48 protein-coding genes and 3 pseudogenes (2 of these 51 running past the window's edge) are annotated in these 56665 nt (G+C 72.0%); 25 read left to right on the top strand and 26 right to left on the bottom strand.

Going from position 1 to position 56665, the window contains the following annotated elements; all coding sequences use genetic code 11:
- Positions 1–664: the end of a rhamnogalacturonan lyase B N-terminal domain-containing protein gene (locus V2W30_RS31175; RefSeq protein WP_338701762.1), read on the top strand. The gene continues 1001 nt to the left of window position 1, outside the view; 664 of the gene's 1665 nt are visible here — the last part of the coding sequence; the start codon falls outside the window, past its left edge; the stop codon is at positions 662–664.
- Positions 665–866: 202 nt separating this feature from the next.
- On the opposite strand, the gene V2W30_RS31170 is transcribed toward V2W30_RS31175, so the two are convergent.
- From V2W30_RS31170 to V2W30_RS31160, 3 genes are read right to left on the bottom strand one after another with little or no spacing between them, the layout of a single operon-like run.
- A complete protein-coding gene (locus V2W30_RS31170) occupies positions 867–2288 on the bottom strand; it encodes an RICIN domain-containing protein (protein ID WP_338701760.1) in 1422 nt (473 codons plus the stop codon).
- A gap of 46 nt (positions 2289–2334) precedes the next feature.
- On the bottom strand, positions 2335–3411 hold the full coding sequence (locus V2W30_RS31165) for a glycoside hydrolase family 43 protein (protein ID WP_338701758.1): 1077 nt from the start codon (positions 3409–3411) through the stop codon (positions 2335–2337).
- Positions 3408–4709: an MFS transporter gene (locus V2W30_RS31160; protein ID WP_338701756.1), complete on the bottom strand. Its 1302-nt coding sequence runs from the start codon at positions 4707–4709 to the stop codon at positions 3408–3410. The genes V2W30_RS31165 and V2W30_RS31160 overlap by 4 nt, the downstream gene beginning before the upstream one ends.
- A gap of 227 nt (positions 4710–4936) precedes the next feature.
- Here V2W30_RS31160 and mmuM point away from each other — a divergent pair, with 227 nt between their 5' ends.
- The gene (gene mmuM / locus V2W30_RS31155; protein ID WP_338701754.1) at positions 4937–5857 is read left to right on the top strand and encodes a homocysteine S-methyltransferase; all 921 of its coding nucleotides are present in this window, start codon (positions 4937–4939) and stop codon (positions 5855–5857) included.
- Between the two features lie 27 nt (positions 5858–5884).
- Here mmuM and V2W30_RS31150 read toward each other — a convergent pair whose 3' ends face one another.
- Complete coding sequence (locus tag V2W30_RS31150) at positions 5885–6574, bottom strand: ThuA domain-containing protein (RefSeq protein WP_338701753.1); 690 nt, start codon at positions 6572–6574, stop codon at positions 5885–5887.
- Positions 6575–6727: 153 nt separating this feature from the next.
- Here V2W30_RS31150 and V2W30_RS31145 point away from each other — a divergent pair, with 153 nt between their 5' ends.
- Positions 6728–7102, top strand: a complete 375-nt coding sequence (locus V2W30_RS31145) for a VOC family protein (RefSeq protein WP_338701751.1) — start codon at positions 6728–6730, stop codon at positions 7100–7102.
- Positions 7103–7109: 7 nt separating this feature from the next.
- Here V2W30_RS31145 and V2W30_RS31140 read toward each other — a convergent pair whose 3' ends face one another.
- The 4 genes and pseudogenes from V2W30_RS31140 to V2W30_RS31125 all read right to left on the bottom strand — a co-directional run bounded on the left by V2W30_RS31140 (position 7110) and on the right by V2W30_RS31125 (position 12543).
- Positions 7110–7835: a DUF6250 domain-containing protein gene (locus V2W30_RS31140; RefSeq protein WP_338701749.1), complete on the bottom strand. Its 726-nt coding sequence runs from the start codon at positions 7833–7835 to the stop codon at positions 7110–7112.
- Between the two features lie 122 nt (positions 7836–7957).
- Positions 7958–10714 (bottom strand): Tat pathway signal sequence domain protein, encoded by a 2757-nt coding sequence (locus tag V2W30_RS31135; RefSeq protein WP_338701746.1) that lies wholly within the window; start codon positions 10712–10714, stop codon positions 7958–7960.
- 164 nt (positions 10715–10878) lie between these two features.
- Positions 10879–11582: pseudogene (locus V2W30_RS31130) on the bottom strand (helix-turn-helix domain-containing protein).
- A gap of 10 nt (positions 11583–11592) precedes the next feature.
- Positions 11593–12543, bottom strand: coding sequence for an AraC family transcriptional regulator (locus V2W30_RS31125; protein WP_338701744.1), 951 nt, complete (start codon positions 12541–12543; stop codon positions 11593–11595).
- Positions 12544–12624: 81 nt separating this feature from the next.
- On the opposite strand from V2W30_RS31125, the gene V2W30_RS31120 reads away from it, so the two are divergent.
- On the top strand, positions 12625–13503 hold the full coding sequence (locus V2W30_RS31120; RefSeq protein WP_338701742.1) for an NAD(P)H-binding protein: 879 nt from the start codon (positions 12625–12627) through the stop codon (positions 13501–13503).
- A 20-nt stretch (positions 13504–13523) separates the two neighbouring features.
- Here the strand turns inward: V2W30_RS31120 and V2W30_RS31115 are convergent, their stop codons facing one another.
- The gene (locus V2W30_RS31115) at positions 13524–14714 is read right to left on the bottom strand and encodes a YihY/virulence factor BrkB family protein (protein ID WP_338701741.1); all 1191 of its coding nucleotides are present in this window, start codon (positions 14712–14714) and stop codon (positions 13524–13526) included.
- 217 nt (positions 14715–14931) lie between these two features.
- Between V2W30_RS31115 and V2W30_RS31110 the strand changes: the two are divergent.
- The 3 genes and pseudogenes from V2W30_RS31110 to V2W30_RS31100 form a co-directional block, all read left to right on the top strand.
- Positions 14932–15156, top strand: a pseudogene (locus V2W30_RS31110) (2,3-diaminopropionate biosynthesis protein SbnA); the annotation flags it as partial.
- A gap of 52 nt (positions 15157–15208) precedes the next feature.
- Positions 15209–16846, top strand: coding sequence for an acyl-CoA dehydrogenase family protein (locus tag V2W30_RS31105; protein ID WP_338701740.1), 1638 nt, complete (start codon positions 15209–15211; stop codon positions 16844–16846).
- A gap of 252 nt (positions 16847–17098) precedes the next feature.
- Positions 17099–18385, top strand: a complete 1287-nt coding sequence (locus tag V2W30_RS31100; RefSeq protein ID WP_338701739.1) for a GAF domain-containing protein — start codon at positions 17099–17101, stop codon at positions 18383–18385.
- A gap of 87 nt (positions 18386–18472) precedes the next feature.
- Here the strand turns inward: V2W30_RS31100 and V2W30_RS31095 are convergent, their stop codons facing one another.
- Positions 18473–19513: a M4 family metallopeptidase gene (locus V2W30_RS31095; RefSeq protein ID WP_338701738.1), complete on the bottom strand. Its 1041-nt coding sequence runs from the start codon at positions 19511–19513 to the stop codon at positions 18473–18475.
- A gap of 151 nt (positions 19514–19664) precedes the next feature.
- Here V2W30_RS31095 and V2W30_RS31090 point away from each other — a divergent pair, with 151 nt between their 5' ends.
- From V2W30_RS31090 to V2W30_RS31040, 11 genes are all read left to right on the top strand, one after another.
- Positions 19665–20249: a GNAT family N-acetyltransferase gene (locus V2W30_RS31090; protein WP_338701737.1), complete on the top strand. Its 585-nt coding sequence runs from the start codon at positions 19665–19667 to the stop codon at positions 20247–20249.
- Between the two features lie 418 nt (positions 20250–20667).
- Positions 20668–22365, top strand: a complete 1698-nt coding sequence (locus V2W30_RS31085) for a nitrite/sulfite reductase (RefSeq protein ID WP_338701736.1) — start codon at positions 20668–20670, stop codon at positions 22363–22365.
- Positions 22362–22541, top strand: a complete 180-nt coding sequence (locus tag V2W30_RS31080; protein ID WP_338701734.1) for a hypothetical protein — start codon at positions 22362–22364, stop codon at positions 22539–22541. Before V2W30_RS31085 ends, V2W30_RS31080 begins: the two co-directional genes overlap by 4 nt.
- A complete protein-coding gene (locus V2W30_RS31075; protein WP_338701732.1) occupies positions 22538–23248 on the top strand; it encodes a phosphoadenylyl-sulfate reductase in 711 nt (236 codons plus the stop codon). The genes V2W30_RS31080 and V2W30_RS31075 overlap by 4 nt, the downstream gene beginning before the upstream one ends.
- Before the next feature lie 4 nt (positions 23249–23252).
- The gene (gene cysC, locus V2W30_RS31070; RefSeq protein ID WP_338701730.1) at positions 23253–23819 is read left to right on the top strand and encodes an adenylyl-sulfate kinase; all 567 of its coding nucleotides are present in this window, start codon (positions 23253–23255) and stop codon (positions 23817–23819) included.
- Positions 23816–24751, top strand: coding sequence for a sulfate adenylyltransferase subunit CysD (gene cysD / locus V2W30_RS31065; protein ID WP_338701729.1), 936 nt, complete (start codon positions 23816–23818; stop codon positions 24749–24751). Before cysC ends, cysD begins: the two co-directional genes overlap by 4 nt.
- Positions 24752–24753: 2 nt before the next feature.
- Complete coding sequence (locus V2W30_RS31060; RefSeq protein WP_338701727.1) at positions 24754–26100, top strand: sulfate adenylyltransferase subunit 1; 1347 nt, start codon at positions 24754–24756, stop codon at positions 26098–26100.
- A gap of 239 nt (positions 26101–26339) precedes the next feature.
- On the top strand, positions 26340–27470 hold the full coding sequence (locus V2W30_RS31055; RefSeq protein WP_338701725.1) for an aliphatic sulfonate ABC transporter substrate-binding protein: 1131 nt from the start codon (positions 26340–26342) through the stop codon (positions 27468–27470).
- A 35-nt stretch (positions 27471–27505) separates the two neighbouring features.
- Positions 27506–28297 (top strand): ABC transporter ATP-binding protein, encoded by a 792-nt coding sequence (locus V2W30_RS31050; RefSeq protein ID WP_338701723.1) that lies wholly within the window; start codon positions 27506–27508, stop codon positions 28295–28297.
- Positions 28284–29198 (top strand): ABC transporter permease, encoded by a 915-nt coding sequence (locus V2W30_RS31045; RefSeq protein WP_338701721.1) that lies wholly within the window; start codon positions 28284–28286, stop codon positions 29196–29198. Before V2W30_RS31050 ends, V2W30_RS31045 begins: the two co-directional genes overlap by 14 nt.
- A gap of 8 nt (positions 29199–29206) precedes the next feature.
- On the top strand, positions 29207–29947 hold the full coding sequence (locus V2W30_RS31040; protein ID WP_338701719.1) for a sirohydrochlorin chelatase: 741 nt from the start codon (positions 29207–29209) through the stop codon (positions 29945–29947).
- A gap of 4 nt (positions 29948–29951) precedes the next feature.
- On the opposite strand, the gene V2W30_RS31035 is transcribed toward V2W30_RS31040, so the two are convergent.
- The gene (locus V2W30_RS31035; RefSeq protein ID WP_338701717.1) at positions 29952–30938 is read right to left on the bottom strand and encodes an ArsR/SmtB family transcription factor; all 987 of its coding nucleotides are present in this window, start codon (positions 30936–30938) and stop codon (positions 29952–29954) included.
- A gap of 74 nt (positions 30939–31012) precedes the next feature.
- Between V2W30_RS31035 and V2W30_RS31030 the strand changes: the two genes are divergently transcribed.
- A complete protein-coding gene (locus tag V2W30_RS31030) occupies positions 31013–32278 on the top strand; it encodes an MFS transporter (RefSeq protein ID WP_338701715.1) in 1266 nt (421 codons plus the stop codon).
- Between the two features lie 30 nt (positions 32279–32308).
- Here V2W30_RS31030 and V2W30_RS31025 read toward each other — a convergent pair whose 3' ends face one another.
- The 3 genes from V2W30_RS31025 to V2W30_RS31015 all read right to left on the bottom strand — a co-directional run bounded on the left by V2W30_RS31025 (position 32309) and on the right by V2W30_RS31015 (position 34689).
- Positions 32309–32926: a DsbA family protein gene (locus tag V2W30_RS31025; RefSeq protein ID WP_338701713.1), complete on the bottom strand. Its 618-nt coding sequence runs from the start codon at positions 32924–32926 to the stop codon at positions 32309–32311.
- Positions 32927–33022: 96 nt separating this feature from the next.
- The gene (locus tag V2W30_RS31020) at positions 33023–33613 is read right to left on the bottom strand and encodes a TIGR03086 family metal-binding protein (RefSeq protein ID WP_338701712.1); all 591 of its coding nucleotides are present in this window, start codon (positions 33611–33613) and stop codon (positions 33023–33025) included.
- 65 nt (positions 33614–33678) lie between these two features.
- Positions 33679–34689 carry a ketopantoate reductase family protein gene (locus tag V2W30_RS31015; protein WP_338701710.1) on the bottom strand — a complete coding sequence of 337 codons (1011 nt, stop codon included), beginning with the start codon at positions 34687–34689 and terminating at the stop codon, positions 33679–33681.
- Between the two features lie 119 nt (positions 34690–34808).
- Here V2W30_RS31015 and V2W30_RS31010 point away from each other — a divergent pair, with 119 nt between their 5' ends.
- On the top strand, positions 34809–35675 hold the full coding sequence (locus tag V2W30_RS31010) for an aldo/keto reductase (RefSeq protein ID WP_338701708.1): 867 nt from the start codon (positions 34809–34811) through the stop codon (positions 35673–35675).
- On the opposite strand, the gene V2W30_RS31005 is transcribed toward V2W30_RS31010, so the two are convergent.
- Both V2W30_RS31005 and V2W30_RS31000 read right to left on the bottom strand, forming a co-directional pair.
- Complete coding sequence (locus V2W30_RS31005; RefSeq protein ID WP_338701706.1) at positions 35659–36240, bottom strand: DUF1697 domain-containing protein; 582 nt, start codon at positions 36238–36240, stop codon at positions 35659–35661. The two genes, V2W30_RS31010 and V2W30_RS31005, sit on opposite strands and share 17 nt — an antisense overlap.
- Before the next feature lie 91 nt (positions 36241–36331).
- Positions 36332–37546, bottom strand: a complete 1215-nt coding sequence (locus V2W30_RS31000) for a S8 family peptidase (RefSeq protein WP_338701704.1) — start codon at positions 37544–37546, stop codon at positions 36332–36334.
- Between the two features lie 364 nt (positions 37547–37910).
- Here V2W30_RS31000 and V2W30_RS30995 point away from each other — a divergent pair, with 364 nt between their 5' ends.
- A complete protein-coding gene (locus tag V2W30_RS30995) occupies positions 37911–40178 on the top strand; it encodes an MMPL family transporter (protein WP_338701702.1) in 2268 nt (755 codons plus the stop codon).
- A gap of 52 nt (positions 40179–40230) precedes the next feature.
- On the opposite strand, the gene V2W30_RS30990 is transcribed toward V2W30_RS30995, so the two are convergent.
- Together V2W30_RS30990 and mgt are read right to left on the bottom strand one after the other, a co-directional pair.
- Entirely contained in the window at positions 40231–41190 is a 960-nt protein-coding gene (locus V2W30_RS30990) for a CDP-alcohol phosphatidyltransferase family protein (RefSeq protein ID WP_338701700.1), read from the bottom strand.
- Positions 41191–41430: 240 nt separating this feature from the next.
- Positions 41431–42651 (bottom strand): macrolide-inactivating glycosyltransferase, encoded by a 1221-nt coding sequence (gene mgt / locus V2W30_RS30985; RefSeq protein ID WP_338701698.1) that lies wholly within the window; start codon positions 42649–42651, stop codon positions 41431–41433.
- A gap of 216 nt (positions 42652–42867) precedes the next feature.
- Between mgt and V2W30_RS30980 the strand changes: the two genes are divergently transcribed.
- Positions 42868–43749, top strand: a complete 882-nt coding sequence (locus tag V2W30_RS30980; protein WP_338701696.1) for an aminoglycoside phosphotransferase family protein — start codon at positions 42868–42870, stop codon at positions 43747–43749.
- 134 nt (positions 43750–43883) lie between these two features.
- Here the strand turns inward: V2W30_RS30980 and V2W30_RS30975 are convergent, their stop codons facing one another.
- From V2W30_RS30975 to V2W30_RS30960, 4 genes are all read right to left on the bottom strand, one after another.
- Positions 43884–44609: a 3'-5' exonuclease gene (locus tag V2W30_RS30975; RefSeq protein WP_338701694.1), complete on the bottom strand. Its 726-nt coding sequence runs from the start codon at positions 44607–44609 to the stop codon at positions 43884–43886.
- Between the two features lie 99 nt (positions 44610–44708).
- The gene (locus V2W30_RS30970; RefSeq protein ID WP_338701692.1) at positions 44709–45977 is read right to left on the bottom strand and encodes an SAV2148 family HEPN domain-containing protein; all 1269 of its coding nucleotides are present in this window, start codon (positions 45975–45977) and stop codon (positions 44709–44711) included.
- A gap of 117 nt (positions 45978–46094) precedes the next feature.
- Positions 46095–47429: a copper amine oxidase gene (locus V2W30_RS30965; protein ID WP_338701690.1), complete on the bottom strand. Its 1335-nt coding sequence runs from the start codon at positions 47427–47429 to the stop codon at positions 46095–46097.
- A 62-nt stretch (positions 47430–47491) separates the two neighbouring features.
- On the bottom strand, positions 47492–48286 hold the full coding sequence (locus tag V2W30_RS30960) for a Tat pathway signal sequence domain protein (RefSeq protein WP_338701688.1): 795 nt from the start codon (positions 48284–48286) through the stop codon (positions 47492–47494).
- A 160-nt stretch (positions 48287–48446) separates the two neighbouring features.
- On the opposite strand from V2W30_RS30960, the gene glgX reads away from it, so the two are divergent.
- Positions 48447–50564 carry a glycogen debranching protein GlgX gene (glgX, locus tag V2W30_RS30955; protein ID WP_338701686.1) on the top strand — a complete coding sequence of 706 codons (2118 nt, stop codon included), beginning with the start codon at positions 48447–48449 and terminating at the stop codon, positions 50562–50564.
- Here glgX and V2W30_RS30950 read toward each other — a convergent pair.
- Genes V2W30_RS30950 through V2W30_RS30940 form a run of 3 tightly spaced genes read right to left on the bottom strand, consistent with a single transcriptional unit; the run spans position 50539 to position 51781 of the window.
- Entirely contained in the window at positions 50539–51072 is a 534-nt protein-coding gene (locus V2W30_RS30950) for an MFS transporter (protein ID WP_338703834.1), read from the bottom strand. The genes glgX and V2W30_RS30950 overlap by 26 nt on opposite strands.
- Positions 50961–51326, bottom strand: coding sequence for a hypothetical protein (locus V2W30_RS30945; protein ID WP_338701684.1), 366 nt, complete (start codon positions 51324–51326; stop codon positions 50961–50963). The genes V2W30_RS30950 and V2W30_RS30945 overlap by 112 nt, the downstream gene beginning before the upstream one ends.
- Complete coding sequence (locus V2W30_RS30940; protein ID WP_338701682.1) at positions 51323–51781, bottom strand: hypothetical protein; 459 nt, start codon at positions 51779–51781, stop codon at positions 51323–51325. The genes V2W30_RS30945 and V2W30_RS30940 overlap by 4 nt, the downstream gene beginning before the upstream one ends.
- A gap of 81 nt (positions 51782–51862) precedes the next feature.
- On the opposite strand from V2W30_RS30940, the pseudogene treY reads away from it, so the two are divergent.
- Positions 51863–54261, top strand: a pseudogene (gene treY / locus V2W30_RS30935) (malto-oligosyltrehalose synthase).
- Here the strand turns inward: treY and V2W30_RS30930 are convergent.
- Positions 54221–55297 (bottom strand): cytochrome P450, encoded by a 1077-nt coding sequence (locus V2W30_RS30930; RefSeq protein ID WP_338701680.1) that lies wholly within the window; start codon positions 55295–55297, stop codon positions 54221–54223. The pseudogene treY and the gene V2W30_RS30930 overlap by 41 nt on opposite strands.
- A 465-nt stretch (positions 55298–55762) precedes the next feature.
- Between V2W30_RS30930 and V2W30_RS30925 the strand changes: the two genes are divergently transcribed.
- Positions 55763–56665, top strand: the 5' portion of a protein-coding gene (locus tag V2W30_RS30925; RefSeq protein ID WP_338701678.1) for a M14 family zinc carboxypeptidase. It continues 339 nt past the right edge of the window; only the first 903 of its 1242 coding nucleotides appear in the window; the start codon lies at positions 55763–55765; the stop codon falls past the right edge of the window.

Raw genomic sequence — 56665 nt, 5'->3', positions numbered from 1 at the left:
CGCCCTGCCGGGCACGTACACCCTGACCGTCTACAAGGAGGAACTCGCCGTCCTCACCCAGTCGGTGACCGTCACGGCAGGCGGGACGACGACCCTCAACACCCTGGCCGTACCGGCCTCGAACGACCCCTCCAACGCCACCGCGATCTGGCGCATCAACGACTGGACCGGTACCCCCGCCGGCTTCAAGAACGCCGACCTGATGACGTACGCCCACCCCTCCGACGTCCGGGCCGCCTCCTGGACCGGCAACGTCGTCATCGGCAGCGGCACCGAGACGTCCGGCTTCCCCTGCTACCTCTGGAAGGACGTGAACAGCGGGATCACCGTCTACTTCAAGCTGACGGCGGCGCAGCTGGCGACGGCGCACACCCTCCGCATCGGTGTGACGACGGCGTACGCGAACGGCCGCCCGCAGATCGTCGTCAACGACACCTACACGTCGGCGGTCCCCTCACCTCCCACCCAGCCGAGCACCCGCTCGCTGACGAACGGCTCGTACCGGGGCAACAACTACACGTTCACGTACAGCGTCCCGGCGTCCGCCTGGCAGACGGACGCCGGGACGTACAACACGCTGAAGATCTACGTGGCGAGCGGCTCGGGCACGACGTCGTACCTCAGCGCGGGCACGTCGATCGACGCGATCGATCTGCTCGCCTAGGGCCTGTCTCCCAGATCCCTCCGTCCGCCCGAAGGGCGGGCCCTGCGGCGTCTGGTGCGTGCTCTCGGCGTGCCGGGTGCAGGGCCTCGTACTGGATGTACTTGGCCTTGGGCCCGGTGCGGCGAGAGCGCGTGCCAGGCGTCGCGGGGCAGGAGGGATCTGGGAGACAGGCCCTAGCGCCCGGCAGTCCTCGGCACGTACCTCAACTGCCGCGTTTCCACTGCTGGTTGGTCGCTCCGCTACAGGTGTACGTGATGATCGCGGCGGAGTCGGCGGTGGAGCCGCCGTTCACGTCGAGGCACTCGCCGGTGGCGCGGGCCTCGATCGTCGTGTAGCCGCCGGAGGTGGTGGCGGTCCACTGCTGGTTCGTCGCGCCGGTGCAGTTCTCCTGGGTCACGTTCGTGGCGTTCTCCGTCAGACACAGGGAGCTGCCCCGGCCGACGAGCGCCGCGTAGCCGCCGCCGAGGTTCTTGAACCAGAACTTCTGGTTGGTGCCGCCGTTGCAGGTGTACTGGGCGGCGGCGACACCGGCGAGCAGCGACTGGTTCGGGATGTCGAGGCACTTGGAGCTGTGCCGGGCGGTGAGGGTCTCGTACGTGGCGCTCGCGCCGGTGACGGTGCCCGCCGCGGTGTCGACGGTGACCTCCGGGGTCCAACTCATGCTCATGGTCGTGGCGTTGGTGAAGGTCAGCGGCAGCCACACGTACCGGGAGTCGTTGACCGTGGCGCCGAAGGAGTTGCCCCAGCGGTCCCCCATGTACAGGTACGACGTGCCGGAACTCCCCTGGACGGGCAGGACGTACGCGGTCTGGGAGCCGTAGGCCGTCGAGTCGCCGATGTTCTTCATCGCGCTCCACGGTCCGGCGAGGGAGGTGGCGGTGGCGTACTGCTGCTGGTTGGGGCTCCAGCCGGTGGCGCCCGAGGTCAGCATGAAGTAGACGCCGCCGCGCTTGAAGAGGGCCGGGGCCTCGCGGTGACCGCCGGGCCAGGGGTTGGCGACGAGGCTCGCGATGCCGGTGTAGTCGGCGGTGAGCCGGTAGATGTGCAGGTCGTAGTTCTCGTTGGCGGCGGAGGCCATGTAGCCGGTGCCGTCGGTGTCCGTGAACACGGTGATGTCGCGGGACATGTGTGCGCCGAGCGGCCGGAAGCTGCCCTGGTACGTGTAGTTCCCGTCGACGGTGTCGGAGACGGCCACGGCCGCGCGGGCCTCGCCGTAGTCGGTGCCGTTTTCCTTGTGCATCCACATCACGAACTTCCCGGTGGCCGCGTTGTACATGACCTTGGGGCGCTCGATGTTGGCGGAGGCGAGTTCGGTGGCGCTGGACTGGCTGAGGACGTGGTTGCGGAACTCCCAGGTCTTCAGGTCGGTGGAGCGGTACGCGTCGACGTAGCGGAAGGTGTTGTCGGCGTTGCGGTGCTCGCCGAACCAGTAGTAGTAGGCGCCGGACTTGATGACGCCGCCGCCGTGCGCGTGGAGCGGTTCGCCGGAACTCGTCGTGAACTGGGTGCCGTTGGCGATCGTCTGCGGGGCGGCCTGGGCGGTGGCACCGGTGAGGAGGACTCCGGCCAGTGCCAGGGCGAAGGCGAGGAGGAGGGCGGACAGGCGTCTGCGGGTGCGGCTCATGCGGGCTCCTGGTTCTGTCTGCGGGGCGCGGGGCGCGCTCCTGACGTCAGAGGCTGTCGGCGACCGGGACACCGAAGTCCGGGGTGCCGTCCTTGTGCCAGCCGAGTTTCTGGACGCGGGTGTGGCGGTTGGGGTCGTCGAGGGGGTCGCCCTCGATCTCCTTGTACCGGCGGGCGTGGTAGACGAGGACGTCGGTGCGGCCGTCCTCGGCGACGGTGAAGCAGTTGTGGCCGGGGCCGTACTGCTGCGTCGTGTCGTTGCTGGTGAGGACCGGGGTCGGTGACTTGGTCCAGGACGCCGGGTCCATCAGGTCGCTGTCGGCGTCGGCGGTGAGCAGGCCCAGGCAGTAGTGGTGGTCGGTGGCACTGGCGGAGTAGGAGAGGAAGACGCGCCCGTTCCTGATGATGACGGACGGGCCTTCGTTGACCTTGTAGCCGACGCACTCCCAGTCGAACTCCGGTGTGGTCAGGCGTACTTGGGGGCCGGTCAGGGTCCAGGGGTTCGCCATCCTCGACAGCCAGACCGCCGTGTTGTTGTCCTGGTCGGGCTCGTGCTGCGCCCAGGCAAGGTAGCGCTCGCCCGAGGTGGCCCTCCCGGGCAGGGTGAAGGTGGTGGCGTCGAGGGAGAACGTCTCCCAGGCCGTCCTGAGCTGCCCCTTCTCCGTCCAGGTGCCCCGCAACGGGTCGGGGTGGGTGTTCTCCAGGACCCAGATCCGGATGTCCCACACGCTCTCGGCGGGCGCGGCGGCGAAGTAGACGTACCAGGCGCCGTCGATGTGGTGGATCTCGGGCGCCCAGATGTGGGCGCCCATGGGTCCGGTGGCGTGCTTCGTCCAGATGACGGACTCGGCGGCGTCGGTCAGGCCCTGGAGGGTGCGGGAGCGGCGCAGGATGATCCGGTCGTACTCGGGGGCGGTGGCCGTGAAGTAGTAGTGGCCGTCGGTGTGGCGGTGGATGTGCGGGTCGGCGCGCTGTTCGACGAGCGGGTTGCGGTAGCGGGAGGCGGCGGCGTGGGCGGTTCCCGGCAGCGCCGCGGTGGGCAGCGCGGCGACGGCGCCCGCGGCCGCGGCGGTCCGCAACACGCCCCTGCGGGAGGGCTGTTCAGGGGTGCTGTCAGGACTCATACGGCTTGCCTTTCCTTGGCGGGGGCGGACGCGGACGGCTCGGACGTCAGGGCGCGGCGCAGCAGCGGCACGGCGAGCAGACCGAGGACCGCGACCGCGAGGAGGAAGAGCAGGCCCGTCAGGGCGGACCCGGTGGAGTCGACGACGGCGGCGATGCCGAGCGGCCCGAAGCCGCCGCCGAGGTTGCCGACCGCGTTGACCGCGGCGATGCCGGCTGCCGCGGCGGCGCCGGTGAGGAAGCGCGGGATCAGCGCCCAGAAGGCGGGCTGGGCGGCGTAGCCGCCGACGGCGGCGGCGCACAGGCCGAGCATCTGGACGACGGGCGACGCGAAGAGCGCCGCGACGGTGAATCCGGCGACGGTCAGGGCGAGCATCACCGCGGTCCACAGGTACGGGGTGTCGCGGCGCGCGACGAGCCGGGGCACGACGACGAGACCGACGGCCACGCACACGTACGGGATCGCGGAGACGAGGCCGACCTGTGTGGTCGTCAGGTCGCCGAAGCCGTCGATGATGGTCGGCAGCCAGAAGGAGAGCCCGTACGTGGACAGCGGGAAGGCGAGGAAGAAGACGGCGGCCGTCAGGACGCGTCGGTCGCGGAGCACGGCGAGGGTGTGGTGCGGCTGCTCACCGGCTTCGGCGCGGTCGGTGTCGAGGGCGTCCGCCAGCCACTGCTTCTCGTCCGCGGCGAGCCAGTTGGCGCGCTCGGGGGTCACGGGCAGCAGGGCGAGGACGACGGGTGCGACGAGGACGGCGGGAATGCCGGTGGCGAGGAACACCCACTGCCAGCCGGACAGGCCCCAGGTTCCGTCGAGGTCCATGAGGACGCCCATCACGGGGTTGCCGATGATGAACGACACGGGCGCGGCGAGCATGAACGCCCCGATGGCGCGGCCGCGGTGGCGCGCGGGGAACCACCGTGAGAGGTAGTAGAGGACGCCGGGGAAGAACCCGGCCTCGGCGGCGCCGAGCGCGAACCGGGCGAGGTAGAACTGCCAGGTGGACTGCACGAGCGTGGTGGCGATCGTGACCAGGCCCCAGGTCAGCAGGATCCGGGCGATCCAGCGGTGCGCTCCGACCCGGTGCAGCATCAGGTTGCTGGGTACTTCGAGCAGCGCGTACGCGGTGAAGAAGAAGACCTGGCCGAGGGTGAACGCGGTGGCGCCGACGCCCAGTTCGGCCTGTAGTTCCAGTTTGGCGAAGCCGACGTTGGACCGGTCGATGTAGGCGATCACATACAGCAGACCGAGGAACGGCAGCAGACGTACCGCCGCCTTGCTCAGGACCTGGCGCTCCATCGCGCACGCCCCCTTACCTTGCGTCCGACATATCGAACGACAATCGTCATTACGAACACCGCGACGGTAAAGGGGTGTTACGGGGAGGTCAACGGGTCGGACGGAACTCCTGAGTCCGCTCACACCGTCACCACAAGTGATCGATGGGACACCCGGACGGCACCTCGGAGGGGAGGAGAGGTCCGGGGGTGGTGAGGACCGGCCGGCGCGTCGACTAGCGTCGGACCATGCCGAACAGCACCGCCACGCCCGAGTCCTTCCGCGCCGCTCTCGCCGCGGGTCCCGTCGTCCTCGACGGCGGGCTGTCCAACCAGCTGGGGTCCGCCGGACACGACCTGAGCGACGAGCTGTGGTCGGCGCGGCTGCTCGCCGAGGAGCCGGAGGCGATCGTCGCGGCGCATCGGGCGTACTACGAGGCGGGCGCGAGCGTGGCCATCACCGCGAGCTACCAGGCCACCTTCGAAGGCTTCGGGCGGCGCGGCATCGACGCGGCCGGCGCGCGCGAACTCCTCGTCCAGAGCGTGGAGTTGGCCCGCGAGGCGGGGCGCGCGGCGCAGGCCGGGCGGCCGTTGTGGGTGGCGGCGTCGGTCGGCCCGTACGGGGCGATGCTCGCCGACGGCTCGGAGTACCGCGGGCGCTACGGGTTGAGCGTGGAGGAGCTGGCGGCCTTCCACCGGCCGCGCCTGGAGGTCCTGGCCGGCGCCGGGGCCGACGTCCTCGCCCTGGAGACGGTGCCGGACGCCGACGAGGCGCGGGCGCTCCTGACGGTCGTACGGGAGCTGGGCGCGCCCGCGTATCTGTCGTACTCGGTGGCGGACGGGCGCACCCGTGCGGGCCAGCCGCTGGAGGAGGCGTTCGCGCTCGCCGCCGACGTCGACGAGATCGTGGCCGTGGGTGTCAACTGCTGTGCGCCCGGGGACGCGGGCGAGGCGGTGCGGATCGCGGCGCGGGTCACCGGCAAGCCCGTCGTCGTCTACCCCAACAGCGGCGAGGAGTGGGACGCGCGGGCGCGCGCCTGGAAGGGCGCGTCGACGTTCACCGCCGGGCAGGTCACCGAGTGGGCCGGCGCGGGCGCGCGGCTGATCGGCGGGTGCTGCCGGGTGGGCCCGGAGGGCGTGCGCACGATCGCGCGGGAACTGGCCGCCTGAGGGCCCGCCGCCCGGACGGCCGGATCGTCACAGCCCGCGTACGGGTTCCGAGGCCGCCCACTCGATGCCGCCCAGGAGGTGCGCCCGGAAGTCCGGATCGTCGTACGCCGCGTCGGCGTGCCCGAGCGCCGTGTAGAAGACCCGCCCGGCTCCTTGCGCGCGGCACCACACCAGCGGATGCTCGCCGCCCATGCCCGCGCCCTCGTACGACGACTCGTCCGCGGACGCGAGGACCCGCACCGCCGGATCGGCCGCGCGCGGATCGGCGTGGAAGTCGTACCACTCGTCGGTGAACTCCCACCGCTCGCCGAGGTGCCGGGTCGCCGGGTGCGTGCGATCGGTGACGAGCAGCCGCCCCGGCTGGTACGCGGGGTGCCGTGTGAACCGCGCCCCGAGCAGCCGCCCGTAGTACGGCCACCCGTACTCGGTGCACGCCGCCGCGTGCACCCCGACGAACCCGCCGCCCCCGTCGACGTACGCGGCGAGCCGCTCGCGCCCCGCGTCGGTGAGCACGTCCCCGCTGGTGGACAGGAGGACGACGACGGCGGGCCGCTCCCCCAGCGCGTCGGCGAACACGTCCGGGTCCTCCGTGTGCCGTACGGCGAGGCCGAGTCGGCGCAGGGTGGCGACGGCGTGCGGGATGGAGTCGTGGCGGTAGTCGGTGGTGCGGGTGTAGGTGAGGACGACGGAGTGCGCGGGGGCGGGGTCGACGGTCATGGCCCCGCAGCCTACGAGGCGAGCGGTCGGCGTCTCCCCGGTCGCGCCGGAACGGCGGGTACGTGTCCGGCATCAGCGCACCCGGCCCCCACGGAGACGGGGGCGTCCGTTTCGTACAAGACCGGCCGTCCGCGGCGTCCCTACGGTGGAGACATGAACGAGATCACCGTCCGCATGGACGCCATCGGCGTCAGCACCACCGATCTGGCCGCGTCGCTGGCCTTCTACCGCCTCCTCGGCCTCACCTTCCCGCCGGACGCCGAGCAACTCCCGCACGTGGAGGCCGAGTTGCCGGGCGGCATCCGCCTGATGTTCGACCCCGACCGCAGCGGCGAGGATCCGGGGCGCGGCCGGATCGGCCTCGCGTTCCACTGCGGGGACGCCGCCGGGGTCGACGCGGTGTACGAGCGGCTCACCGCGGCCGGGTACCACGGTGAGCTGAAGCCGTGGAACGCCGACTGGGGACAGCGGTACGCCGCCGTGCTCGACCCGGACGGCAACCAGGTCGACCTGTTCGCCCCGCTCTAGCCCCTCCCTAGCGGCGGCCGCCGCCCGGCCTGCGGACCTCGAAGTCCTCGATGCGGAAATGGCTCCACGTCGTACGGAACGCGAAGTGGCCGCTCGTGTACGGGTCCGGGTCCGTGTAGTCGAAGACGAGGCGGCCGTTGTTCCACCACTGGACGGTCGAGCCGTCGGACACGATGCGGACCCGGTTGGGCTCGTTGGCCGTGAGCAGCGGTTCCGTGTAGTCGTACACGAGCGGGCGGACGCCGCTCTCGCCGACGTAGCGGCGCAGACGGGTCGTGGTGTTGTAGTTGGCGCCGTAGCCCGCGTAGTAGGTCGTGAGCTGGTCGTACTCGGCGAGCGCCCCGCCGCGGCGCGTGGCGAACAGGTCGTGGGGCGAGCGGACGTCCGTCGCGTTCCAGAAGTTGTTGAGGTCGGAGACCCGGTCGTTGACGCCGCCCGCCGACACCGGCGTCGCCGTGTACGACAGGACGTACGGGCCGCTCAGGCGCTGCCTGAACCAGACGGTGGCACCGGCGGGCACGTCGACGTCGAGGACGCCGCGGGACGCGGTGACGCTGCCGCCCTGCTCCAGTTCGACGAACCACCGGCCGAGGCCGTGGCGGAAGTCGTCGCGGGCGACGAGGCGGCCGCCGTGCGCCGAGGCGGTGGCGGCGGGCAGCAGCGCGCCCGCCGCAGCGCCCGCGACGAGCGCGCCGAAGGCGCGGCGGGAAGGTCCAGGGAGACGGGTGGTCATCGGGTGGCTCCTGCGATGGCTCGGGAGGGGGTGCGGTGCGGAGGGTCGTGCGGCGGCCGGCGTGCGGCGCGAGGGTGCGGGCGTGCGCGGCGCTTCCGGTGAAGCGGAAACGCAGCCGCGTCTCATGACGGGATCGACGTTCCGATCAGGGCCAGGTTCTGGATCGCCGCGAGCGCCCACTGCGCCGAGGAGTTGGTGGAGATCCACGGGATCTCCTCGGTGGTGCGCAGGACGGCCGGGGCCTTGATCGTGACCCGCTTCCAGTCGTTGGACGGGAAGTAGGTGTCGGTGCCGGTGAAGAACTCGTTCCAGGCGCGCTTCGCGAGTGTCGGGTCGTCCTTGGCGTGCGCCGCGTAGGCGGTCAGGCGGGAGTGGGCCGCGGGGAGCGCCGACTTCCAGGTGGAGCCGGTGAGCCGGGTCTTCTCGGCGGTCGTCGCGTTGTAGTACTGGGCGTAGTCGAGCCAGGCCCTCGCGAACTCCGGCTCCTGCGCGCCGAGCAGCGTGACGAGTTCGCTGTTCGTCTCGACGAGGCCGAAGACGGCGCTGAGGTGCGAGACGCTGACCGTCGTGTCGGTGGTGACGGCGAACTTCCCGGTGTCGGCGTCGAGCAGCCCGGCGCCGGTGAAGAAGCCGTTCGGCTGGGCGGCGATCGTACGCAGTGAATTCAGCAGCTTGGTGCGGGACTTGGCGGCTTTGGGGCCCTGCCGTTCCCACTCGGTGAGCCAGGCCGCCGAGATGCCGCCCCAGTCGGTGCCGAAGCCGACGGACAGGGCGTGCCGGTCGCCGGGCTCGTAGCCGTCGGAGCGGACCTTGCGCTGCGGGTCGAGGACGGTGAACGTCTCCTCCACGTCGGCGAGTTCGCTCAGCAGGTCGCCGGTGCGCTCGTCGCCGGTGAGGAAGTAGTAGAAGCGGCGGTTGGCGGCGGTGGAGATACGGACCTGCTTGGCGCTGTCCGCGTAGTGCTGGACGCCGTGCCGGGTGCCGAGGCCCGCCCAGGTGCCGAGGTGGTACACGTCGACCTCGCCGGTGTGCCGTGTCATCGCCTCCGCGAAGCGGAAGACCTCGGCCTTCCCCGAGCGCAGGAAGTGGTACCAGAGCCAGAGGTCCGTGCCCAGTTCGGAGTTGTCCCAGGCGTAGCCGCCGATGTCGTAGCGCCAGACGTGCCGGTCGTTGTCGTACGTGTGCTGCACGTCGCCGTAGTCGAGGAAGCCGTACCAGCGGCGGTCCTCGCGCTGGTCGCGGTAGTAGGCGAAGAGGTTGTCGAGGCGGTCCTCGATCGCGGTGCGCGCCGCGTTCGAGCGGTCGACGGGCGCCCAGTCGCCGAACACCCTTGCCTGATGCAGGCGTTGGGGCGTCGCGGTGAGCAGCGGTGGGGTCGCGGTGGCCGCGGCCTGCGCGGCGAGTGCGGCCGCGTCCGGCGTCGATCCGTGCGCCCAGAAGAAGAGTTCGCTGGTGCGGGCGATCCCGTACGGGCTACCGAAGCCCTTCTCGTAGTCCTCGTAGGTGATCTCCAGGCCCTCGGCCTGCTGCTCGTACGTGTCCTGGCCGAGGCCGTCGTGGTAGAAGCGCAGGTCGAGCGGGGCGGCGTCGGGCGAGTAGAGCCAGAGGGTGGCCTCGGCGGCGTCGGAGGCGGCGCCGCGGATGTCGAGCCGCGTGGGGTGGCGCTGCCAGAAGTCCCGCAGGCCGAAGGAGAGTCCGCCGCTCGCGCCGCCCACGTACCCGAAGCCGCCGGCGCGACGGCCCGCCGCAGCCTGGATCCAGCCGTGGCCCGGCTTGGTGCGTTTGCGGATCGTGTAGCCGTCGGCGGTGGGCTGGGTGAGGGTGTAGTCGCCCCAGGCCGGCAGGTGGGCGAGGCGACCGGCGACCCGGGTGTCCCAGGTAGCGGGATCGGGTAGCTTCTCGCCCGCGATCTGCGCGGCGCGCACCGCCTCGCCGGGGTCGCGGCGCAGCCCGGTGACGCCCTGCACGGCCTCGCTGAACAGGCCGCCCTCGGAGTCGGCGAGGCGTATGTGCCGGTCGTAGGGCTCGTCGCCGAGCGGCACGGTGAAGCGGACGCCGAGGCCGCGCAGGAAGTCGCCCTTCTCCTGACCGGGTTCCTGGACGCCGTCCCAGACGAAGGTGTGCACGAGGCGGAAGGAGTCGGCGCCCGCGGTGAAGACGAAGCGCAGCGTGAACGGCAGCCAGGGGGCCCGGCCCCCGCGCCCGGTGCCGTGGTGCCGGCCCTCGACGCGTACGACGGCCCGTACGGGGCCGTCCTGTTCGACGACCGTCTTCTCGACGCGTCCGGTGAACTCCTGCCAGGCGCCCGCGGATCGGCCCTCGTCGTCGGCGCTCGCCTGGCGCAGGGCGACGAGCCGGCCGTCGCGGGCGGTCTCGGTGTCGCCGCGCCGGACCGAGGAGACGACGACGGACGAGCCCTTCGCACCGAAGACGGTGGTGACGGCGCCGGTGGAGACGGTGGTCCGGCCGTTCTTGGTGGTGACGGTCAGCTTGTGGTGGGCGGCGGCCGGGGTGCCTGAACCGAGCTGGTACGTCGCGGATGCGGGGGCGTCGGCGGCGATGGCGTGCGCGGTCCATTTGACGCTGCCGTCGGGCCAGCTGCCGGTGACCCAGCTCTGTACGGGGACGGGCGTCCCGTCGGCGGCGGTCAGGGCGAAGGTCTGATCCGGCCGGTAGGTGCCGCGCGCCCACGGCACGCCCCAGGTGACCCCGGTGTGGGCACGGGGCGTGGAGCCCTCCAGCCAGTGGAGTTCGGCACTCCCGGCGGCGGACCCGGAAGCGGCGGAAGCGCTTCGAGGGGACGCGGCCCAGGAGAGCGGGGCCGCCGCGGCGACGAGCGCGGCGGACGTGATGACGGTGCGGCGGGCGGGGCCGGACACGGTGCTCCTCGGGTCCTCAGGGAAGTCCTGGTGATCGTTTCGCTCTCACCCTGCTCATCGAAGCGCATCGACACCAGATCTTCCGGGGCGCCGCCACGGGATCGCAATACTGCGCACACAAACGCACAGGTTCGCTCAGGACCCGTCAGGCCCGGCATCGGATCTCAGGCGAGGAGCCGGCCGAGCGTCTCGCCCGTCAAGTCCCGCACCTCGCGCGCCAGATGGGCCTGGTCCGCGTATCCGGCACGGGCCGCCGTGTCCGCGAAGGGGACGCCACCGCGCGCCAGCGCCAGGGCCCGCTGGAGACGCAGGACCCGGGCCAGCGTCTTGGGCCCGTAGCCGAACGCGGCGAGGGAACGCCGGTGCAGACGGCGCGGGTCGAGCCCGGTCTCCGCGGCGGTCTCGGTCACGGTGCGGCCCGCGCCGAGCGCCCTGACGACGTGGGAGAGCAGCGGATCGGGCGGGCCCGCCTCGTGGGCGAGCCGGGCGGCGAGCGCCTCCAGTTCGGCCGCGGGATCGGCGGCCGTGTCGATCCGTTCGGTCAGCCTGCGGGTCTCGCCGCCGCGCCAGACGTCCGCCAGGTCGGCCCGGGTGTCGCGCAGTTCGTGGGCCGGGACGCCGAGGTAGCCGGGTGCCGTCCCGGGGCGAAGCGGATGCCCGCGTAGCGGCGGCCGTCGCCGGGCCCCGTGGGGTGGGCGCGGGTGTCGGGTCCGGCCACGAACAGCCGGCCCTCGCTCCAGATCAGGTCCATGCAGCCGTCGGGCAGCACGGCGGCCGCGGTCGCCGGACCGGCGGTGACGGTGCGCGTCCACACGACGGCGCCCGGCACCCGCGCGGGCCGCTCCTCGTACCTGTCCGCAGCGCTCACCCGATTCACGCTACGCCGCGCGCGTGCGGTGGTCCTGCGGGCTGATCCCGTACACCCGCTTGAAGGCGCTGGACAGGGCGAACGCGCTGCCGTAGCCGATCTGCCGCGCGATCGACGCGACGGTGAGCTCCGTGTCGCGCAGCAGGTCGGCGGCGAGCGCGAGCCGCCAGCCGGTGAGGTACGTCATCGGGGGCTCGCCCACGAGGTCGGTGAAGCGGCGGGCGAGCGCGGCCCGCGAGATCCCGGCGCGCCCGGCGAGTTCGGTGACGCTCCACGGGTGCGCGGGGTCGTCCTGGATCAGCCGCAGCGCGCGGCCGACGACCGGGTCGCCCAGGGCCCGGTACCAGGCGGGCGCGTCGGCCTCGGGCCGGGAGAACCAGGCCCGCAGCGACGCGATGAGCAGCAGGTCGAGGAGCCGGTCGAGGACGACCTCCTGGCCCGGTTCGTCGCGCCCGATCTCGTCGGCGACCAGCGGGGTCAGCGGGCAGTCCCAGACCTCGGTCGGCAGGACGAGCAGCGGGGGCAGCGCGTCGAGCAGCCGCCCGCTGAGCTCGCCGCGCATCTGGTAGGTGCCGATGAGCATCTTCGCGGGGCCGTCGGGCGACTCACCCCACTCCCGTACGCCGAGGTCCTTGTACCGGCCGACGTGCGCGGGGCCGAGCGGCCTGCACACCTGTCCCGGGCCGATCTCGGCGCGCGGCTCGGTCGCCGGGTCGTCGCAGCAGACGTACGGGTCGGGTCCGCGCGCGACGGCGATGTCCCCGGGGCGGATGTGCTGCGGCTTCCCGGCGCCCCCGGCGCCGTCCGCGGGCAGGATCCACGCGTCGCCCTCCACCATGATCATCACGGTGAGCGGTGCCTCGTCGGCGATGCGCACGGACCACGGGACCTCGAAACAGGCCCGGATCATGAAGGCCCCGCGCGCCCGCGGCCCTTCCAGAAGCCCTGCGAGTACGTCCATGACGGGCAGCGTAGACGGACGCGTATGGCGGTGAGCGGCTCGCCGATGTTTCCGTGCCCCGCGCGGCAGTTGAGTGGAGGCATGACGGAGAAAACGAACACAGCGAAGAACACGACGCGGAACGCGGCCTCGGAGCTGTCGACCGTGCTGGTGACCGGCGCGAGCGGGCGGACCGGGCGCCGGGTCGCCGACGCGGCGCGCGCCGCCGGGCTGACCGTGCGGGCTGCCTCGCGCTCCGGCGCGGTGCGGTTCGACTGGGCGGAGCCGGCGACCTGGGACGCGGCGCTGCGCGGCGCCGACGGCGCGTATCTCGCGTACCCGACGGACATCGGGGCGCCGGACGCGGCGGACGCGGTCGGGGCGCTGTCCCGCCGGGCCGTCGAGCTCGGCGTGCGGCGTCTCGTGCTGCTCTCGGCGCGCGGCGAGGACCAGGCGCTGCCCGCGGAGGAGGCGCTGCGGGCGTCGGGCGCCGCGTGGACGGTGCTGCGGTGCGCCTGGTTCCAGCAGAACTTCAGCGAGGGCCCGCTCCTGGAGCAGGTGCGCGGCGACGAGCTGGCGTTCGCGGCCGCGGACGGACTGCGCGAGCCGTTCGTCGACGTACGGGACATCGCGGAGGTCGCGGTGGCCGTGCTGCGCGATCCGGCGGGGCGGTACGCGGGCGAGGTCCTCGACCTGACCGGTCCCGAGCTGCTCACGTGGGGCGAGGCGCTCGGCGCGGTCGCGCGGGCCACCGGCACGGAGAAGAGGTATGTGGCGGTGCCGGTGGGTGACTACGGGGCGGCGCTCGGGGAGTTGGGTGTGCCCGAGGAGGAAGTGGCGTTCCTGGTGGAGCTGTTCGGCACGCTGCTCGACGGGCGCAACGCGTCGCTGTCGGGCGATGTGCGGCGGGTCCTGGGGCGCGGGCCCCGGCCGTTCGCCGCGTTCGCCGCGGACGCGGCCGCGCACGGCGCCTGGAAGTAGCGGCTGGGAAGAGGGAGCGGCTAGGTGCTCTCGTCGTCGTGCTGGGTGTCCCCGCTCCGGCGTACGTGCGTGCGCAGGCGCGACGACACGTCCTCCGGGGGCAGGAACCGGGACCAGCGCTCGGGGAACTCGGACGGCATGTCGGGGCCGTCCGCCTCCTCGCCGAACTCGCCGTCCTCGTCGTCGTCCGCGTCGCCTCCGCCGTGCGCCTTGGTGCGGGCCGCCACGCGCGCCACGTACTGCGCGGCGGCGGCCGTGCGCACCCGCTCGTTCGCGGCGCGCGCCGCGGCGGTGGCGACGGACGGCCAGACCCGGTCGATCGCGGCGTTCACGGCCGCGCCGACCAGGACCGCGAACGCGGAGACACCGATCCACAGGAGCACCGCGACCGGTGCCGCCAGCGAGCCGTAGATCGTGGGGCCCTCGATGGTGTTGGTGATGTAGAGACGCAGCAGGAAGCTGCCGGGGATCCACATCGCCAGGGCCACGAGGGCCCCCGGCACGTCCTCGATCCACGGCGAACGCACGGGGACGGACACGTGGTAGAGCGTCGTCAGGAACGCCACCGACAGGACCAGGACCACCGGCCAGTAGAGGACCTGGACGAGCGTCTCCGACCAGGGGACGAGGGCGATCACCGCGTCCGGGCCCGCGATCATCAGCGGCAGCGCGATCGAGCCGACGATCAGGCCGACGAGGAAGAGGAGGAAGGCGAGCAGCCGGGTCTTCACGATGCCGCGCACGCCGTCCAGGCCGTACATGACGGTCACCGTGTCCACGAAGGTCGACACCGCGCGCGAGCCCGACCAGAGGGAGATGAGGAAGCCGATGGAGATGACGTCGGGGCGGCCGCCCTTGATGACGTCGTCCAGAATCGGTTCGGCGATCTCCTTCACGCCCTGGTCGGTGAGGACGGTCCTGGAGGCTTCGAGGATGTTGTCGCGGACGCCCGCGATCGTGTCGGCGCCGGTCCACGTGTCGACGTACGCGAGCAGTCCCACCAGCGAGAGCAGCAGCGGCGGCACGGACAGCAGGGTGAAGAACGCCGCCTCGGCCGCGAGGCCCAGGATGCGGTACTCCATGCACGAATTGACGGTGTCCTTCAGCAGCAGCCAGGCGGTCCTGCGCTTGGAGACATTCTGGTAGAGCACCCGTGCCCGGTGGAGACGGCCGGACGACGGTCGATCGGGGGATTCACTTGCTGGCTGCACGACCTAAAGGTATCCGTCACACGGGGACGGCCCCCATCCCCCGGGCCCACTACCTGCGACGAACATCTGTCATGTCCGCGTTGGCCTGATTTGTCGCGGCACCCTGCGGCCGCGAAGGGGAATCGGCCGCGGCATTCGCACCGGCGCTCCGGTGAGTTCCCGGGACGGTGGAACGGCGGGCGGGTGCGCCCGGACATGCCCGCGTCGGACCGACCGCGTCGAGGAGGCGGACATCCTCCGGGTCTGCCGCCGGCTCGTCCGCCGCGGGGTCCTGGTCGGCGGCTCCACCGGAACGGTGGTCAGCGGGGCGGGCCAGAGGCTGGAGCGGTACGGCCGCCGCGGCCCGACGGCGGTGGCGCTCGCCCCCGACCCGGGCGAGCGCCACCTGGACACGGTGTACCGCGACGACCGGCCTCGGGACGTCGGCACGGCGCAACCGGAACCGGCGCCGGCCCGTCTCGGCCGACGCCCCTCGACGCGGGTAGGTTCGGGGTATGGCAGGCAGCACGCACACGGTGACCAACCAGCCCCCGCCGCTGAGCGGGTACGACGTCTTCACGGCCGACCGGGTCCTGGTGGCGGCGGTGGAGCGGCACCTCGACCCGGCTCTCCTGGACGAGGCCCGCGACGAGCTGGCGCTGCTCGGGCGCACCGCCGGTTCCGCCCAGGCCCAGGAGTGGGGACGGCTCGCCGACGCGAACCCGCCGGAGCTGCGCACCCACGACCGCTACGGCCACCGCGTCGACGAGGTCGACTTCCATCCGGCGTGGCACCGGCTCGTCGGCAAGGGCGTCACGTCCGGTCTGACGGCGGCGTGGAAGCGGCCCGGCGGCCATCTGCGGCGCGCCGCCGCGTTCCTGGTGTGGGCGCAGGTGGAGGCGGGGCACCTGTGTCCGCTGTCGATGACGTACGCCGCGGTGCCCGCGCTGCGCGCCCAGCCGGACCTCGCCGAGGTGTGGGAGCCGCGTCTGACGTCCACGATCTACGACGCCGGGCTGCGTCCCGCATCGCAGAAGGCCGGGGTCCTCTTCGGCATGGGGATGACGGAGAAGCAGGGTGGCAGCGACGTCCGCGCGACCACGACCCGTGCCGAACCGCTGGCGGCCGACGGGGCGTACGCGCTCACCGGGCACAAGTGGTTCTGCAGCGCGCCGATGTCCGACGGGTTCCTGGTCCTGGCGCGGGCGGACGACGGCGGGGCGGGGCTGCTCAGCTGTTTCCTCGTGCCGCGGATCCTGGAGGACGGGACGCGCAACACCTTCCTGATCCAGCGGCTCAAGGACAAGCTGGGCAACCGGTCGAACGCGTCGGCCGAGGTCGAGTTCGACCGGACGTGGGCGCGGCGGGTCGGCGACGAGGGGCGCGGGGTGCGCGCCCTCGTCGACATGGTCGCGGCGACCCGGCTCGACTGCGTGCTCGGCTCGGCGGCGCTCATGCGGCAGGCGGTGGCCCAGGCCATCCACCACTGCGGGTACCGCTCGGCGTTCGGCGGACTCCTCGTCGACAAGCCGCTGATGAGCAATGTGCTGGCGGATCTGGCGCTGGAGTCGGAGGCCGCGACGACGCTGGCGCTGCGGCTCGCCGCCGCGTACGACGCGGGTGAGGAGGCGTTCCTGCGGATCGCCGTGCCCGCGGCCAAGTACTGGGTGACGAAGCGGTGCACGCCGGTGGTGGCCGAGGCCCTGGAGTGCCTGGGCGGCAACGGCTACGTGGAGGAGTCGGGCATGCCGCGGCTGCTGCGCGAGTCGCCGCTCAACTCGATCTGGGAGGGCGCCGGGAACGTCCAGGCGCTGGACGTGCTGCGGGCGCTCCAGCGTGAACCGGAGGCCTTCGACGCGTTCCTGCGGGAGATCGGCCGGGCGCGCGGCGCCGATCACCGCCTGGACGCGGCGGTGAAGGACCTGCTGACCGAACTGGGCGACCTGGACGGCGTCGAGGCGCGGGCCCGGCGGATCACGGAACGGATCGCGCTGGTGCTCCAGGGGTCGCTGCTGGTGCGGTTCGCGCCGGCGGACGTGGCGGACGCGTTCTGCGCGTCGCGGTTCGGCACGGACCGGGGGTCGGCGTTCGGGACGCTGCCGCACACCCTGGATCTGGCGGGCATCGTGGAACGGGCCCGTCCGGTGGTGTGAACCCGGTGAGCATCGGCTCCGGAACGGGCTGCGCGCGGGGATGGTGCTGCGCCGACACGGCACCATCCCCGCCTTACAGGCCCCGTTGAGGAGCTTGCACGCGGCCTTGACCGCGTTGTTGCCAGTTTCAATCGCCGTACGGTTGTTCGCCAGGGTTGCAGGGGGTTGCAACCTCCTTTTACCAAGGACACCCTTGGCCCCGGCTCGGCGGTGCACGATGGGCGTCACTCCCCGCATACCGAGGAATCAGGCATGAACAAGGACTCGACGATCGACCTGACGCGGCTCTCCGCGATGGACGTGGCGCTCGCGTCCCGGCTCCTGAGGGGCGTCCGTGACGCGACGCTCTCCGGGCACCGCCCCCGGGTGAGGCCGCGCCCGGAGATCGGCGAGTCCTGGGACCGGATGCTGCGCGGCGGCGTCGCCCCGGACCGCGACGTGCGGCGCGGGCTGCTCAGCGCCGACGAGGTCGAGGAGCGTCGCCGGTCCTCGCCGCTGCTGCCTGTTCTGCCGGTGCTGCGGGAGGCGCTGGTGACGGTGGCCGAGGCGGCGCAGCACATCATGGTGGTGAGCGACGCCGACGGCCGGCTGCTGTGGCGTGAGGGGCATCCCGCGGTGCTGCGCAAGGGCGACCGGCACGGCTTCATGGTGGGCGCGCACTGGGCCGAGGACGTCGTCGGGACGAACGGGGTGGGCACGCCGCTCGTGACGCGGCGGCCCGTCCAGGTGTTCTCCGCCGAGCACTTCGTGGAGTCGCACCACCAGTGGACGTGCACGGGCGCGCCGATCTGCGACCCGCGTGACGGACGGCTGCTCGGGGTCGTGGACGTCAGCGGTCCGGTGGAGACGATGCACCCGGCGACGCTGTCGTGGGTGACGTCGGTGGCCCGGCTCGCCGAGGCGCGGCTGCGCGAGCGGCACGTGGCGACCCTGGAGCGGCTGCGGGCGGTGGCCGCGCCGGTCCTGGCCCGGATCCGCGGGCGGGCCGTCGCGGTCGACCCGCACGGCTGGACGGCGGCGGTCACCGGGATGCCGCTGCTCGACCGGGTGGCACTGCCCAAGTCCCTGGTGGAGGGCGCCTGTTGGATACCCGCGCTCGGCGCGTGCAAGGCGGCGCCGCTGCCCGGCGGCTGGCTGATCCTGGTGGACGACGCGCCGGAGCCGCTGACCGCGACCCGGGTCGTCCTGGACGTGAGCCGGGCCCGCCGCTGGTCGGTGGAGGTGTCCGGCGAGGCGGGTTCCTGGTCGCACGAACTTAGCCCGCGGCACGCCGAGTTGCTGTACCTGCTGGCCCTGCACCGCACCGGGCGCAGCGCGTCGGGCCTGGCCGAGGACCTGTTCGGCGACCCGGCCCGCACGGTGACGGTCCGCGCGGAGATGTCCCGGGTCCGCCGCTATCTCGGCGGGCTGCTCGCGCATCGCCCGTACCGCTTCCTGGAGGACACGGACGTCGAGGTGGTGCTGCCCGACGATCCGCGGGACCTGCTGCCGCACTCGACGGCGCCGGCGGTCGTCGGAGCGCGCGTCCCGGGGTCCTGAACCCCGGGCGCGCACCGGGCCCTTCGAGGCGGCCCGGAGCCCACCGGCGCGGCCGGACCCGGGTGGGGTCCGGCCGCCCGGCTCGCGTCACACGCCGGGGATGCCCCGGTCCGCGAACGCCTTGCGCACGGCGGCCGCGGCCTGCTTCCCGTACATCTTCTGGGCCGTCGCGACCGTCGTCGTGGCGGCGGCAGCGAAACTCGTGTCCGGCGCGAAGCCGAACTGCGCGTTCACGATGATCCGGTCCGCCGTGCGGGCGCCGAGCGCGCCGCGGATGTCGAACAGCGCCCGCGACCAGATCTCGCCGTCGGCGTGCACCTCGCCGACCTTGTCCGCGTACGTCTTGTCGGTGTCGACGCGGCGCAGACAGTGCGGTGCCGTGTTCGTGTACGAGACCGAGTCCCAGTCGGCGACACACGCCAGGTCGGTCTTCATCGGCCAGCCGTATGTGGCGTCGGCGGCCGCGCCGACCTCTACGGCGAGGTAGTCGCCGAACGCCTCGCCGATCGATCCGGCCTCCAACGAGGTGCCGAAGCCGGGGACTTGGGCGTTGTGCACGGCGTGTCCGTACTCGTGGACGATGACCTCGGCGTCCTCCGCGTCGTCGACACCGCCCTTGCCGAAGCGGATCTCGGCCTTCTTGTCGGTGAAGAAGGAGTTGTCGGCGCCCCACTGGTTGATGCGGACGGGCTGAGCGCGGTCGTTGGCACCGGGCAGGTCGCCGCCGAAGCCGAGCGACTGGAGGTACTCCTGCGCCTCGTTGACCCAGAAGTAGGCCATGACCTGCTCGAACTGGTCGTCGTGACGGGTGTACGTGCCGACGTCGGCGAGCTTCGCGGAGGCGCCGGTGTCGGATCTGACGGAGGCCCACGTGCCGGAGAGGCCGCCACTGGCGTCGAGGTTGCGCAGGGCGGCGAGGGCGTACTGGTTCTCCGGGACGGCGGTCGCCGCGTCCTTGGCGTCGGTGAGGGACTGGTCGCCGGACGACTGGACCGGGTTGACCATGAAGACGCGGGCCTGCGGGGCGACGGGCGCGGCGAGGGCGGGGGACGCGAGCGTGGCGAGGGCCACGGTGAGGGTGGCCGCGGCGAGCGGACCGCGGGGTACGCGGCGAGAGCGGTGGGGCATCGGAAACATCCTCCGGTAGGTCGGATGCGGGGGGTGGTGCGGTGCGCTGCGGGATCTTCCCGCACGCCCGGCCCGGTTGACCAGAGCGCGTCACGTTCACGCCGACCGAACGCCCTTGGCCCGCGGCCCCCACCCGTGATCCGATGACCCCATGAGCAGCAGCAACATCACCGTCACCACCTGGTCGCTGGAACAGACCGCGCCGTCCGATCTGCGGCCGGCCGCGGCCCCCGAGGGCGACGACGTGCGGATCGTGCGCGCCGAGGTGCCCTCGCCGGAATTCAGCCGGTTCCTGTACGCGTCCGTCGGCGGCGACATCAAGTGGATCGACCGTCTCGGCTGGACGTACGCCCAGTGGGAGGAGCAGCTCGGCAGGCCCGGAGCCGAGACCTGGGTGGCCTACGAGAAGGGGACGCCGGCCGGTTACGTGGAGCTGGAGGCGCAGGACGACGGCGCGGTCGAGATCGTCTACTTCGGTCTGATCCCGGCCTTCCGCGGGCGCCGGATCGGCGGGCACCTGCTCTCGTACGGCATCGCGCGCGCCTGGGACCTGGCGGAACGCTGGCCGGAGCGGACGGAGACGAAGCGGGTGTGGCTGCACACGTGCAGCCTCGACGGCGAGCACGCGATGGCCAACTACGAGCGGCGCGGGTTCCGGCTGTTCCGGACGGAGACCGGCGAGGAGCCGGACGCTCCGACTCCGGGACCGTGGCCCGGAGCGTTCCCCTCCGCCTGAGGCCGACGTGCGGCCGCGCGAGGTTCGCGTGGCGCAATAAGGGCGTAAGCGACCTAACACGCACGTCCCGTGTGACCGGCGCCACCATCGTCCATAAGGTGAGACATCTGCGTCCATATTGCGGACGATGGTGGACCGGGCCCAAAGTCCCATGACACGCTTCCGTCATGTCTACAGCTGGAATCGCCTTGGTGAGTCGACGGCACGTCGACTTCGGCCGCATGTCCAGCGCCATCTGTCCGGCGCGCTGACGGAACCAGCCCCGCCGACTCCCCCGCTCCACCTGTCGTCCTGCGCACCGCCGCGCCCTCGCGCGAAGTGTGCAGGTCAGAGCCGCCCACCCGTCACCGGCCGCCCCCCTCGCAGAGGCCCTGCGCGCCACCCCCTCTTGACTGCCTGCCTGAAGGACGTATCACCCATGGCTGCCACCCCTGAAAAGCCCGCTGCCGCCGCGCCACGCCGCAAGGTGAGCCGTCACCGCGGTGAGGGCCAGTGGGCCGTGGGTCACTTCACGCCGCTCAACGGCAACGAACAGTTCAAGAAGGACGACGACGGTCTCAATGTGCGGACACGCATTGAGACGATCTACTCGAAGCGCGGCTTCGACTCCATCGACCCCAACGACCTGCGCGGACGCATGCGCTGGTGGGGCCTGTACACGCAGCGCCGGCCCGGGATCGACGGCGGCAAGACCGCGATCCTGGAGCCGGAGGAGCTGGACGACGAGTACTTCATGCTCCGCGTCCGCATCGACGGCGGCCGGCTGACCACCGAGCAGTTGCGGGTCATCGGCGAGATCTCGCAGGAGTTCGCGCGCGGTACCGCCGACATCACCGACCGGCAGAACATCCAGTACCACTGGATCCGGATCGAGGACGTGCCCGAGATCTGGGAGCGCCTCGAGGCCGTCGGCCTGTCCACGACCGAGGCCTGCGGTGACACCCCGCGTGTGATCCTCGGCTCGCCCGTCGCCGGGATCGCCGAGGACGAGATCATCGATGGCACCCCGGCCATCGACGAGGTGCAGCGCCGGATCATCGGCAACCCGGCCTTCTCGAACCTGCCGCGCAAGTTCAAGTCCGCGATCTCCGGTTCGCCGCTGCTCGACGTGGTGCACGAGATCAACGACATCGCGTTCGTCGGCGTCGCGCACCCCGAGCACGGCCCCGGCTTCGACCTGTGGGTCGGCGGCGGTCTGTCGACCAACCCCAAGATCGGGCAGCGGCTCGGCGCGTGGGTGCCGCTCGACGAGGTGGCGGACGTCTACGAGGGCGTCATCTCGATCTTCCGCGACTACGGCTACCGCCGGCTGCGCACCCGCGCCCGCCTGAAGTTCCTGCTGGCCGACTGGGGCACCGAGAAGTTCCGCCAGGTCCTGGAGGACGAGTACCTGAAGCGGAAGCTGGTCGACGGCCCGGCGCCCGCCCAGCCCGTCGAGCGGTGGCGCGACCACGTCGGCGTGCACCGGCAGAAGGACGGCAACTTCTACGTCGGCTTCGCCCCGCGCGTCGGCCGGGTGGACGGCGCCACCCTCACCAAGATCTCCGAGGTCGCGGCCGCCCACGGTTCGGGCCGGCTGCGCACCACCGCCGAGCAGAAGATGATCGTGCTCGACGTCGCCGAGGACCAGGTCGACTCGCTCGTCTCCGCCCTGGAGGCGCTCGACCTGCGGGTGAACCCGTCGCCGTTCCGGCGCGGCACGATGGCCTGCACCGGCATCGAGTTCTGCAAGCTCGCCATCGTCGAGACGAAGGCGCGCGGCGCCTCGCTCATCGACGAACTGGAGCGCCGCATCCCGGACTTCGACGAGCCGATCACCATCAACCTGAACGGCTGCCCGAACGCCTGCGCCCGTATCCAGGTCGCGGACATCGGTCTCAAGGGCCAGCTGATGCTCGACAAGAACGGCGACCAGGTCGAGGGCTACCAGGTGCACCTGGGCGGTGCGCTCGGCCTGGAGGCCGGGTTCGGCCGCAAGGTCCGCGGCCTGAAGGTCACGGCCGACGAACTGCCCGACTACGTCGAGCGTGTCCTGACCCGCTTCCAGGAGCAGCGCGAGAGCGGCGAGCGGTTCGCCACGTGGGCCGCCCGCGCGTCCGAGGAGGCCCTGTCGTGAGCGAGCGTGCCGCGCCCTTCTACTGCCCCTACTGCGGCGACGAGGACCTTCGTCCGAACGAAGAAGGTCACGGCGCCTGGGAATGCGGAGCGTGCAACCGAGCCTTCCAGCTGAAGTTCCTCGGGCTGCTGGCCCGAGGGCTTCAGAGCAACGACGGTGGAGGGGAACAGATATGACGACAGCTCAGATCTCGTCGGACACCGAAGAGCTGAAGGCGCTGGCCGAGCGGGCCGGACGCGACCTGGAGGACGCCTCGGCCCTGGAGATCCTCCAGTGGGCGACGCGGACCTTCGGCAAGAAGTTCTGCGTGACCTCGTCCATGGAGGACGCGGTCGTCGCCCACCTCGCCTCGCGCGCGATGCCCGGCGTGGACGTCGTCTTCCTCGACACGGGCTACCACTTCGAGGAGACGATCGGCACCCGCGACGCCGTCGAGGCCGTGATGGACGTCAACGTCATCACGCTCACCCCGCGCCGGTCCGTCGCCGAGCAGGACGCCGAGTTCGGCCCGAAGCTGCACGACCGCAACCCCGACCTGTGCTGCGCCATGCGGAAGGTGAAGCCCCTCGAAGAGGGACTGGCCGGGTACGCCGCGTGGGCCACGGGCCTGCGCCGCGACGAGTCGCCCACCCGCGCGAACACCCCGGTCGTCGGCTGGGACGAGAAGCGGCGGAAGGTCAAGGTCTCGCCGATCGCCCGCTGGACGCAGGACGACGTCGACGCGTACGTCAGTGAGCACGGTGTGCTCACCAACCCGCTCCTGATGGACGGCTACGGGTCCGTGGGCTGCGCCCCCTGCACCCGCCGCCTCCTGGAGGGCGAGGACGCGCGCGCCGGACGCTGGGCGGGCCGGGCGAAGACCGAGTGCGGAATCCACGGCTGAACCCATGAGCCGTATACAGACTTTGGAGAAGCAAGTGACCGGAGCCACGATCTGGCTCACGGGTCTGCCGAGTGCCGGTAAGACCACCATCGCGTACGAGCTGGCGACGACGCTCCGGGCCGAGGGCCGGCAGGTCGAGGTGCTCGACGGCGACGAGATCCGCGAGTACCTCTCGGCGGGGCTCGGCTTCAGCCGCGAGGACCGGCACACGAACGTGCAGCGCATCGGCTTCCTCGCCGAACTCCTCGCCCGTAACGGCGTGTTGACGCTCGTCCCGGTCATCGCCCCGTACGCGGACAGCCGCGAGGCCGTGCGCAAGCGGCACCAGGCGGGCGGCACCGCCTACCTGGAGGTGCACGTCGCGACGCCGGTGGAGGTCTGCTCCGAGCGCGATGTGAAGGGCCTGTACGCCAAGCAGGCGGCGGGCGAGCTGACCGGCCTGACCGGCGTCGACGATCCGTACGAGGCGCCCGAGACGCCCGACCTGCGCATCGAGTCGCACACCCAGTCCGTGCAGGAGTCCGCGGCAGCGCTCCACGCACTGCTGACCGAGAGGGGCCTGACCGCATGACGACCGTAGCCGCGGTCTCCGAGGAGACCGACAGCCCTTACGCGCTGAGCCACCTGGACGCTCTGGAGTCCGAGGCGGTGCACATCTTCCGTGAGGTGGCGGGCGAGTTCGAGCGGCCGGTGATCCTCTTCTCCGGCGGCAAGGACTCGATCGTCATGCTGCACCTGGCGCTCAAGGCGTTCGCGCCCGCGCCGATTCCCTTCTCCCTGCTGCACGTCGACACCGGGCACAACTTCCCCGAGGTCCTCGCGTACCGCGACCGCGTCGTCGCCGAGCACGGGCTGCGGCTGCACGTCGCGCACGTGCAGGACTACATCGACCGCGGCGTGCTCAAGGAGCGCCCCGACGGAACGCGCAACCCGCTCCAGACGGTGCCGCTGACGGAGAAGATCCAGGCGGAGAAGTTCGACGCCGTCTTCGGCGGCGGGCGCCGCGACGAGGAGAAGGCACGCGCCAAGGAGCGCGTTTTCTCCCTGCGGGACGAGTTCTCGCAGTGGGACCCGCGCCGCCAGCGCCCCGAACTGTGGCAGCTCTACAACGGCCGCCACGCGCCCGGCGAACACGTCCGCGTCTTCCCGCTCTCCAACTGGACCGAGCTCGACGTGTGGCAGTACATCGCCCGCGAGAACATCGACCTGCCCGAGATCTACTACGCGCACGAGCGGCCGGTCTTCAGCCGCAACGGCATGTGGCTGACCGCCGGTGAGTGGGGCGGCCCCAAGGAGGGCGAGACGGTCGAGACCCGTCTCATCCGCTACCGCACGGTGGGCGACATGTCCTGCACCGGCGCCGTCGACTCCGACGCGACGACGATCGAGAAGGTCATCGTCGAGATCGCCGCCTCCCGGCTCACCGAGCGCGGTGCCACGCGCGCCGACGACAAGATGTCCGAGGCCGCGATGGAAGACCGCAAGCGCGAAGGGTACTTCTAGACATGAGCACGACCACCGCGGCCGAAGAGCTGGCCGGCCTGTCCGCCACGACCCTCCTGCGGTTCGCCACCGCCGGGTCGGTCGACGACGGCAAGTCGACCCTCGTGGGCCGTCTGCTGCACGACTCCAAGTCGGTCCTCACCGACCAGCTGGAGGCCGTCGAGCACGCGTCGCGTTCGCGCGGCTCCGCCGAGCCCGACCTCGCGCTGCTCACCGACGGCCTGCGCGCCGAGCGCGAGCAGGGCATCACCATCGACGTGGCCTACCGCTACTTCGCGACCCCGCGCCGCCGCTTCATCCTCGCGGACACCCCCGGGCACGTGCAGTACACCCGGAACATGGTCACCGGCGCCTCGACCGCCGACCTCGCCGTGGTCCTCGTCGACGCGCGCAACGGCGTCATCGAGCAGACCCGCCGGCACGCGGCCGTCGCCGCCCTGCTGCGCGTGCCGCACGTCGTGCTCGCCGTGAACAAGATGGACCTGGTCGAGTACAAGGAGTCCGTGTTCGCCGCGATCGCCGAGGAATTCACCGCGTACGCCGGTCACTTGGGCGTCCCGGAGATCACCGCGATCCCGATCTCCGCGCTCGCCGGTGACAACGTCGTGGAGCCGTCCGCCAACATGGACTGGTACGGCGGCCCGACGGTCCTGGAGCACCTGGAGACGGTGCCGGTCAGCCACGACCTCACGAGCTGCCACGCGCGGCTGCCCGTGCAGTACGTGATCCGGCCGCAGACCGCGGAGCACCCGGACTACCGGGGGTACGCGGGGCAGATCGCCGCCGGCACGTTCCGCGTGGGCGAGTCCGTGACCGTACTGCCGTCCGGCCGTACGTCGAAGATCGCCGGGATCGACCTGCTGGGGCAGGCGGTCGACGTGGCGTGGACGCCGCAGTCGATCACCCTCCTCCTGGAGGACGACATCGACATCTCGCGCGGCGACCTCATCGTGCCGAGCGGGGACGCGCCCGCGACCTCGCAGGACGTCGAGGCGACCGTGTGCCACGTCGCCGACACCCCGCTCACCGTCGGCCAGCGCGTGCTGCTCAAGCACACGACCCGGACGGTCAAGGCGATCGTCAAGGAGATCCCGTCGCGGCTCACGCTCGACGACCTCTCCCAGCACCCGGACCCCGGGCAGCTCGTCGCCAACGACATCGGTCTCGTCAAGGTCCGCACGGCCGAGCCGCTCGCCCTCGACTCCTACGCGGACTCCCGGCGCACCGGCTCCTTCCTGCTGATCGACCCGGCCGACGGGACGACGCTCGCCGCGGGCATGGCGGGCGAGTCCTTCGCGAGCGCCGAGGACCCCAAGTCGCTGGTCGACGACGAGGGTTGGGACTTCTGAGCATGATCCTCATCGACTACTACGGGACGTTCGCGAAAGAGGGCGGCCGCGTCGGCAGCGGCGCCCTGGGCAGCGGGCAGGGCGGGGTCGCGCGATGTGTGTGAAGACGTACGCGCACTGCCTGCGCGCCCTCACCCCCCACGCCCCGTACCGCGTTCGACGAAGACCCCTATTTGCCGACCGCCCGGCCACGCCCTAGACGCGCGTGCTCCGCCGGGCCTACGAGAGGAACACCTCCCGTGCCTGCCAACCGATCGACGTCCGCACACCGATCGCCTCTCGCGCGCCGCGGCCTGCTCGCCGTCGCCGCGCTGCCGCTCCTCGCGCTCACCGCGACGGCCTGCGGCTACGGCTCCGACGCCGATGACAGCAGCAAGGAGAACGTCGCCGCCAAGGGCAAGGCGCTCTCCGCCGACACCGTGAAGATCGGTTACTTCGGGAACCTGACCCACGGCACCGCCCTCGTCGGCAACCAGAAGGGCTTCTTCCAGAAGGAGCTCAAGGGCACGAAGGCCTCCTACCAGGTCTTCAACGCCGGGCCCTCGGAGATCGAGGCGCTGAACGCCGGGTCCATCGACATCGGCTGGATCGGCCCCTCCCCGTCGATCAACGGCTACACCAAGTCGCAGGGCAAGTCGCTGCGCATCATCGGCGGTTCGGCCTCGGGCGGCGTGAAGCTCGTCGTGAACCCCAAGAAGATCAAGTCCCTGGACGACGTCAAGGGCAAGAAGATCGCCACCCCGCAGCTCGGCAACACGCAGGACGTCGCGTTCCTGAACTGGGCGGCCGAGCAGGGCTGGAAGGTCGACGCGAACTCCGGCAAGGGCGACGTGTCCGTGGTCCGCACGGACAACAAGATCACCCCTGACGCCTACAAGTCCGGTTCCATCGACGGCGCGTGGGTGCCGGAGCCGACCGCGTCCAAGCTGGTCGCCGAGGGCGGCAAGGTCCTCCTCGACGAGTCCGACCTGTGGCCCGACAAGAAGTTCGTGATCACGAACATCATCGTGTCGCAGAAGTTCCTGAAGGCCCACCCGGACGTCGTCGAGGCCGTGCTGCGCGGTTCGGTGAAGACGAACAAGTGGATCAACGCGAACCCGGACGAGGCGAAGGCCGCCGCCAACAAGCAGCTGGAGAAGGACTCGGGCAAGGCGCTGCCCGCGAACGTGCTCGACCCGGCGTGGAAGTCGATCGAGTTCACCGATGACCCGCTGGCCTCGACCCTCGACACCGAGGCGGCGCACGCGGTCAAGGCGGGCCTCCTGGAGAAGCCCGACCTGAACGGGATCTACGACCTGAAGCCGCTCAACAAGGTGCTGAAGGCCGAAGGCGGCACCGAGGTCGCCGACGCGGGCCTCGGCGTCAAGTAACCGTCCGGATTCACGATTCCCAGGAGGTGACGACCATGGCGACGACCCTCGCCAAGGCCGCGGACGCCGCCGTCGCGACCGACGGCAACGCGGCCCGCATCGAGCACGTGTCGAAGTCCTTCGTCACGCCCGCCGGATCCCAGCTCGTCCTGGACGACATCAGCCTCGATGTCGCTCCGGGTGAGTTCGTCACCCTCCTGGGGGCCTCCGGCTGCGGCAAGTCGACACTGCTCAACCTGGTCGCGGGGCTCGACGCCCCGTCGGCCGGCTCCATCGCGACACAGGGCCGCCCGGCCCTGATGTTCCAGGAGCACGCGCTGTTCCCGTGGCTGACCGCGGGCAAGAACATCGAACTCGCCCTGAAACTCAGGGGAGTTCAGAAGAGTGAGCGACGCGGCCGCACCCAGGAGCTGCTCGACCTGGTGCGGCTGTCGGACGCGTACGGCAAGCGCGTCCACGAGCTGTCCGGCGGTATGCGGCAGCGCGTGGCACTGGCCCGCGCGCTCGCGCAGGACGCCGGGCTGCTCCTGATGGACGAGCCGTTCGCGGCGCTCGACGCGATCACCCGGGACGTGCTGCACGACGAGCTCACCCGCATCTGGCGGGAGACGAACGTCTCCGTCCTGTTCGTCACGCACAACGTCCGCGAGGCGGTGCGGCTCGCGCAGCGCGTCGTGCTGCTGTCGTCGCGGCCCGGCCGGATCGCCCACGAGTGGACGGTGGACATCGCGCAGCCCCGTCGCATCGAGGACCCGGAGGTCGCCGAGCTCTCCGTCGAGATCACCGAACAACTGCGTGGGGAGATCCGCCGCCATGGCAAGGACTGAACCGACGGCCACCGCCACGGTGGACAAGCCGGCGGACAAGCCGGACGACCTCGCGGGTCTGGAAGCGGGCCTGGACGCCCTGGAGAGCGTGCACTCGGGGCGCACCCCGTTCAGCAAGACGTTCCGCGAGAAGATCTTCCCGCCGCTGACGGCGATCGCCGTGGTGCTCCTGGTCTGGCAGGGCCTGGTCTCCTTCGGCGTCGTCGACGACCCGACGAAGCTGCCGCCGCCGTCCGCGGTCTGGGACGAGGTGCAGACGGCCTGGGTGAAGGGCGAACTGCTCGGCTACATCTGGACGAGCGTCTCGCGCGGTCTGCTCGGCTTCCTGTTCGCCCTGGCGATCGGCACGCCGCTGGGTCTGCTCGTGGCGCGCGTGAAGTTCGTGCGCGCGGCGATCGGCCCGATCCTCTCGGGCCTCCAGTCCCTGCCGTCGGTCGCCTGGGTCCCCCCGGCGGTCCTGTGGCTCGGCCTGAACAACTCGATGATGTACGCGGTGATCCTGCTGGGCGCGGTCCCCTCGATCGCGAACGGCCTGGTCTCCGGCGTCGACCAGGTGCCGCCGCTGTTCCTGCGGGCGGGCCGCACCCTCGGCGCGACGGGCGCACGCGGCCTGTGGCACATCGTGCTGCCGGCGGCGCTGCCCGGATATCTGGCGGGCCTGAAGCAGGGCTGGGCGTTCTCCTGGCGTTCGCTGATGGCGGCGGAGATCATCGCCTCGTCGCCGGACCTGGGCGTGGGCCTCGGCCAGCTCCTGGAGAACGGCCGCAACGCGTCCTCCATGCCGATGGTCTTCCTGGCGATCCTGCTGATCCTGATCGTCGGTATCGTGATCGACCTGCTGATCTTCAGCCCGTTGGAGCGCCGCGTGCTGCGCGGCCGCGGTCTCCTCGTCAAGAACTGAGCGGTTCCATGTCCCCCTCCCCCGTCCTCCTGGTCATCGCCCACGGCAGCCGCGACCCGCGGCACGCCGCGACGGTGCACGCCCTCGTGCGCGAGGTGCGGGCGCAGCGGCCGGGGGTACGGGTGGAGACGGCGTTCCTGGACTTCACGCTCCCGTCGGTGTCGGGGGTGCTGGAGTCCCTGGCGGCGGAGGGCGTCCGTGACGTCGTGGCGCTCCCGCTGCTGCTCACGCGCGCCTTCCACGCGAAGGCGGACATCCCCGCGGTGCTCCGGCAGGCGCCGCGCACGCTCAGGATCCACCAGGCGGACGTGCTCGGTCCGGACCCGCTGCTGGTCACGGCCCTCGAACGACGCCTGTACGAGGCGGGGTTGACCCCCGCCGACAAGCCCACGACCGGGGTCGTCCTGGCCTCGGCGGGCTCCTCCGACCCGGAGGCGATCGCAGTGATCGCTGAAATCGCGCGGGAGTGGCGGCACACCGGTTGGTGCGCCGTGCGGCCTGCGTTCGCCTCCGCGTCCCTTCCCCGTACGGACGACGCCGTGCGGGAACTCCGCGCGCTCGGCTGCCAGCGGGTGGCCGTCGCCCCGTACGTCCTGGCCCCGGGCCGGCTGCCCGACCGGATCGCGGCGGGCGCGGCCGGGGCGGACGTCCTCGCCGACGTGCTCGGTCCCGCGCCGGAGGTGGCGCGGGTCCTGGTCGCACGCTACGAGGCCGCCGCCGTACGGGAGTTGACGGCGCTCGGCGCCTGACGGCTCAGGCCGCCAGCCGCTCCCCCAGCTCACTGCGTACGTACCGCACGCTCCGCCCGCTGCGGGTGCGGGTCAGCAGTCCCGCGTCGTAGAGGATCGACAGGTGCTGGCTGACCGCGCCCGGGGTGACGCCGAGGCGGTGGGCGAGCTCCGTCGTCGAGGCGGGTTCCGCGAGCAGCCGCAGGATGCGGGCGCGGGCGGCGCCGAGGAGACGGATCAGGGACGCGTCGGAGGCGGGGGGCGGCGTCTCGGAGATCGTGGCGCGGCCGCGGGCCGGATAGCTGAGCAGCGGCGGGAGTGCGGGGTCGATCATGGTGTGGGCGCCCTGGGCGAAGAGCGTCGGGACCAGGACGAGGCCGCGGCCGCCGATGCGGATGTCGGCCTCGGGCCACGGGTGCCGGTCGACCTTCTTGACCAGGGTGAGCACGTCGCCGTTCCAGGTGAGGCGCGGGTCGAGGCTCGCGAACAGGCCGCCCGCGCCCTCCTCCGCGAGAACCTTGCCGCGGTGCGCGAGGTCGGCTTCGAGGACGGCGTGGACCCGGGGCCACCAGTCCGGGGCGAGGCACGCGTGCCCGTACGTGTCGAGCGCGCCGACGATCCGGTCGAGGAGGCGTTCCGGGTCGGTGAGGCCCGTGCGCAGGACCGGGGGCAGCGGGTCGGGACCGTACGCGGCGGTGATCTCGGGGGCCAGGACCTGCGGCGGGGTGCGGCGCAGCGTCTCCAACTGGGCGGCCAGGGTGGGCCGGGTGCGGTCGGGGCGCGGGGTGAGGAAGTCGGGGACCCACAGGCGCGGGGCGACGAGCGCGGTCAGCAGCTCGGTGTCCTGGCGGCGGAAGGCGGGGCCGAGGCGGCGCAGCCACGGCCGCTGGTGCGGGTAGCGCGCGGGGTCGCGCCAGGCGCGCAGCGAGTACACCACTTCCTGGAGGGGCGAGTAGGCGAACGACATCCGGGCCAGGTCGCCGACGGCGAACCGGAACTCGATCACACCCATCCGACCGCTCCTCGACTGTTCAGTGCCACGCTAAAGGAATGCCGGTGGGCCGGGAACCCCGGTTCTCTGTGTGCATGACCACTTCGCTGCTCAAGCCGCCGAAGGCGGCTGCCGCGACCCGGTTCGGCGGGATGCTGCCCGCCGAACCGGTGCTGCTGCGGCTGTCGCTGCTCACGCTGCTCAACGCGTTCGGGCGGGGCCTGTTCTTCCCGGTGAGCGTCCTGTACTTCACCCGGTTCGTCGGTCTCGGCGCCACGTCGGTGGGGGTCGGTCTGACGGTGGCCGGGCTGTTCGGGCTAGTGGCGGGGGTGCCCGCGGGGCGCGCCTCGGACCGGTGGGGCCGGCGCCCGGTCCTGACCGGGCTGTGGATCGGGTGCGGCGTGGCCCTGGCGGCGTACACGCTGATCGGCTCGTACGCCTCGTTCCTGGTGACGGCGATCTGCTACGCGGCCCTGTGCCAGGGGAGCATGGGCGTGCGCAACGCGCTGTACGCGGACGTCCTTCCGGCCGGGCAGCGGGTGGAGGGCCGGGCGCATCTGCGGATGGTCACCAATGTGGGCATGGGCGTGGGCGGCGCGTTCGGCGCGCTCGCTCTCCAACTGGACAGCCGCGCCGGGTACACGGTGCTGATCCTGGTCGACGCGGCGGCGTTCGTGGGGTCGGCGGTGCTGGTGCACCGGCTGCCGGGCGGCGCGGGGCGCCGGGCTCAGGCCGACGTCCCGGAGGAGAGCCGGTGGCGGGCGGTGCGCGATCTGCCGTTCCTGACGGTGACCTGCCTGAACGCCGTACTGGCCCTGCAGTACAGCCTGATGGAGGTGGGGATCCCGCTGTGGATCGTGGGGAACACGGACGCGCCGCGCTGGTCCGCGGCGCTCCTGATGGTCCTCAACTGTGTTCTGGTGGCGCTGCTCCAGGTGCGGGCGACGCGCGGTGTGGAGGATCTGCCGGGCGCGGTGCGCGCGATGCGCCGCTCGGGTCTGCTGCTCGCGCTGTCCTGCGCGTTCTTCGCGTGCTCGGCGGGGCTCTCGCCGCTGGGGGCGCTGGGCATCCTGGTGGTCGCGGCGGTGGTGCAGGTGCTGGCCGAGGTGCTCCAGGCGGCGGGCGGCTGGACGGTCGGCTACGGCCTGGCCGACGCCCGCGCGCAGGGCGTCTACCAGGGCGTGTTCAACTCCGGTCAGGCCGCGGCGACGATGGCGGCGCCCGCCCTGGTGACGGTCACCGCGATCGAGCACGGAACGGCCGGCTGGGTCGTGCTGGGGGTGCTGTTCGTGGCGGCCGGTCTGGGGGTCGGGCCCGCCGTGCGGTGGGCGCGCCGCGACGGGGAGTGGCGCGGCGAGTGACCGGCCGGGGCGGCCGCTGGGGCAGTCGGGTCAGTCGAAGTCGAGGCCCCCGGTGCGGGTCCGCTTGAGTTCGAAGAAGTCGGGCTCCGAGGCGAGGACCCGGAAACTGTCGAAGAGTTCGGCTGCTCTGGCGCCGCGCGGGATCGCGCGCAGGACGGGCCCGAACCAGACCGTGCCGTCGACGTGGATCGTGGGTGTGCCGACGTAGCCGTCCGAGTCGGGCTCCTTCCCGGCGTCGTGGCTGCGGCGGACCGCGTCGTCGTACGCCGGGTCGTGTGCGGCGGAGGCGAGTGCGGCGGGCAGGCCGAGCTCGGCGAGCGCCTCGGCGATCACGGCGTCGAAGTCCTCGTTCTTGTCCTGGTGGATGCGGGTGCCGAACGCCGTGTAGAGGTCGCGCAGCACCGCGTCGCCGTGCTGCTCGGCGGCGGCCACGGCGACGCGCACCGGGCCGATCGACTTGTCGACCAACGCGCGGTACCAGTCGGGGAGTTCGTTGCCGGTGTTGTGCAGGTACAGGCTCATCGGCCGGAACCGGAGGTCGAGCGGGCGCTCGCGCTCGACCTCCAGGATCCAGCGGGAGGTGATCCAGGCGAAGGGGCAGGCGGGGTCGAAGAAGAAGTCGACGCGGGTGCGCGAGGTCGTGGTCATGCCTCGAACCTAGTCACCGACTGGCCCTGGCCTCTGGTCCATTTCCGCCCTACTCCCCTGGGCCATTCACGACCACCCGGGTGCGTCGTGGGCCGCTTACGGCTGCTGCCCCGGGGTGCGTCCGCTGAGCGCCAGCGCCTGCGCGAACTCGTCCGCCCCGGCGGGGAGGTCACCGGGTGCGGCGAAGCCCTCGTACTGGCGGTACAGCTCGGCGTTGGCGCGGACGACGTCGAGGAGCAGCCGGGCGGTGCCGTCCGAGACGCGGAACTCCTGTCCGGTGGAGGCGGCCACGTCCCAGCCGTGCAGGGCAAGTTCCAGCAGGAGGAGCGTGGCGACCTCCGGGGCGGGCTGCGCCGCGTACCCGAGGTCCACCTCGCCCTCCCAGACCTTCGGGTCGGCCCACGCGGCGACGGCCCGGTCCAGCTGCCGCGCGAACGCGGTGGCCCACTCCTCGTCGGCGGTGAAGTCGCGCCCGGTGAGCTCGTCGGGCAGTTGCTCGCGCAGGGCGCGGTGTTCGAGGCCGTGGGCACCGTAGAGGACCCAGTGGTTGACGAGGGTGCGCACGTCCCAGTCTCCGCAGCGGGACGGCGCGTCGAGCCGGTCGGGCTTGACGCCGGCGGCGACGCGGGCGGCTTCGGCGGCGCATTCGACCAGGTGGGGCTGTACGTTCTGCATGCTCGGTTCCATGCCTGGGACGGTACGGGGACGGCCCCCCACCCTTCTTGAACAAACGCGACAGCCTCGGTGGACGCTCACCCCCCGACGCGCGCGTCCACCACCGCCACCAGCTCCGCCACGGAGAGCGCGCCCGCCGGACGCCCGCGCCGCGCGGCGTCGTCCGCCAGCTCCTGGAGTACGTCGTTGACCGGTGTGGGCACGCCGTGCAGCCGGCCGAGCAGGGCGATCTCGCCGTTGAGGTAGTCCGCCTCGATGCTGCCCGCGCCACGCCGCAGGGACTGCCACGACGAGCCGCCACCGCGCGGTGACCCGTCGAACGGCTCGAACCGGATCTTGTCGGCGCGGGTGCTCTTCTCCTCGTCCCGGCTCGTGTACGCGATCCCGGCGGCGCCGAGGACGGCTTCGCCCTCGGCGCGGGCCCGCCGGAAGAGGGCGATCCCCTCCTCGCTGGTCAGGACGCCGGACAGCGCCTCGATGGCGTTGGCGAGGTTGGCCAGGAGCTTGGCGTACTTCCAGCGCATCACGTCGTCGGCGACGGGCGCCTCGAAGTGGGACTTCGCCAGGTCGGCGGCGACGGCGTGGGCGGTGTCGTCGCTGCCCGACGGGTAGCGGCCCAGGTGCAGGATGCCGGTGAGCGGGGTGCCGTCGGCGCGGACGACGCCGGGCTCGACGAACTCGGCGGGCAGCCAGACGCACATCGCGTACACCCGCTGGAACGTGCGCAGGGCCAGCCGCTCGCTCTCCACGCCGTTCTGCGCGCAGACCAGGGGCAGCCGACCGGCCGCCGTGCCACCGCCCGCGACGGGCCGCGGACCCCAGGCGGCGAGCGCGGCGGCGCTGTCCTGGGTCTTCACGCAGAGCACGAGGACGTCGTCGGCGCGCAGCTCCCCGAGCGCCTCGGGGCCGTCGACGACGGGTGGCCGGTGGGTGTGCTCCCCGTCCGGTGTCCGCAGCACCAGCCCGTGCTCGCGCAGCGCCTCGTACTGCGCGCCGCGCGCGACGAGCACGACGTCCTGCCCCGACTGCGCGAGCCGGCCGCCGATGGCTCCGCCGACCGCTCCTGCTCCGATGATGACGTAACGCATGCGCCGACCCTTTCACGGAAAGGTGCAGCGGCCATCGACGCGGCTGTTGCGATCCGGCAAAACCGGGCGCCGACCGGCCCCCGCGAGGTGCTTCCCAGGGCGTCGGTTAGCGTCGCTCCATGACGCACGATGCCTCTGACCTCACCTTCCTCATCGGCTCCGACCTTCCCGTACGTCGTCTCGGCTACGGCACCGTCCATCTGACGGGGCCCGGCGCCTGGGGGCCGCGCGGGTCCGACGCGGACGCGGTCGCCGTGCTGCGACGGGCCGTCGAGCTGGGGGTGACGCTCGTCGACACCGCCGACAACTACGGCCCGGACATCGCGGAGGAGCGGGTCGCCGCGGCCCTGCACCCGTACGCCGAGGGCCTGGTGGTGGCGACGAAGGGCGGTGTCGTCCGGACGTCGGCGCAGGCCTGGCACGTCGCGGGGCGGCCGGAGCAGTTGCGGGCGATGTGCGACGCGAGTCTGCGCCGGCTGCGGCGCGAGCGGGTCGACCTGTACCAGCTGCACCGGTTCGACCCGGAGGTCCCGATGGCCGAACAGCTGGGCACGCTGCGGGAGTTGGTGGACGCGGGCAAGGTCAGGCACGTGGGCCTCGACTCGGTGACGGCCGAGCAGCTGCGGGCCGCGCTCGATCTGGACCTCGTGCCGATCGCGTCCGTGCAGAACCGCTACAACGTCCTCGACCGCGCGTCGGAGCCGCTGCTCGGTCTCTGCGAGGAGCGCGGCATCGCGTTCCTGCCCTGGTTCCCGCTGGGCAACGGCGCGCTGACGGATCATCAGGCGCTCACCGAGATCGCGGCGGCGCACGGCGCGACCCCGTCGCAGATCGCGCTCGCCTGGCTGCTCCACCACTCCCCCGTGCTGTGCCCGACGCCGGGCACGGGCTCGCTCGCGCACCTGGAGGAGAACGTGGCCGCGGCGGCCGTGCGGCTCACCGCGCAGGACATGTCGCGGCTCGACGCGCTCACGTCCCGCTCGTGAGCTCCACCAGTTTGACGACCGTGTTCCAGTTGCGGCTGGTCGCGATCAGCCCCTTGGTCAGGCCGGGCCGCGACAGCTGTTCGGCCAGCCTGGAGCGGCCGAGGCCGTCGGGGGCGTAGAGATACAGGGCGCGGTCGCCGATCCGGAAGTCCTCCGGCGCGTACGTCGCGCGGTCCACGGCGGCGAACCGCTCCTCGGTGACCGGTTCCGAGAAGTACGTGACGTGGAGCTGCTTGCCCTCCAGTTCGGCGGCCGGGAACGGGCAGGCGGCCACGATCGCCTTCAGGTAGGCGTGGTCGCGTACGAGGACGTCCACGGCGAAGCCGAACTCGTCGGCGATCGCGCGGGTCAGGGCCGCCGCCCACGACTCCTCGTCGCCGCCGTCCGCCGCGAAGGTGACGTTCCCGCTCTGGAGGTACGTGCGGACGTCGTCGCACCCCAACCGCTCGACCAGGGGCCGTAGTTGAGCCATCGGCACCTTCTTGTTGCCCCCGACGTTGATGCCGCGCAGCAGCGCCGCGTATCGCTGGGCCGTCCGCCGATCCGGCCGTGTCCGCTGAGTCATGCGCACACGATAGGGCGGCCGCCGCACCCCGTGGGGGTGGGCACGACGGCCGCCGGTCAGGGATCCCGAGTCGTCACTCGGGTCACTCGGGTTACTCGGTGAGCTTCAGGAGCTTGTTCGCGGTGCCCTCGGACGCGTTCGTGATGGCGTCCGGGGTGGCCCCGTCGGTGAGCGCCTTCGCGACGTCGGCCGGAGCCGCGTCCGGGTGCCCGGCGAGGTAGACCGCGGCGGCGCCGACAACGTGCGGCGTCGCCATCGACGTACCGGAGATGGTGTTGGTGGCGTCGTCACCCGTGTTCCAGTCGGACGTGATGTCCGAGCCGGGGGCGTAGAGGTCCACGACGGAGCCGTAGTTGGAGAAGTCGGACTGCTCGTCGTCCTTGGTGGAGGAGGCGACGGTGATGGCCTCCGGGACGCGGGCGGGGCTGGACTGCGCGGCGTCGGACGACTCGTTGCCGGCCGCCACGGCGTAGGTGACGCCCGACGCGATCGACTTCTGGACGGCCGCGTCGAGCGCCTCGTCGACGCCGCCGCCGAGCGACATGTTGGCGACCGAGGGGCCCTGGTGGTGCTCGGTGACCCAGTCGATGCCCGCGACGACCTGCTCGGTGGTGCCGGAGCCCTCGTTGTCGAGGACGCGGACGGCGACGATCTTCGCCTTCTTGGCGACGCCGTGCGCCTCACCGGCGATGGTGCCGGCGACGTGCGTGCCGTGTCCGTTGCCGTCGTCGGCGCTGTCGTCGTTGTCGACGGCGTCGAAGCCGTAGGAGGCGCGGCCGCCGAAGTCCTTGTGGCTGACGCGGACGCCGGTGTCGATGACGTACGCCGTCGCACCCTCGCCCGCGCTGTCGGGGTACGTGTACGCGTTGTCGCCCGCGGTGTCCGCCTGGTCGATGCGGTCCAGGCCCCACGACGGCGGGTCGTCCTGGGTGGCGTCGATGTGGAACGTCTTGTTCTGGACGACCTTGTCGACACCGCCGGCGGCGGCGAGCCGCTTGGCCTCGGTCCGCGAGAGGCCGCTGACCGAGAAGCCGTTGACGGCCGAGTCGTAGTTCCGCTTCAGCGTGCCGCCGTACTCCTTGGCCAGGTCCTTCTTGGCGGCGGTGGTGTCCGCCCTGCCGTCCAGGAGCACGATGTAGCTGCCGGACACGGCGCCCTCGACGCCCTGTCCGTACACCGTGCCCTCGGCGGGCGCGGCCTGGGCGAAGGGGCCCGCGAGGACGGTGACGCCGACCGCGGTGGCAGCGGTGGCTATCGCCGCGGTGAGCTTGACGGCGCCGAAGCGCGCGCGCTGGTGAGTTGCCATGAAGAGAGGTCTCCTCGTGGTGCGTGGGGGGATTGTGGGGGGGGTGGTTCTACGCGCGTGGGGGCGCGCAATTTCGTGCGACCCCGGCCAATCTCCGGAAGATCTCCGGGGGTTGAGACGAAACCCTGACCGATTGACGCGACCAGATCAAGACCTTCATGCGCCTGTGACTTACTCAACAAGGTTTCGTAATAATAAAAAGGACAGATCAGCCCGTCACGGATCATCCCCATGCGTCTCAACCCCGCATAGATGTAAGGGGCTTGGGTCCTCCTGGGCGTCGAGAACGGCCCGCGCGACCTCACCGGCCGGCACGACGATCCGCGATGGTCCCGCCCCTACCTTCGAATCCGGAGGTGACCTCATGGCGAGGAACGGGGTGAAGGGCTTCGCCGCCCGGGCGGGCGGCTGGAGCGTGCGGCACCGGTGGGCGGCGGTGGGGATCTGGGTCCTCTTCGTCGTGCTGGCGATGGGCCTCGGCTCGGCCGCCGGACGCGTGGACGTCTCGGACGGCGACGGGCTCAGCGGCGAGACCGGCCGGGCCGCGAGCATCGTCGAGGCCGCGGACATCGACGAACCGGTGGGCGAGACCGTGCTCGTCCAGAGCAAGGACGGTGAACTCCGCGCCACGGCACCGGAGTTCCGGCGCGCCGTCGAGGACGTCGTCCAGGCCGTCGAGGGCACCGGCGCGGTGACGCATGTGCGCTCGCCGTACGCGTCCGCGTCGCAGACCGTGTCGAAGGACGGCCGCACCGCGCTCGTCCAGTTCGACATGCGCGGTGACCCGGAGACCGCGTCCGACCGGATCGAGCCGGTCCTCGCCGCCGTCGCGGGTGTGGCCGACGACCACGACGCGCTGCGGATCGAGGAGATCGGCGGCGCCAGCATGGACAAGACGTTCGACGACGCGTTCGGCGACGACTTCCGGCGCGCCGAGTACTCGGCGGTGCCGGTGGCGCTCGGCATCCTGCTGATCGCGTTCGGCGCGCTCGTCGCGGCGCTGCTCCCGGTGGCCCTCGCGATCACGGCGATCATGGCGACGATGGGCCTGATGGGTGTCGTCAGCCATCTCCAGCCGATGAGCGAGACCGCCGACTCGGTCATGCTGCTCGTGGGGTTGGCGGTCGGCGTCGACTACTGCCTGTTCTATCTGCGGCGCGAGCGCGAGGAGCGGATGAAGGGCCACGACCCGCAGACCGCGCTGCGCGTGGCGGCCGCCACCAGCGGCCGGGCGATCATCGTCTCCGGTGTCACGGTGTGCGTGGCGATGGCGGGCATGATGTTCACCGGACTCGCGGAGTTCCAGGCGATGGGCCTCGCCTCGCTGATCGTGGTGGCGGTCGCGATGGTGGGCTCGGTGACGGTCCTGCCGGCGCTGCTCTCGCTGCTCGGCGAGCGCGTGGAGAAGGGCCGTGTCCCGTTCCTGCGCCGCCGGAACAAGGGCGACGGGAGGGGCGACTCCCCCGAGGGCAGCCGGCTGTGGCAGCGCGTGCTGACGATCGTGCTCGCCCGGCCTGCCGTCTCCGTCGTCGTCGCGGTGGGCGCGCTCGTCGCGATCGCGTCGCCCGCGCTCGGCATGAAGACCCAGAACCTCACCCTGGACCAGGAGTTCGGCGACTCGCTGCCGATCGTGGCGACGTACGACCGGGTCAACGAGGCGTTCCCCGGCGGGTCCGACCCGGCCGAGGTGGTCGTGAAGGCGGACGACATCGACGCGCCCGCCGTCCGCTCGGCGATCGCCGACTTCCGTGCGCGGGCGGTGAGTTCGGGTGCCTCACGCGGTCCGGTCGAGGTGACGGTGCACGCGCGGCAGAACGTCGCGTTCATCGACGTACCGCTGATCGGCGGGTCCGACCAGGACCAGGCGGAGAAGAGCCTGGCGTTGCTGCGGGACCAGGTGCGGCCCGACACGCTCGGGAAGGTCGACGGGGTCGAGGCGCCGATCACCGGTCAGGTCGCGGGGTCGAAGGACTTCAACGACCAGATCGTCGGCTCGGTCGTCCCGGTCTTCGTGTTCGTCGTCGTGTTCGCCTTCCTGCTGATGCTCCTGTCGTTCCGCTCGCTGACCGTGGCGATCACGTCGATCGCGCTCAACCTGCTGTCCGTGGGCGCGGCCTACGGGATTCTCGTCGCCGTCTTCCAGAACGGCTGGGGCGCCTCGCTGGTCGGCGCCGAGGGCGTCGGCGCGATCATCTCGTGGCTGCCGCTGTTCCTCTTCGTGATCCTGTTCGGCCTGTCGATGGACTACCACGTGTTCGTGGTGTCGCGGATCAAGGAGGCGCGTCTTCAGGGACGTACGAACACGGACGCCATCCGGCACGGGGTCGTCACGACGGCCGGTGTGGTGACGAGCGCCGCCGTGATCATGGTCGCCGTGTTCGCCATCTTCGGGACGCTGTCCATGCAGTCCTTCAAGCAGATGGGCGTGGGCCTGGCGGCCGCCATCCTGATCGACGCGACCGTCATCCGCGGCGTCCTGCTCCCGGCCGTGATGGCCCTGCTCGGCGAGCGCAACTGGTACCTGCCGAAGTGGCTGGAGCGGATGCCGGACCTCACCCACGACGAGGCGTCCGACGCTCTCACCGCGCCGCCGCACCAGGAGCACAGGGAGGGCGAGGAGGCGCGCGTCTGACGACGCGCGGCCCCGGCTCGCCACCACCCCGACGGCCTGTTCGCCGACCGCATCACGCGGCGGTGGACAGGCCGTCCTTCTCGAAGGAGTCGAGCGTGCGGCCGAAGTCGCGCGTGGACAGCAGCAGCTTGTAGACGATGGCGAGCTCGAAGACGAGCAGCAGCGCGCCGGCGACCACCGTCGCTCCGATGACCTGGTCGAGCAGCGGCCCGACGATGAAGACGGCCATCTGGAACTCGATGCCGCTCACCAGGTGCGTCCGGATGCGGTGGCGCAGCAGGAAGGAGCGGGCGCGCAGATAGACCGGGAAGCGGCTGCGGAACTCCTGGTGCAGGTCGACGACCTGGCGGCGCGGCGTCACGGCCGGGTCCCCGCCGGTCTGGGCGGCGGCCGCGGCCCCGCCGAGGTCCTGCTCCACGTCGGCGTCCGGGTTGGCGCGCAGCAGGTCCTCCATGAAGGCGACGCCCGCCTCGTTCTCCGCGTCGCGGGCCGCCCGCATCCCGGCCTTGATCTGCTTGCGCATCGTGTGCCGGGTCTTGAAGATCTCCAGCGAGTTGATGTACCGCAGCCCGTCGAGGAAGACGACGACCACCGCGAGCCAGATGTAGATCAGGTCGTCGGTGCGGTGGTACTGGCCGGCCATCAGGGCGACGGCGCACGCCATGACGCGGACGCGGTCGAAGATGTAGTCGAGCCAGGCGCCGAACACGGAACCCTGCCCGGTCAGTCGCGCGACCTTGCCGTCCATGCAGTCCAGGACGAAGCTCAGGTGGTAGACGACGGCGCCGGCGATCAGCCAGCGCCAGTCCCCCATGGCGAAGCACGCGGCCGCCCCGAGGCCGAGGATCAGCGCCCCCCAGGTGATCTGGTTCGGCGTGACGCGCGTCCATCGCGCCGTGACCCGCACGAGCGGCGTGGCGATCGGATCGACGAGCAGCACGGTCCACCAGGCATCGCGCTTCTTCTGGGTGATCCGTCGCACGTCACGCAGCGGCGGTATGTCTCGGGGCATGAAGTCGGCCAACTTTCCGTGTTCCTTCGCGTGTTCACCTCACGCTAGAAAGGAGTTTTCGGGAAGTTCAAGACCGCACGGGCACAACCTTCACCAGGGGGTAACCGTCGTACAGGGGGTAGGGATCTTCAGGAATGCCCCGACGACGCGGCGTTACCTGAGCGTTATGGAACGGCCCGTCCGTGACCCGATGCGCACACGCCCTTCACGGGCGCGCGCGCAACCGTCGACGCGTGTTCCTCATCCGGGCAGCTCGGCCTCGATCAGGTCAGCGGCCCGCTTCGTGCCGCCCTCACCCGCCATGTCCCGCTGGATCACGGCGAGGCGGCGCGCCACCTCAGGGTCGTCGGCCATCGCGAGGACGGCCTCGCGCAGCGTCTCGGCGTCCGCCTCCGCCATCGGGACGTGGCGCGCGACACCGAGGCCCTGGAGCATGTCCGCGTTGCCGAACTGGTCGACGGCCTGCGGTACGGCGACCATCGGCGTGGCGGTGGCGAGCCCCTCCTGGCTGCCGCCGGCGCCGGCGTGCGTGAGGAACGCGTCGGCCTGCTTGAGGACCGCGAGCTGCGGCACCCACTGCCGCACCTCGACGTTCGCCGGGACCGCGCCGAGGTCGTCCTCGGTGACGTGCTTGCCGACCTGGAGCACGACGTGCCAGCCCGGCAGATCACCGAAGGCCTTCACGCACTCCCGGTAGAAGTCCGGCTGCTTGGTGAAGGAGGAGCCGAGTGACACGAGCAGCACCCGCTCGGCGTCCGCGGGGCGCTCCCAGTCGCCCTGCGCGGCGCGGTCGCCCTGGCAGGCGCCGACGAAGGTGTTCTTCTTCTCGTCGACCCGGTCGGCCTGGGGCTGGAGAGCTTTGGGGATGAGGACGAGGGTGCGGTCGTAGCGGCCCCAGAACTCGTCGGCGGTCTTCGGTACGCCGTACTCCTTGAGCCACGCGTCGAACTTCTCGAAGTACGCCTTGCCGCGCGGTGTCTGCCGGGGTTCGGCCCACATCGGCTTCGCGACCTCCTCCTCGTACCCCTCCCAGGCGACGAGGTTCGGCGAGAGCGTGATCGCGGGCACGCCCCAGCGGTGGGCGAGGACCCCCGCCGGGTACGAGGTGATGTCGTGGATGACGAGGTCGGGCACGCCCACCCCGCCGTCCCCTTCGTACGCCTCGATGAGCTGCGGGAGTGTCTGGATCGCGTCGTCCAGGAACGGCTCGACGTTGTCGAGGAGCGTGGTCCCCCAGGCCGCCGGGTCGTCGTCGGGGCCGGGCAGCGTGGTGCGGTAGAGGACCGGCTCGGCACCCGTCTCGGCGATCTTCTCCTCGAACAGGTGCGGGATCGCGTAGGTGACGCGGTGTCCACGGGCGACGAGCTCCCGGATCACTTCGAGGCTCGGGTTCACGTGCCCGTGGGCCGCGATGGAGAACATGGCGATGTGCGCGGGCGTGGTGTGTTCCGGGTTCGTCATGGCCTCACCATAGACGAGACGATACGTATCGTGCAACCAATGGAACGTGCAGGCCGCCGCCGATCCTCAGCCACCGGTCCGGTGCGGCCTCGCCGACGAGCGCGGCCCGCAGGCCGGCGCCGCCCGCCGGTTCTCGCGGGGCCACCACCCGGGCGGGCGCGTGACAGCGGGTGCGAGACTGGGCCCCGTACCAGGTGAGACGTGGGAGGCAAGAGGATGGACGAGGCACGGGCACGGGACGTGCTGGCGCGGGCCGGTGTCGTGGAGGGCCCCGCGGCCGCCGCGGAGCTGATCGCCCTCGGCGAGAACGCGGTGTTCGCCGCCGGTGACCTCGTCGTCAAGGTGGGCCGCAGCATCGAGCAGGCCGGGCCCGAGCTCCTCGACCGGGCCCGCCGCGAACTGGCCATCGCCTCCTATCTCGCGGACCACGACGTCCCCGCCGTCCGCGCGGCGAAGGCGGAACCGCTGCTCGTCGACGGGCACCCGGTCACCGTGTGGCACCGGATCCCGGCGGCCGTGCGCCCCGCCGAGCCGCGCGATCTCGCCGAGCTCCTCACGCGGGTGCACGCGCTGCCCGCGCCGACCGGGTTCACGCTGCCCCGGCGGGAGTTGCTGGGCGGCGTCGAGCGGTGGCTGCGGCTCGCGGGCGACGCGATCGACCCGGCCGACGCGGACTATCTGCGGGAGCGGCGCGACGGTTTCGCCGCGGCCGCCGCCGCGCTGACGCCCCGGCTGCCCGTCGGACCGATCCACGGTGACGCCCTGCCGCGCAACGTGCACATCGGGCCCGACGGACCGGTCCTGGTCGACCTGGAGACGTTTTCGGCGGATCTGCGCGAGCACGACCTGGTGGTCATGGCGCTGTCCCGGGACCGGTACGGGCTGCCCGCGGAGGCCTACGACGGCTTCGTGTCCGCGTACGGGTGGGACGTGCGGGAGTGGGACGGGTGCGGCGTGCTGCGCGGGGCCCGGGAGACGGCGTCCTGCGCGTGGGTCGCCCAGCACGCGCCCAGCAACCCGAAGGCTCTGACGGAGTTCCGGCGCAGGGTGGCATCACTGCGGGACGGCGACCCCGAGGTGCGCTGGTACCCGTTCTGAGCCGCCGATCAAGCCCGTCCGGCGATCGAGGGCCGGGGGTCCGGGGGCGCAGCCCTCCGTGCGACGGCGCGAAAGCCACCGTTCCACCGGCGTCAAGGACCCACGGTCCGGCCGGCCGGAGTCCAGGAACTCCGCTATCCCCCCACCGCCAGATCCAGGATCCGTACGGGCCACACAGGATCCACCACAGCCCCCGCATCGCCCTTGCGCCGCAGGAAGCTCTGGAAGTCGGCCGCCCACTCCGCGTACCACTCCACCTGCCGGCGATGCAGGTCGGCCACGCCGAGCGCCGCGACCTTCGCATGGCGCTCACCTATCGCGCGGGCGAGCAGCGCAGCGGCCAGCGCGTCCGCCGACGCGTCATGGGCGGCGGCGAGCGTGACCCCGTACTCGGTGCACACCGCCTCCAGGTTGCGCTTGCCGCGGCGGTAGCGGTCCACGCTCCGGTCGATCGTGTAAGGGTCGACGACCGGCGCGGGGTCCATGCCGCCGAGCCGCTCGCGCAGCGAGGGCAGGCCGTGTCTGGCCAGTTCGGCGGAGAGCAGGGTCAGGTCGAACGTCGCGTTGTACGCGACCACCGGGACGCCGGTGCGCCAGTACCCGACGAGGACCTCGGCGATGGCGTCGGCCACGCGGTCGGCCGGCTCACCGTCCGCCGCCGCTCGTTCGTTGCTGATGCCGTGGACCGCGACCGCCTCGTCGGGGATCGGCACCCCGGGGTCGGCGAGCCATTGCCGGTGGCCGAGGACGGCGCCGTCCCTGACCTCTATGACGGCGCCGGTGACGATGCGCGCCTCGCGCGGATCGGTCCCGGTCGTCTCCAGGTCGAAGCCGATCAACAGCTCCCGGTGCCAGCCCATGGCAGCCCCCTTCTTCGTGGTGCGTTCCCCCAGTGACCATCACCCTCGCACGGGCCACTGACAATCGGTCCGGCACCCGTCCCCCGGCGGACCCGGCGGCTACGACACCGGGCGCCCGTCGGCCCACGCCTGCTCGAACTCGTCGCGGTATGTCACGAACAGTCCGTTCTCCCCGGTGTCGGCCGAGGCGCCCGCCCGCACCACCCGGCCGCCGCCGCGCAGCACCAGGACCGGGGCTTCCATCCCGCGCGTGCGGCGCAGATACGACTGGACCACCGCGAGGCCGTCGGAGCCGTCGCCGTCCACGAGGTACGCGGTGAAGCGCGGCGTCTCGTCGAAGACCTGGATCTCGAAGGCGGCGGGATCCCTGAGGCGGGCCCGTACGCGCCGCATGTGCAGGATGTTCATCTCGACGGCACGGCCCAACTCGCCGCGTTTGATCCCGAGTTCCCTTTCGCGCCGTTTGACCGCGCTGGACGCGGGGTTCAGGAACAGCAGCCGGGTCCGGCAGCCCGACTCGGCGAGGCGCATGAGGCGGCGCCCCGAGAAGTTCTGGACCAGCAGGTTGAGGCCTATCCCGATCGCGTCGAGGCGCCGCGCGCCGCCGAAGAGGTCCTCGGCGGGGAGCTGGCGCAGCAGCCGTACCCGGTCGGAGTGGACGCCCACGACGTCCGCGTACCGGTCGCCCACCATCTCCTCGACGGCGTCGACGGGCAGCCGGCGGGCCGACGGGACGTCCGAACCGGCGCGCAGTATGTCCAGGAGCCGGGAGGAGGCCCGCTCGGCCTGGGCGAGGACCGTCTCGGACAGGGCGCGGTTGCGGGAGACGACGTTGCGCGTGACCTCCAGCTCGTCGAGGGCGAGCTCGACGTCGCGCCGGTCGTCGAAGTAGGGCTCGAAGCACGGCCAGTGCTGGACCATCAGCTCCCGCAGCTGCGGGAGGGTCAGGAACGACAGGACGTTGTCGTCGGCGGGGTCGAGGAGGTAGCCCTTGCGGCGGCTGACCTCGCGCACGGCGACGGCCCGCTGCACCCACTCCTGCCCGGCGGGTCCGGCGGCGGCGACGACCCAGTCGTCCCCGTTGACCGGTTCGTAGATGGGGCGCAGGACGGCCGCGACGACCGCGCGCAGCCGCTGCTCGACCAGGTTCAGCCAGATATAGGCGCGGCCGGCTCGTTGGGCGCGCGTACGGACCTCACGCCATGCGTCGGTGCCCCAGTCCAGTTCGGGGCCGATCTGCGCCCCGATGTCCATGGGCCGAGCCAGCGACACCGCTCCGGGCGGGATGTCCGTGGAGGCTGTCTCCTGGCTGTCCTGGCCCTCGTGACCGTCGTCACCAGGGGGCAGCTCCAGCCCTCCCGAGCTCACCCGCTCCGCACCGCCTTCCGCTCCCCCGAGCTTTTTGTCGAGCACTCCCCCAGCAACGATCAAGGAAGGGTACTCCGGGAGCGGTCGGCGGTGCAGCCGGATAGAGAGGAGAGTTTCTCAACTACCGTTTCCGGGAACGCCGTTCTGGCCCGCCAGGTCCGCCGGAGTGAGCGGATTCATAGCGGTCACGTCCCTGGGGGCCAGGGAGAAGCCCTGCCAGTGCACCGGCATCGGCTGCTGGTCCTCGTCCCGGGCGATGTGGTGGAACCCGATGTTGACCCAGGTGATCGGGTGCTTCAGGGTCTGTCCCGTCACCCACTTGTCCACACTTGTGCCGCCGCAGCCGGACGCCGGGTTGTCGCTCGCGTACTGCTCGCACTTCTTGTACTCCGTGAAGTACACGTCGTGCTTGGTGAACGAGCGGCCGGGGAACTTGCTGGAGCGGCCGGGCACGAACTCGTAGGAGCGGGGGTGCCCGTCCTCGTTCTTGCCCGCCGTGGAGACCACGCGCCACCACCGCATGTCCTTGACGTCACCGGCGAGCTCCTTGGTGACGGGGGTACGGGTCGTCTTCGTGGTCGGTGATCCGCTGCCGACCGGCGGGGTCACCTTGGAGTCGTACTGCTCGACCTTGCTCTTGGTGGAGCCGTCCAGGCCGAAGTTGAGCCGCCAGAAGACGTTGTGGTTGTGGCTCTCGGCGTAGGCGGTCGCGCCCTTGCCGATGGGCCAGCCCTTGCCGTCGGTGCCCTTGTAGTCGTACGGGGAGAGGCTGCCGGTGGCGCCCACGTTCGACGTGATGGTGCCGTCGGAGGAGAAGCGCCACTCGGTGATGTACTCGTACCAGGACGCCTTGTTGACCGTGTAGACCAGCAGGTCCTTGCCCTGGGCGCTGTAGAGCTTGCCGCTGCCGCCGGTCGAGTCGTCGTCGTTGAGGCGGTACGCGTGCCCGCGCGCACGCGTGGTCGCGCACAGGCCCTGGACGTCGCCCATGTCGGGGACCTTGACGGTCTTGATGGTGCCGCCGGGGCACTCGGCCGGCTTCAGCTTCTGCAGGGCGAGGCCGAAGTCGGTGCCCGTGATGTCGTCGTATTCGTTCTCCCCGTCGTCGTAGGGGACATGAACCTGCGCGAGGCGGGCACTGGTGAGAACGGAGATCGGCGTGGACTCGCTCTTGGGCTGATAGCTGACGTTGTCCAGGACGAGCCCGGACAGGGTGTTGTAGTGCCAGCACATCCGCCAGGTCGTGCCTCCGTCGAGGGTCTGCTCGATCTGGTACGCCGCCGAGCAGGCGGGCGTGGCGGCGGGCGCCTTCGGGGGCGCGGCGGTGGCGGGTGCGGCGAGGGCGGTGCCGAGCAGCGCGGTGACCGCGAGGCCGGTGAGGAGCGTGGCGGGCCTGCGGGCGCGCGCCGCTCTGGTGACGTGCGGGACGCGTGTGACGTGCTTGTCGGGCATACGAAAGGGCTCCCTTGCGCAGGAGAAGGCAGGAGACAGCGGTGACGGAACGGCTCGCCGGATCAGGGCAGGCGGCCGACCTCGCGGTCGCTGAGGTCGACGACGAGGGCGCGGGTGTCGATCCACGGCCCGTTCTTCACCTTGGCGACGACGCGCAGGCAGCGGTGCTTGCCGCACTCCGTGAGGTCGGAGGGGACCTTCGCGACGGTCTCCTTGCGGAACACCATGCCGCTCAACTGGAGTTGGTCCTGTGTGGTGAGCGGTCGTCCGGTCGCGTCCTTGTAGTCGCTCTTGAGGTCGGCGCCGAGCGGGTCGGCGATCAACAGCTGCGCCGCCTCGGCGAGTTCGTCCTTGCTGGGCGGCGGCTGCACGCCGTGGTCGGTGCGGGTGTCCTCGACCTTTGCGCTGTCGAGGTTGACGGTCTTGGTGACGACGGAGTCGCTCTTGTAGTCGTAGTAGACGACGTCGGCGCGGCGCTGGGCCGCGTCCGCCGCGCTCAGGCCCGGGTCGACCTCGGTCAGGTTGGTCGACAGGTGCTGGGGGCCGCGGTCGCCCTCCACGTCCCTGGCGTCCATCCTCAACGCGGTCCCCGCCACGGCCAGTTGCTCCGCCCGGTCGGTCTCGGCGTCGGTCAGCGGGTCGCGTCCGACGCCCTTGTCGCCCTCGGCGGGTGCGGCCTCGACCGTGCCTTCCGGAGCCACGGCGTCGCGCTGGGCCGCGCCGGCCCTGGCCGCGTCACCCGCGCCGCCCGCGTCGTCACCGGGCAGGCTCGTGCCGATCGCCACGGCGGCACCGGCGGCCGCGAGGGCCACCCCCGCCACCAGCTTCCCGAGATGGCGTCTTGCTAGCTCGCGCACATCTTCCCCCTACTTCCCCGGCAGTCCCACCGGAGGGCATGCCGGTATTGCGTGGTCTTCCTGTAAGAGGGACCCAACTCCTGGGTGGTTCCGCCACTTTCGGGGAGACTCTGGCCGATGTCGCCCGGATCACCGGGCCGGAAGTGGAAGAGTCATAGCCATGCAGGTCTGGCCTGGACAGGCGTATCCCCTGGGTGCCTCGTACGACGGCGCCGGAACGAACTTCGCGGTCTTCTCCGAAGCCGCCCACCGCATCGAGCTGTGCCTGTTGCACGACGACGGGTCGGAGACCGCAGTGGAACTGCGGGAGTCCGACGCGTTCGTGCGGCACGCGTACCTGCCCGGCATCATGCCGGGGCAGCGCTACGGCTACCGCGCGCACGGCCCGTACGAGCCCGAGAACGGTCTGCGCTGCAACTCGGCGAAGCTGCTGCTCGACCCGTACGCGCGGGCCGTCAGCGGCAGCATCGAGTGGGGCGAGGCGGTCTACGGGTATCCCTTCGGATCACCGGACGAGCGCAACGACCAGGACTCGGCGCCGCACACGATGGCGTCGGTCGTGGTCAACCCGTACTTCGACTGGGGCGACGACCGCCCGCCGCGCACCGAGTACCACGAGACGGTGCTCTACGAGGCGCATGTGAAGGGTCTGACGATGCTCCATCCGGCGCTGCCGGAGGAGCTGCGCGGCACGTACGCGGCGCTGGCGCACCCGGCGATCATCGAGCACCTCACCGAACTGGGCGTGACGGCCCTGGAGTTGATGCCGGTCCATCAGTTCGTCACCGACCACCGTCTGGTCGACATGGACCTGAACAACTACTGGGGCTACAACACGATCGGCTTCTTCGCCCCGCACAACATGTACGCGTCGTGGGGCGACCGGGGCGAGCAGGTCCTGGAGTTCAAGTCGGCGGTGCGGGCCCTGCACCAGGCGGGGATCGAGGTCATCCTCGACGTCGTCTACAACCACACGGCGGAGGGCAACCATCTGGGCCCGACGCTCTCCTTCAAGGGCCTCGACAACCCGTCCTACTACCGGCTCGCCGACGATCCGCGCTACTACATGGACACCACGGGGACCGGGAACTCGCTCCTGATGCGCTCCCCGCACGTGCTCCAGATGATCATGGATTCGCTGCGCTACTGGGTCGAGGAGATGCACGTCGACGGGTTCCGCTTCGACCTCGCGGCCACGCTGGCGCGGCAGTTCCACGAGGTGGACCGGCTTTCGTCGTTCTTCGACCTGGTGCAGCAGGACCCGGTGGTGTCACGCGTGAAGCTGATCGCGGAGCCGTGGGACGTCGGCGAGGGCGGCTATCAGGTGGGCAACTTCCCGCCGCTGTGGACGGAGTGGAACGGCAAGTACCGCGACACCGTGCGGGACCTGTGGCGCGGGGAGCCGCGCACGCTCGCCGAGTTCGCGGGCCGCCTCACGGGCTCGTCCGACCTCTACCAGGACGACGGCCGCCGGCCGCTGGCCTCGATCAACTTCGTGACGTGCCACGACGGCTTCACCCTGAACGACCTGGTCTCGTACAACGACAAGCACAACGACGCCAACGGGGAGGGCAACCGGGACGGCGAGAGCCACAACCGGTCGTGGAACTGTGGCGTGGAGGGCGAGACGGACGACCCGGAGGTGCTCGACCTGCGGGCGCGTCAGATGCGTAATTTCGTCGCTACGTTGATGCTGTCGCAGGGTGTGCCGATGCTCAGCCACGGCGACGAGTTCGCCCGTACGCAGGGCGGCAACAACAACGCCTACTGCCAGGACAACGAGGTGGCGTGGGTCCGCTGGGCCGAGGAGGACGCCCCGCCGGAGCCGTTCCTGGAGTTCACGCGCGCGATGGTGCGGCTGCGCAAGGAGCATCCGGTGTTCCGCAGGCGCCGCTTCTTCCACGGCCGCCCGGTGGAGGGCACGCACGACGAGCTCTCCGACATCTCGTGGTTCACGCCCGAGGGCGAGGAGATGACCCAGAAGGACTGGGGCGCCGCGCAGGCCCGTTCGATGGCGGTGTTCCTGAACGGCAACGCGATCTCGGAGCCGGGTCCGCGCGGCGAGCGGATCCTCGACGACTCGTTCCTGCTGCTGTTCAACGCCTCGCCGGAGGAGTTGGAGTTCGTGGTTCCGGTCAATCACGGCCGGCAGTGGGAGGCGGTCGTGGACACGGCGCTCGCGACCGGGCTGCCCGCCGACGACGGCCAGAAGGTGCAGGCGGGCGACCGGCTGACGCTGGCGGCGCGCAGCCTCACGGTGCTGCGGCGGCCGGCGTAGGGGCCTGGAGGGGCCGTACGCGCCATGCGACGACGAAGGCGAGGGCCGCGGCCGCGCTGCCCACCGCGAACGCGGCGGCGGGGCCGTGAGCCTGCGCGAGGCGCCCCGCCGCGGCGAGCGTGACGGCCTGTCCGCCGACGAACGCGCTCGCGGCGACCGTCATGCCCTCGGCGAGCCGTTCGCGCGGCACGGCCCGTTCCGTGAGCCCGAACCCGGTGATCAGGTTCGGTGCGAACAGGGCGCCGAAGACGGTCACGGCGACGTACAGGAGCGGCATGCTGTGCGTGACGATCAGCGGCAGCGACAGGAGCGCCGCGGCGGCGGTGGCGACGCGCCAGCGGTGCGGCAGCGCGAACCGTTCGGGGACGGCCGCCATGGACAGGCCGACGACGGCGCTCATGACGCCCATCGCGGCGTAGACGAGCCCGGCCTGGTCCTCGTGGCCCAGCTCCTGCGTGAGCGCGGTGATTCCGGCGCCGCAGCCACCGAGCAGGACGCCGAGAAGCACGAGGCCCACGCGCACGACGTGGACCTGGCGGGGCAGCCGCGGCCGCTCGGCGACCGGGCCGCGCGGCGCGGCGCGGGCACGGCCGCGGCCGTCGGGTGCAGGGCGAAGGCGGTGCCGCAGACGGCGACCAGGACGGCGGCGCCGGCGAACGCGTAGGCGGGGTGCGCGAGCACGGAGGCGACGCCGATGAGGGCGGGGCCCAGGACGAACGACAGCTCGTCCATCGTCGACTCCAGGGACAGCACGGCGTTCACGACGCGTTCGTCGGCCCCTCGCGGCGGACGAGGGCGACACCGCGGGCCCGCGCGAGAGGTCCGATGCCGGGCACGGTGGCGCCCGCGAGGACCGCGAGCGCCACCAGGAGGGGCGTCGGCAGGTGGCTCAGCGCGCCCAGCGTGTAGACGGCCACGGCGAGCGAGTTGAGCAGCGCGAAGGCGAGCACCACGGAGCGCTGCCCGCGCCGGTCCGCGAGGCGGCCCACGAAGGGCCCCATGGCGACCTGGCCGAGCGCGAGAGCGCAGGCGACGGTGCCGCCGGTGGCGAGCGAGCCGCTCGTGCGCGTGACGAGCAGGACGCTGCCGAACTGGATCACCGCGACGGGGAGCCTGCCGAGGAACGAGACGGTCGGCAGGAGCCCTCCCGTGACCGCGACCACCTGCCGGTAGGTGTCGAGTGTCGTCGCGCTCGCCTTCGTCGATCCGTCGCTCATCGTCCGACGCTAACGACGTCCGGACGCGGTCATGTATGCGGCGATGACACGAAACCCGCCCATGGGGGTACGTAGGTTCGCATGACGCCTCAGCATCCGACGATCCCGTGGGCGACGTACCGGCTCCAGCTGCAACCGGACTTCGGGTTCGGTGCGGCGGCGGTCGCGGTCCCCCATCTGGCCTCCTTGGGGGTCTCCCATCTGCATCTGTCGCCCGTCCTGGAGGCCGTGCCCGGTTCGACGCACGGCTACGACGTGGTGGACTGCGCGCGCGTGCGCGACGAACTGGGCGGTGAGGACGGCCTGCGGGCGCTGGCGGACACAGCGCACGCGCACGGGCTCGGCCTGGTCGTCGACATCGTGCCCAATCACATGGCGGCGTCCGCGCGCCACAACGGCCCGCTCCAGGAGGTGCTGCGGCACGGCCCGTCGTCTCCGTACGCGCGCTGGTTCGACATCGACTGGGAGGCGCAGGGCGGTCGGGTGCTGCTCCCGGTCCTCGCACGACATGTGGGCGACGAACTGCCCCACATGAAGGTGGACGGGGACGTACTGCGCTACTACGAGCACGAATTCCCCCTGCGTGAGGGCACCAGGGACCTGCCGCTGCCGCAGCTCCTGGATGCGCAGTGGTACCGCCTGGCCTGGTGGCGGCTGGCCCGCACGGAGCTCAATTACCGGCGCTTCTTCACCATCTCGGACCTGATCGCGGTGCGGATGGAGGACCCGGAGGTCTTCGAGGCGACGCACGCGACGGTGCTGCGTCTGGTGCGCGAGGGTGTCGTCGACGGGCTGCGGGTGGACCACCCGGACGGCCTCGCCGACCCGGGCGGCTACGTGCGCCGCCTCGCCGAGGCGACGGGCGGCCGGTGGACGGTCGTCGAGAAGATCCTGGAGGCGGACGAGCATCTCCCCGCGGCCTGGCCGGTGGCGGGCACCACCGGATACGACGCCCTGCGGCACGTGGACGGCCTGTTCACGGACCCGGCGGGCGCCGGTCACCTCCTGGGCCTGTTCCGCCGGTTCACGGGCGCCGCGGCGGACCAGGGCGGCGACTGGGCGGCGACGGTGCGCCGCGCCGCCCGGCGGGTCGTGACGTACGAGCTGGCCACGGAGGTGGACCGGCTGACGCGCGAGGCGGTGGCGCTGTGCGCCCTGGAGCCGGAGCTGCGCGACCACGCGCCGTGGCGCTGCGCGCCGCGCTGCGGGAGCTGCTGGTGCGGGTCCCGGTGTACCGCCCGTACGCGACGGGCGGCGCGGACCCGGAGTCGGTCCTGACGGCGGACGACGCGGCGGACGCGAAGGCCGCGTTCGCCGTGCCGGAGGAGGCGCGCGCGGTGGACGCCGTACGGGACCTGGCGCTGGGGCGGCGCGGCACGGGCCCGCGGCACCGCGGGTTCCGTGACCGGTTCGCGCAGACCGCGTCGGCGCTGCGGGCCAAGTCGGTCGAGGACAAGGCGTTCTACCGGCACACGCCGCTCCTGTCGGCCCTGGAGGTCGGCGGCTGCCCCGACAGCCCGGCGGTGGCGGCGGAGGCGTTCCACGCGTACTGCGCGCGCGTGCAGCGGGACTGGCCGTACACGTCGACGGCCCTGTCGACGCACGACACGAAGCGCAGCGCCGACGTACGCGCGGGGATCTCGGTCCTGACCCAGTGTCCGGGCCGCTGGGAGGCGCTGCTGGCCGGGGTGACGGAGCGGACCGCGCACGGCGGCGGCACCAGCGCCCCCGACCCGCAACTGGCGTGGGCGGCCTGGCAGACGGTGGCCGGGCTCGGCCCCGCGGAGCCGGAGCGGTTGCAGCGGGCGATGCTCAAGCACGCGCGCGAGGCGGGCCTGTTCACGACGTGGACGGAGCAGAACCCCTCCTACGAGAAGGCGGTGCGCGACTTCGTGTCGGCCGGCCCGTGCGGTCCTCCCGGGGACGCGGTGCTGCGCTTCATGGACTCGCTGGCACCGCACGTGCGGGCGAACGTCCTGGGCATGGCGCTGGTCCATCTGACGATGCCGGGCGTCCCCGACCTCTACCAGGGCACGGAGCACGAGTACCGGGCCCTCGTGGACCCGGACAACCGCGCGGCGGCCCGCTTCGACGCCGAACGCTCCACGGAGAAGTCGGCGCTCACGAAGGCGGCGCTGCGGCTGCGCAAGGAGCACCCGGACTGGTTCGGCGGCGGGGCGACGTACACACCGCTGTCCGCCGAGGGTCCCGGTGCGGCGCACTGCGTCGCCTACATGCGGTCGCAGCGCGTGATCGTGGCCGTGACCCGGCTGTCGTTGCGGCTCGCGGAGGCGGGTGGGTGGCGGGACACGGAGGTGCGGCTGCCGGACGGCGACTGGGTCGAGCTGCTCGGCCCCGAGCGGCGGTTCAGCGGGCACGCGCGCGCGGCGGAGCTGTTCGGACGGCTGCCGGTGGCGCTGCTGGTCCGGGCCGACGAGGTCAGCGCAGACGGACCCGCACAGCGGCCGGAGAGCGGGTGAGCAGGCCCTCGGGGGCCGGTCTGAAGCCCGGCGCCCAGCGAAGCACCGGCAGGGCCTCCAGGAGGGCGCGCAGGCCCGAACCGGCGGTGAGGCGGGCGAGCTGGACGCCGAGGCAGCGGTGGCGGCCCGCGCCGAACGCCAGCTGGCCCGGGGCCGCGCGGAAGACGTCGTAGCGGTCGGGGTCGGCGAAGCGGGTGGCGTCCCGGCCGGCGGAGCCCACCAGGCAGGCCACGGTGGCGCCCGCGGGTATCGTGCCGCCGCTCGTCTCGACCGGGGCGAGGGCGCGGCGCAGCACGATGTGCACGGCCGGGTCGCGGCGCAGCGACTCGGCCCAGGCGGCGTCGGCCAGGCCGGGCCGGGCCCGGACGAGCGCCAACTGGGCGGGGTGGTCGAGGAGGTTGGCGAGGAGCGCGGCGAGGGCCCGCCCGGTGGCCTCGCCGCCCGCGCCGAGCAGGGTCGCCACGAGCCCGGTGACCGCCTCGTCGGACAGCGGCCGCCCGTCGGTCCGCGCGGTGCACAGCACGGACAGGAGGTCGCCGCCCGGGTGTGCGCGGCGGCGGGCGAGGTGGGGCCGCAGGAACGCGTCGAGGTCGAGGTCGGCGGGGACACCGCCGAGGTGGGTCAGTCCGGTGCGGCACCAGGGGGCGATGCGGACCGTGTCGGCGGGCGGCAGGCCGAGCGCGGCCACGACCGCGGCGGCGGGCAGCCAGTGGCAGAACTCCTCGACCAGGTCGGCCTCTTGGAGGCGTATCAGGCGGCGCGCGAGCACGTAGGCGGTGCGGTCGACGCCCGCCTTCAACGCGGCCAGCGCGCGTCCCTGGAGTGCCGGGGAGACGAGGGCCCGGTGGGCGTCGTGCGTGGCCTCTTCGAGGTGGGCGAAGGAGCGGCCGGGCGGCGGGGCGACCAGGCGGGGGTCGGCGAGGGCCGCGCGCACGTCCACGTAGCGGCTGAGCAGCCACGCGCCGAAGACCTCGTCGTGAAGGAGGGGGTGGGTGTCGCGGAGCCTGCGGTACAGCGGGTACGGGTCACGGGCCACGTCGGGGTCGGCGAGGCTTGGCGGCGGCGTGGGACGGAGGGGGAGGTGACGACGGACCCCGGGCTGTGAGGCCTGTCCGAGAGGGCACAGCACCGCGGGGCTCCACTCTGTGCGCCGATGCGCGCACCGGTGCTGCGCGCGGCTCCTCCCAGCGGACCACCGGCGGCTCCGGCGCGCTCTCCTCGTACGCCCGTACGAGTGATGGCGCCTACCCTCCGTAAGGGCATAGCCTGAGATTTCGGCGGAGACCGGGATGAACACCGGGCCCGCCGGTCCCGTATCCATGGACGGGACGCACGGCGGGAAGAACCGGAACGAAGTCTGTCGCCGAGACGTTCTCCCGTCATGCGGGGTGTGGCCTGCACGGGTGCCGGGACGCGGGACGGCGGCCGGGACAGGCCTTCTTGACAGTCCGGTCCTGGCGTGGGGTACTGCGTTTTGCTGACGCCGAGAGCACCAACGGGGGTGAGTCATCTGACGGAGCAGCGCTACCCCACCTCGGCCGAACTGGTCCAGTCAGCGCGGGAGCTGGCGACCCACCGACCTGACCTGTGCCATCTACGCCAGGTCGGTCTGTCCCGGGGGAACAGACCCCTTCAGCTGCTGTCCGTGGGACACGACCGGCGTGCCGTCCTGATCGTCGCGGGCGCGCACGCCAACGAACCTACGGGCGCCTCCACGGTGCTGCACCTGGCCGAACGAGCGCTGATGGACCGGGAGTTGAGAACCGACCGGTCCTGGCACTTCCTGCTCTGCGCGGACCCGGACGGCGCGGCCCTGCACCGCACACCGGCGCCGCGCACCCTCCTCGACTACCACCGGCACTTCTTCCGGCCCGCGGGCCCGGAGCAGCCCGAGTGGTCGCCGTCCGTGCTGCCGCCGGACCGGCTCCCGCCGGAGACGCGGACGCTCACCGGTGTCATCGACCACCTGCGCCCCTACCTCCAGGTGTCGCTGCACGGCACGGAACTGGGCGGCAGCTGGGTGCAGTTGACGCGTGACATACCGGGGCTCGCCGAGCCGTTCGCGAAGTCGGCGGCGGAGTTGCACATCCCGGTGGAGACCGGGGCGTCCGACGCGGCGGGCTGGCCAGCTTCCGGGCGCGGGGTGCATGTGATGCCGGACCCCGACGCGCAGGCCGCGTTCCCGAGCCTGCCGGACGACGCCCGGCACTCCACCTGGCATCACGCCCACCGCTACGGCGGCTCCACGGCCATCGTCGAGGTCCCCATGTGGGCCAGCGACCTGGTCGACGACCCGGCGACGCACCCGGCGCCCGAGCGGGCCCTCGCGCGGCTGTCGGCGCGGCTGAGCCGCGACACCCTCCTGGTCGAGGACATCCTCGCGGAGTCCCTGCCCCGCCTCCCC

The sequence above is a fragment of the Streptomyces sp. Q6 genome (genome assembly GCF_036967205.1).
In the GTDB taxonomy this organism is placed as follows: domain Bacteria; phylum Actinomycetota; class Actinomycetes; order Streptomycetales; family Streptomycetaceae; genus Streptomyces; species Streptomyces citrinus.
This window is presented reverse-complemented; position numbering and strand designations above follow the sequence as displayed.

Excerpts from the sequence above, each read along its gene's own strand:
- V2W30_RS31145 (WP_338701751.1), top strand. The coding sequence starts at position 6,728 with ATGAACGAGATCACCGTCCGCATGGACGCCATCGGCGTCAGCACCACC.
- V2W30_RS31125 (WP_338701744.1), bottom strand. The coding sequence starts at position 12,543 with ATGGACGTACTCGCAGGGCTTCTGGAAGGGCCGCGGGCGCGCGGGGCC.
- V2W30_RS31160 (WP_338701756.1), bottom strand. The coding sequence starts at position 4,709 with ATGGAGCGCCAGGTCCTGAGCAAGGCGGCGGTACGTCTGCTGCCGTTC.
- V2W30_RS30975 (WP_338701694.1), bottom strand. The coding sequence starts at position 44,609 with ATGGGCTGGCACCGGGAGCTGTTGATCGGCTTCGACCTGGAGACGACC.
- mgt (WP_338701698.1), bottom strand. The coding sequence starts at position 42,651 with ATGACGAACCCGGAACACACCACGCCCGCGCACATCGCCATGTTCTCC.
- V2W30_RS31085 (WP_338701736.1), top strand. The coding sequence starts at position 20,668 with ATGGCTGCCACCCCTGAAAAGCCCGCTGCCGCCGCGCCACGCCGCAAG.
- V2W30_RS31100 (WP_338701739.1), top strand. The coding sequence starts at position 17,099 with ATGAACAAGGACTCGACGATCGACCTGACGCGGCTCTCCGCGATGGAC.
- glgX (WP_338701686.1), top strand. The coding sequence starts at position 48,447 with ATGCAGGTCTGGCCTGGACAGGCGTATCCCCTGGGTGCCTCGTACGAC.
- V2W30_RS31105 (WP_338701740.1), top strand. The coding sequence starts at position 15,209 with ATGGCAGGCAGCACGCACACGGTGACCAACCAGCCCCCGCCGCTGAGC.
- V2W30_RS31050 (WP_338701723.1), top strand. The coding sequence starts at position 27,506 with ATGGCGACGACCCTCGCCAAGGCCGCGGACGCCGCCGTCGCGACCGAC.
- V2W30_RS31060 (WP_338701727.1), top strand. The coding sequence starts at position 24,754 with ATGAGCACGACCACCGCGGCCGAAGAGCTGGCCGGCCTGTCCGCCACG.
- V2W30_RS31000 (WP_338701704.1), bottom strand. The coding sequence starts at position 37,546 with ATGGCAACTCACCAGCGCGCGCGCTTCGGCGCCGTCAAGCTCACCGCG.
- V2W30_RS31045 (WP_338701721.1), top strand. The coding sequence starts at position 28,284 with ATGGCAAGGACTGAACCGACGGCCACCGCCACGGTGGACAAGCCGGCG.
- V2W30_RS30990 (WP_338701700.1), bottom strand. The coding sequence starts at position 41,190 with ATGCCCCGAGACATACCGCCGCTGCGTGACGTGCGACGGATCACCCAG.
- V2W30_RS30995 (WP_338701702.1), top strand. The coding sequence starts at position 37,911 with ATGGCGAGGAACGGGGTGAAGGGCTTCGCCGCCCGGGCGGGCGGCTGG.
- V2W30_RS31120 (WP_338701742.1), top strand. The coding sequence starts at position 12,625 with ATGACGGAGAAAACGAACACAGCGAAGAACACGACGCGGAACGCGGCC.
- V2W30_RS31170 (WP_338701760.1), bottom strand. The coding sequence starts at position 2,288 with ATGAGCCGCACCCGCAGACGCCTGTCCGCCCTCCTCCTCGCCTTCGCC.
- cysC (WP_338701730.1), top strand. The coding sequence starts at position 23,253 with ATGAGCCGTATACAGACTTTGGAGAAGCAAGTGACCGGAGCCACGATC.
- V2W30_RS31015 (WP_338701710.1), bottom strand. The coding sequence starts at position 34,689 with ATGCGTTACGTCATCATCGGAGCAGGAGCGGTCGGCGGAGCCATCGGC.
- V2W30_RS31150 (WP_338701753.1), bottom strand. The coding sequence starts at position 6,574 with ATGACCGTCGACCCCGCCCCCGCGCACTCCGTCGTCCTCACCTACACC.
- V2W30_RS30980 (WP_338701696.1), top strand. The coding sequence starts at position 42,868 with ATGGACGAGGCACGGGCACGGGACGTGCTGGCGCGGGCCGGTGTCGTG.
- V2W30_RS31075 (WP_338701732.1), top strand. The coding sequence starts at position 22,538 with ATGACGACAGCTCAGATCTCGTCGGACACCGAAGAGCTGAAGGCGCTG.
- V2W30_RS31005 (WP_338701706.1), bottom strand. The coding sequence starts at position 36,240 with ATGACTCAGCGGACACGGCCGGATCGGCGGACGGCCCAGCGATACGCG.
- V2W30_RS31140 (WP_338701749.1), bottom strand. The coding sequence starts at position 7,835 with ATGACCACCCGTCTCCCTGGACCTTCCCGCCGCGCCTTCGGCGCGCTC.
- V2W30_RS30965 (WP_338701690.1), bottom strand. The coding sequence starts at position 47,429 with ATGCCCGACAAGCACGTCACACGCGTCCCGCACGTCACCAGAGCGGCG.
- V2W30_RS30940 (WP_338701682.1), bottom strand. The coding sequence starts at position 51,781 with ATGAGCGACGGATCGACGAAGGCGAGCGCGACGACACTCGACACCTAC.
- V2W30_RS31035 (WP_338701717.1), bottom strand. The coding sequence starts at position 30,938 with ATGGGTGTGATCGAGTTCCGGTTCGCCGTCGGCGACCTGGCCCGGATG.
- V2W30_RS31010 (WP_338701708.1), top strand. The coding sequence starts at position 34,809 with ATGACGCACGATGCCTCTGACCTCACCTTCCTCATCGGCTCCGACCTT.
- V2W30_RS31040 (WP_338701719.1), top strand. The coding sequence starts at position 29,207 with ATGTCCCCCTCCCCCGTCCTCCTGGTCATCGCCCACGGCAGCCGCGAC.
- V2W30_RS31165 (WP_338701758.1), bottom strand. The coding sequence starts at position 3,411 with ATGAGTCCTGACAGCACCCCTGAACAGCCCTCCCGCAGGGGCGTGTTG.
- V2W30_RS31025 (WP_338701713.1), bottom strand. The coding sequence starts at position 32,926 with ATGACCACGACCTCGCGCACCCGCGTCGACTTCTTCTTCGACCCCGCC.
- V2W30_RS31030 (WP_338701715.1), top strand. The coding sequence starts at position 31,013 with ATGACCACTTCGCTGCTCAAGCCGCCGAAGGCGGCTGCCGCGACCCGG.
- V2W30_RS31090 (WP_338701737.1), top strand. The coding sequence starts at position 19,665 with ATGAGCAGCAGCAACATCACCGTCACCACCTGGTCGCTGGAACAGACC.
- V2W30_RS31095 (WP_338701738.1), bottom strand. The coding sequence starts at position 19,513 with ATGCCCCACCGCTCTCGCCGCGTACCCCGCGGTCCGCTCGCCGCGGCC.
- cysD (WP_338701729.1), top strand. The coding sequence starts at position 23,816 with ATGACGACCGTAGCCGCGGTCTCCGAGGAGACCGACAGCCCTTACGCG.
- mmuM (WP_338701754.1), top strand. The coding sequence starts at position 4,937 with ATGCCGAACAGCACCGCCACGCCCGAGTCCTTCCGCGCCGCTCTCGCC.
- V2W30_RS31020 (WP_338701712.1), bottom strand. The coding sequence starts at position 33,613 with ATGGAACCGAGCATGCAGAACGTACAGCCCCACCTGGTCGAATGCGCC.